The following is a 55,158-nucleotide window of genomic DNA, read 5'->3' on the forward strand; positions in this document are numbered from 1 at the left end:
GGCTGCACTTCTACAATCACCACCGACCCCACTCATCCGTCGGAGGCAAGCCACCCATCACCCGGCTGACCAACCTCCCCGGACATCACATCTAGCCTTCGACGAGTTCCCAGTCGCCGTCCGGCGTCGCGCGGTCGTACACCTGGCCCGGCGCCGCCCTGAGGACGCTGCGCACGTCCGGGTACAGGTTCGCCACGTGCTCCAAATCGAGGCCCTCGACCTCGAAGTCCTCCGCCTCGGGGACCTCGAAGCCGACGAACAGCCAGGTGCCGTCCTGCTCGCGGACGACCTGGCGGACCGCGCGCACCGGCTGCTGCGGACCCGTCGGGATCTCGGTGAGGCCGCTGCTGATCTGGGCCTCGTCGTCCGGTGAGCCTTCGTACTTCCAGGCCGCGCGGCGCTGGGCGAGCAGCCGGACGTCCTCGTCCTCGTCGTCGGAGCCGGTCACCGAGGAGAGCAGCCACGTGCGGCGCTCCGGGTCCCAGTCGGCGGCCATCCCCGTCGGCAGGCCCGCCAGCGCGCCCAGCTGCGGCAGCAGTTCGACGGCTTCGCGCAGCGACAGCTTGCCGAAGCTCTCGCGGTTGACCAGCACGTCGTCGGACAGCTCGGTGCCGTCGCTGATGAACCAGTCGTCCTCGTCGTCGAGCACGACGAAGCCCAGCGCGTCGGGGTCGTTCACCAGGGCCAGTGCGATGATCACCGGCGCTTCCGGGTCCTGGCGCAGCGGCCATTCGGTCGACATGCGCCATATCCCACCATCGGCGCGGTGCGGGCGGGGAGCCGGGTCACCCGATCGATTAATTCATCGCATGTTGATATCATCGGGCCATGGTGCTGCCCAAGGGACTCGCCCGCTTCAACCGCGTGGTGACCAACCGGATCAACAAGCACGTCGTCGGCTGGGCCCCCGGGTTCGGCATGATCGTCCACACGGGGCGGAAGTCCGGCAAGGAGTACCGCACGCCGCTGAACGTCTTCCGCACGGACGACGGCTTCGTCGTCGCCCTCACCTACGGGCCCGGGACGGACTGGGTGAAGAACGTGCTGGCCGCGGAGAGCTGCACGCTGATCACTCAGCGGCGTAAATACCGCGTCCACTCGCCCCGGCTCGTGCATGATGAGTCGCGGAAGGCCATGCCGGTCCCGGTCCGGCAGTTCCTCGGCCTCCTGGACGTCCACGACTTCCTGCTGCTCAAGCGGGACTAGGGGGAAAAGTGCTCGAGGGGGAACTCGTCCGGCTGCGCGCGCTGGAACCGGAGGACGCCGAACGGTTGCACCCGTGGACGGCCGACCCGGAGGTCGGCCGCTGGATGGTCAACGAGCACCCCCTGTCGGTGGCCCAGGTGCGCAAGCGCTGCGAGGACCGCGCGCTCAACACCTACGAAAAGGTCGTACTGGGCATCGAAGCCAGGGCCGACGGCAAGCTCATCGGCGTCATCGACCTGCGCGACGCCGAGCCCGAACTCGGTGAGGCCGAGCTGGACGTCTACATCGGCGACGCCGGGTACCGGGGCGGCGGCTACGGCACCGAAGCCCTGCGCCTGATGTGCCGCTACGGCTTCAACGCCATGCGGCTGCACCAGATCACACTCTGGGTCGTCGCCGAGAACGAGGCCGCCCGGCACGTCTACCGCAAGATCGGGTTCGTCGAAGAGGGCCGCCACCGCGAATCCTTCATCGACGCCGACGGCGAGCGCCACGACATGATCCTGATGAGCATGCTCAAGGGCGAACTCAAGTGGTGAGCCGCCTCGGCGCCTGCCGCCGCCACGCCTCTTCGAGCAGCTCGCGCAGCTGATCGACGTCCACCCGCTCGAGGTCGACGATGACCATGCCGTGGCCGTCGTAGTGCGGGGTCGTGAAGAAGGCCGCGTCGCCGGAGTCCAGCAACGCGGCCTTCTCGTCGAGCCCGCACACCACGACCAGGCCGCCTTCGTCCTCGGTGCGCAGCCGCGCGAACCCCTTGCCCGCCACTTTCAGCGCGGGCGTGCGATACCAGGTCGAGGCCTCGACCTCCGGCAGGCCGGAGGCGAGGCGTACGACGTCTTCCCAGGTCGTCATGGGTTCATTGTCGACCCGGCGTCTTGGAGAAACGGGAACTACGGCAGCCGGGTGATCCGGTCGGCCGCGGGCGGGGCCAGGTTCGGGTGGGCGCCCAGGTACGCGATCAGCGCGTCCAGGTCCACCGGTCCGCCGGCCAGGTCCGTGCCCTTCGTGAACTCGGTGAAGCCGTCCCCGCCGGCCGCGAGGAAGTTGTTCACCGACACGCGGAACGTCGCCGCCGGGTCGACCGGCGTGCCGTTCACCGTGATGTCCGAGACCCGCGAGCCCTGCGGCGCGGACGCCGAGTAGCTGTAGTGCAGCGAGCTCGAGATCTGCAGGATGCGCGTGGTCGTGCCCTGCCACTGCTGTTCCAGCACGTTCTTCAGGTTCGCGCCGGTCAGCGTGATCGTCTGCATGATGTTCGCGAACGGCTGGACGGTGAACGCCTCGCCGTAGGTCACCACGCCGTCGCCCTCGTTGTTCGCGGACGACTTGTACGTCAGGTCGGCGCGGATGCCGCCCGGGTTGGTGATCGCGATGACCGCGTTGTTCGACTGTGTGCCCGCGAGCTGCGCGTCGGCGATGACGTCGCCGAGCGACGACTCACCGGCCGCGTTGCCCGCCGCCGGCAGGTCCGCGGTGATGGTGCCGACCTGCTGGTTCGCGATCGGGGCGGCCTTCGCCTTGGCGTCGGCGACCAGCGCGGCCACGGCCGGGTCCGGCGTGACGGTGCGGGTGACGATCTCGTTGTGCGCCTGCGTCTGCGATCGGACGACGTCACGCGTCTTGAGGCTGATCTTCAGGTCCACCACCGACAGCAGGCGCCCGAACGACGAGCCCTGGATGACCGGCCGCGGCTGGCCGGCCGGGTCGTTGATCACGCAGTTGTACTGCTGGTGGCTGTGCCCGGTGAAGAACGCGTCGACCTTCGGCGTCACCGCGGCCGCGATCGTGGCGGCCGGCCCGGGACGCAGCTTGCAGTCGTTCGGGCCTTCGACCTCGGTCCCGTCACCCTGGTGCAGCAGCACGACCTGGGCCTTGACGCCGAAGAAGTCGAGCAGGTCCGCGGTCCGGTTGATCGCCTCGACCTCGTCGCCGAACTTCAGGCCCTTGATGGCCTCGGGCGTGACGACGGTCGGCAGGTCCTTCAGCGTGGCGCCGATGACGCCGATCGGCACGCCGCCTTCGAACTTGACGGTGAACGGCAACAGCGCGGGCAGGCCGTTGGTGAAGTACACATTGGACCCGATGAACGGGAACTTCGCACCTTTGAAGGTCTTCTCGAACTGGCAGCCGTCCGTCGGGTGACACCCGCCGAACTGCATGCGCTGCAGCTCCTTGAACCCCTCGTCGAACTCGTGGTTGCCGACGACCGAGGCGTCGACGCCCAGCATGTTCAGGAAGTCGATGGTCGGCTCGTCGTGGAACAGTGCCGAGATCACCGGCGACGCGCCGATGTTGTCCCCGGCGGACACGACGAACGAGTTGCGCACCTGCGCCCGCAGCTGCTTCACGTGCGTGGCCAGGTAGGCGGCCCCACCGGCGTCCACAGTGGTCCCGTCCGACTGCACCACGCGCCCGCTGGAGCCGGACGGCGGCTCCAGGTTGCCGTGCAGGTCGTTGAACCCGATGATCCGGACGTCGGTGGTGGGGTCCGGGCGCTGGCCAGCGGACGCGGGTGCGGTGGTCACCGCCGTGGTCGCCAGCGCGGCCGCGGCGAACACCGCGAGCCGGGTCGAAAGCCTCATGAGTGTTCTTCCTCCGATTCGCGCCCCAGTTCCCCGAACGGGCGCACGGCGGAGGATTCTGCCTCGCGGCGGAGGCGAGAACCAGGGGCAAAAGACGGACGTGCTGTGCGATTGTTACCAATCCGGCCGGCAGCCACGGCGGAACAAGTCCCGCTGAGCGGATTCACTCTGGTCCGTTTCCACCTACTTTCGGCCGGATTGGTAACGTGAATGTCACCTAACGGCTTCCGTCGAGCAGCACCCGCGCGACGAGTTCCGGGTCGTCGTTCATCGGCACGTGCCCGCAGCCCGGCAACAGCCGGAAGATCCCGTGCGGCGCGACTTTCCGCAGGTCGGCGACGCGCGGGCGGGCGAGGATCCGGTCGTGTTCGGCCCAGGCGATGGTCACCGGGACGTCGGTGACCGGGCCGGTGAAGCGGAAGTCACCGCGGGACTGGGCGGCGGTGGGCTCGAAGCCCGGCGCGGTGGCGAGCGCGCGGGCGTCCTCGACGACGGCGTCGGGCGCCTGCCGTTCGGGCCGTCCGACGATCATCCCGGTCAGGGCGCGCCGGCCGGCCGCGGTCGCGGCGATGCGGCGCACGACGTGCGGCGGCGTGCGCTGGGCGAGGGCGCGATGGGCCCGGAGCGTGGCGATCGCATAGATCTTCTGGGTCCGGTTCCACAGGCCGGCCGGCGACAACGCCGTGACGCTGCGAACCAGCCCGGCCTGTCCGAGGGCCAGCGACAGCAGGCCACCGAGCGAGTTGCCGGCGACGTGCGGCCGGCCGAGCCCGAGGTCGGTGAAGAGCTCCTTGAACATCACGAGCGCGGGCTCGATGCCGTACCCGCCGGACGGCTCGGGCGACTCGCCGAAGCCGGGCAGGTCGACGGCGATGACGTCGCGATGGGCCGTGAGCAGCGGAAACACCGGCGCCCAAGCCTGGCGGCGGTGGCCGATGCCGTGGATCAGCACCAGCGGTTCGCCCCGGCCCGCGCGGTCATAGACAACGTCGTCCATGATCCGAGCGTAAGGGCCGGTTAGCGGAAAAGCTACAACCGACGGTAACAGTTACTCTGCGTCCAGCCGAACCCGGTTCCCGGTGTCGGCCGACCGCTGAACGGCGTCGAGCACCCGGTGCACCCGCAGGGCGTGCGCGAAGTCCGGCAGGTCGCCCTTGAGGTGCCGTGCGTACGCGTGCGCGACGTTGTACGAGGGCTCCGCACTGCGCCCGGCCAGCTGCGACAGCTCGTACCGCGCGGGGACGGTGAGCTTCTCCAACGTGCCGGTCCGGCTGCCGCGCAACGTCAGCTTCGCGATCCAGAACAGCGGGTCCGCGGCCTCGACGACCAGCGTGCCTTCGGTGCCGTTGATCTCCCAGTGGAAGTCCGTGGCCGGCGACGTCCCGCCGCGCAGGTGCAGCGACGCTACGGCGCCCCCGGCCAGCACGCCGGTGACGGCGATCTGGTCCGGCGCGGTCATCTCGACGGACTCCCCGGTGACCTCGTTGCGCACCCGCGGCCGGACGGTCGCCATCGTCGCCGAGAGCTCGGCGAAGCGGCCGAGGACCATGGCCAGGGCGTCGACGGTGTGCGCGAACGGGATGGTCAGCATCGTCGCCCCGCCCGCGGGGTGCAGCTGGTAGTCCCGGCCGGCTCGCACCGAAGGTCCCCAGTTGGCGCCGGAGGCGATCAGCGACGTCGAGAGCACGCGGCCGACGTAACCGTCCTTGATGAGGTCCCGCAGGTAGCGCAACGCCGGCGCCGACCGCCCCTGCAGGCCGACCGCGGTCGTCCTTTCCCGAGCGGCTTCGGCCAGCGCCTCGGTCTCGGCCAGGCTCACGCCCAGCGGCCACTCGCTCAGCACCTGCTTGCCCGCGGCCAGCGCCGGCTCGATGAGCGCCCGGTGCTCGGGCACCTTCACGGCGACCACCACGAGGTCGACCTCGTGGTGCCGGGCAAGCTCCCCTGCGTCACCGAAGGTCAGGGGCACGCCGTACTTCTCCCCCGCCACCCGCGCCGACTCGGCGCTGCTCCCGCTGAGCGCACGGAGTTCGTAGCCGTCCACCGCGGCCAGCGCGGGCACGTGCGCGGTCGCGGCCCAGCCGCCGTTCGCGCTGAGCCCGATGATGCCGACCCGGACCGGTGCCATGAGCGTTCCTTTCGTTGCCTGCACGAAGCTGCGACGTGCCGAGCGTCGTGCTCATTCCCGTATCGGCGCAAGCCGCATCCGGTTACGGCCACATGACTTAGCTCACCGCCGCACCCACCGATCGGCCGTGCGGCGGGTCGGCCGAGTGGCCGAGGGGGCTCCGGACCGTCCGGCCCTTCGACCGAAGCGGCACCGGGGTCAAGATCCATACCGTCGACGGCATGACGAACGCACAGGTCACCGCCCTGCAGTACGGCTTCACCGCATTCCTCGCGCTGTGGGTCGTGGTGCTCGTGCCGCAGCTGATCACCCAGCTCGCCCGGCACGGCGGCCTGCGGCTGCGCGGCCTCGCCACCACCGCGGCGGTGCTGCTCTACGGCTGCATGACCCTCGCGGTCGTCTTCCTGCCGCTGCCGGGCCCCGGCACCCGCCGGCTCACCCAGACGGTCCAGCTGCACCCGTTCCAGTGGATCGCCGACATCCACACCGAGCTGCTCGAGCACGGTGGGTCCTGGTTCATGACGCAGACGTTCCAGCAGGCGTGCCTCAACGTCCTGCTGTTCGTCCCGCTCGGGGTGTTCGCGCGGATCCTCTGGCGCCGCGGCCTGATCGGCACGACCTTGATCGGCTTCACGGCGTCACTGCTCGTCGAGATCACGCAGCTGACCGCGAACTTCGGCACGGCGCCGTACGTCTACCGCATCTTCGACGTCGACGACCTCATGAACAACGCCTTCGGCGCCGGAACCGGCTGGGTGGTCGGCGCGCTGCTGCTGACCCTGCTCCGCGGCCGTCCTTCAACGGTCGGCGTGCAGCCGGCCCGGCGCGAGCGGATCCACCTCGCCCAGACGCGCTAACCGCGCCTTCCGCTGCAGCGCCGCGCGCTTGGCGGCTCGCCGATCCTCCAGGACGACGACGAGCACCGCGACGGCCAGGACCAGCGCGACCAGCCCGAGGACGATCGGAAGCTGCACGAAATCCTCCTCGGTACGGCGCTGTGCGAGAGATCACACAGGGTACGCAGGTCCGTGCCCGATTCGCTACCCCCGGCGACACCGAGCGGCAGTTCGGGGTCGGAAACTGGACGGGTGAGCACCCGACCCACGAAGGACCAGCTGGCCGCGGCGCACAACGCCACCATCCCGGACGTCATCGCGCCCGGCCTCGACGTGTTGTTCTGCGGCATCAACCCCGGCCTCTACTCCGGCGCGCTCGGCCAGCACTTCGCGCGGCCCGGCAACCGGTTCTGGCCCGCGCTGCACGCCGGCGGGTTCACGCCCCGGCGGTACGCGCCGAGCGAGCAGGAGAAGCTGCTCGACCTCAAGCTCGGCGTCACGAACGTCGTCGCCCGGACCACGGCCCGCGCCGACGAGCTGACCGACGACGAGCTGCGCGAAGGCGGGCAGCTGCTCGTCGCGAAGGTGCTCCGGTACCGGCCGCGGTGGCTGGCCGTCGTCGGGATCACGGCGTACCGCACCGCCTTCGGCTTCCCGAAGGCGCGCGTCGGCCGGCAGGACCACCGGATCGGCGACACGCACGTGTGGGTGCTGCCCAACCCGAGCGGGCTCAACGCGCACTGGACGCCGGCCGGGCTGGCGGCGGAGTTCGCGGAGCTGCGGGCCGCAGCCGAACAGTGTCGAAATCGTTGAACGGGCGGCAGGCCACCCTCAGTAGCACCCACTGCCCCGTCAGGTCCTCTCCGGCGCTGCCGCGTCGCCCCTGCAAGATCGAGTTCTACTTACAGTTTGCTGTGACCTGCAGATTCGGCCATGAGGGGGAGTTGGCGTCATGAGCTGGGCAATCGCGACTCGTACCAAGCAGGAAGAGTCACTTCCGGCCGGTCCCGGCAGGGGGAGCGGACGGTGCCGGAGACGTCCGGCGCCCCAGGAGTGACGCGCAGAGACGGAGGCCGCGATGCACGGCATCGAGCCCACCCGCAGGTCCGCGGGGCCGGCCGGACCTGGCGGGCGCAGTCTCGGCGTGGCGGTCGTCGACCCCGTCCCGATCTTCCGCGACGGCCTCGCCGCGCTGGTCCACCGCAGCCAGGGACTGCACTGGGCCGGCCAGGCCGCCAGCCACCACGCGGCGCTGCAGCTGTGCGAGCAGGTCAAGCCGGACGTCGTCGTGCTCGACTCGGCGCTCGACCCGAACTGCCACCTGACCAAGCTGCTGAACGCCGGCGACCCGGCGCTGATCCTGGTCACCCTCATCCGTGACGCGAATCGCACGCAGCAGTACCTCGCGGCCGCGATCGCCGCGGGCGCGCACGCCATCGTGCCGCGATCGATCGATGCACGACGGCTCGCCGAAGCGATCCGGCGCGCCCACACCGAGCGCCGTTACATCGATCCGGCGCTGGCCGCGCTGACCGTCCGGCCGAAGCGGGCGACCGCACCGAAGGGCGACCCCGCCCAGGACAGCCCGCCGGTGCCGCGCGGCGCGATGCCGCTGTCCAGGCGCGAATACCAAGTGCTCCAGCTGGTCGCCGAGGGGCTCGAAAACTCGGCGATCGCGAAGCTGCTGTTCCTGTCCGTCGAGACGGTCCGGACCCACGTCAAGAGCATCCTGCGCAAGCTCTCGGCCCGGGATCGGACACACGCGGTGACGATCGCCTTCCGCGGCGGGATCCTCATCGCCCGGGCCGACGACGGGCACCTCCCGGTGACGACGGACACAACCGCGATCCCGGGGCACCGCTGACGCCGTTTCCCAGGAAGAACCCGGATTTCCGGGGATTTCCCGCACACGGAAGTGCGGATCTGCTTGCTCCAGTTACCCACAGGTAATATCCTGAAGTTACCGGCGAGTAAGGCGAACATGTGCCCGGCCGGGGAGCCGAACACATTGGAGTGACGACATGGGCCACTACAAGAGCAACGTCCGAGACCTGGAGTTCAACCTCTTCGAGGTACTCGGCGTGCAGGAGCGCCTGGGCAAGGGTGTGCTCGCCGAATCCGACGAAGAGACCGCGCGCGGTGTGCTGTCCGAGTTGAACAAGCTCGCGACCGGCCCGCTCGCCGAATCCTTCGCCGACGCCGACCGCAACCCGCCCGTGTACGACCCGAAGACATTCAGCGTCAAGATCCCCGAGTCGTTCAAGAAGAGCTACAAGCAGCTCCTCGACGGCGAGTGGTGGCGCCTCGGCCTGACCAACGACCTCGGCGGCTTCGGTCTCCCTCCGACCGTGCAGTGGGCCGCGTCCGAGCTCATCCTCGGCGCGAACGCCCCGCTGTTCATGTACCTGGCGGGCCCGAACTTCGCGATGATCGTGAACAAGAACGGCACCGAAGAGCAGAAGCACTGGGCCCAGCTCATGATCGACCGGGCCTGGGGCGCCACCATGGTGCTGACCGAGCCGGACGCCGGCTCCGACGTCGGCGCGGGCCGCACCAAGGCCACCAAGCAGGAGGACGGCTCCTGGCACATCGACGGCGTGAAGCGGTTCATCACCTCCGCCGAGCACGACATGAGTGAAAACATCATGCACCTGGTGCTCGCCCGCCCCGAGGGTCCCGGCATCGAGACCAAGCCGGGCACCAAGGGCCTGTCGCTGTTCCTCGTGCCGAAGTTCCACTTCGACTCGAAGACCGGTGAGCTGGGCGAGCGCAACGGCGCCTTCGTCACGAACGTCGAGCACAAGATGGGCATCAAGGCCTCGACCACGTGCGAGCTGACCTTCGGCCAGCACGGCACCCCGGCCAAGGGCTGGCTGCTCGGCGAGGTGCACGACGGCATCGCGCAGATGTTCCAGGTCATCGAGTACGCCCGGATGATGGTCGGCACGAAGGCCATCGCGACGCTGTCGACGGGTTACCTCAACGCGCTCGAGTACGCCAAGGAGCGCGTCCAGGGCGCCGACCTGCCGAACATGCTGAACAAGGCCGCGCCGCGCGTCACCATCACCCACCACCCGGACGTCCGCCGCTCGCTGATGCTCCAGAAGGCGTACGCCGAGGGTCTTCGCGCGGTCTACCTGTACACGGCGTCCTTCCAGGACCAGCTGTGGACCGGCGAGGGTGACCAGAAGGTCGCGCACGGCGTCAACGACCTGCTGCTGCCGATCGTCAAGGGCGTCGGCTCCGAGCGCGCCACCGAGCAGCTCGTGCAGTCGCTGCAGACGCTGGGCGGTTCCGGCTTCCTGCAGGACTACCCGATCGAGCAGTACATCCGTGACGCCAAGATCGACTCGCTGTACGAGGGCACCACGGCGATCCAGTCGCTGGACTTCTTCTTCCGGAAGATCGTCCGCGACAAGGGCCAGTCGCTGGCCTACGTGGCCGGGGAAATCACCAAGTTCATCGAGTCCGAGGCGGGCAACGGCCGGCTCAAGAACGAGCGCGGGCTGCTCAAGCAGGCCCTCGAGGACACCCAGGGCATGCTCGGCTCGCTGATCGGCTACCTGACCGCGTCGCAGGAGGACCCGCAGAGCATCAACAAGGTCGGCCAGCACACGGTCCGGCTGCTGATGTCGGTCGGCGACCTGCTCATCGGCTGGCAGCTGCTCAAGCACGCCGAGGTCGCCCTCGGCAAGCTCGACGCGGGCGCGTCCACCAAGGACGTCCCGTTCTACGAGGGCAAGATCGCCGTGGCCTCGTTCTTCGCGAAGCAGGTGCTGCCGGAGCTGACCGCCCGCCGCGCCATCGTGGAGGCCGCCGACAACGCGCTCATGGAGCTGGACGAAGCCGCGTTCTGATCCAATGCATTCCGCCGAAGGGCCCCTTCCTCCGAGGAAGGGGCCCTTCGGCGTTTCGGGGCCACATCGCCGGGGAATCCCGTCTCCGAGAGTTCGCGGGATCCGAGTGGCCGGACCTGCGATCACCGAGAGGAGAAGCGATGACTGTCGCCGGCATCATCAGTGCCATCATCGTCGGGTTGATCATCGGCGTTTTGGGCCGGCTGGTCGCTCCCGGCAAGCAGAATGTTCCGATCTGGCTGACCATCGTGATCGGTATCATCGCCGCGTTCATCGGTACAGCCATCGCACGTGGGCTGGGCTACGCCGACACGAACGGCATCGACTGGCTGGAAATCCTCACCCAGGTCGTGCTGGCCGCGATCGGCGTCAGCATCGCCGCGGGGGCCTACGGCCGTCGTGGTGTAACCAGGTAACGCTTTCGGATGACGGCCCGGCCGGTCCACCTTCGGGTGAACCGGCCGGGCTTTTCCGTGCCTACCGCCTGGCCGACGCGCGCGCCAGCGCGACGGCGAACCCGACGCCCACCAGAAGCAACGCCGCGGCCCAGGTCATCGTCGTGGTGATGGCGTGGGCGGACGAACCACCGGCGAGCGTCAGGAACAGGCTCCCGAACGTCGCCACCCCCACGACCTGCCCGAGCTGCAACGTCGTCGTGAGCAGGCCGCTGGCGTCCGCCGCGCGTTCGAGCGGGACGTGCGTCAGCGCGTGCGCCATCAGGGACCCGAACGCCAAGCCCATGGACAGGCCGAACAGCAGGAGCGCGCCGAAGAACAGCGCGCCGCCGTTTCCGCCGTCCTTCAGGCTCAGCCCGAGCAACGCGTACGCGATTGCCGACCCCACGTAGCCGCACGGCGTCAGTGCCGCGTGGACGCGCTCGGGCAGCTTGTGCCAGAAGAACCCGCACACGCCGAAGACCACGCCGCCGGGCGCCATGGACAGCCCGGCGGCCAAGGCCGTTTCCCCGAGGCCGCCTTGCAGGTGCAACGCCACGCAGAAGAGGAAACCGCCGTAGGAAGCGACGCCGGTGGCCAGCGCGGCGAGTCCCGGCGCGACGCCCCGGATCCGCAGCACGCCGAGGTTCACGAGCGGGTCGCGCACCCGGCGTTCCACGACCACGAACAGCACCGCGAGCAGCGCACCCGCCGCGAGCGAACCGAACGTCCACATCGGCCAGCCGGTTTCGTGCCCGAGGACGAGCGGCAGCACGATCAGCACCACCGCGGGCACGGCGATCGCGAGGCCGGCGAGGTCGAGACGGCGGCCCGCGCGAGCGGCGCCGCCGGGCACCAGCCGCAGTGCCAAGGCGGCCACGAGCACCCCGATCGGCACGTTCACCAGGAAGATCGGCCGCCAGCCCGCACCGAAGAGGTCCGCACCGACGAGGACCCCGCCGAGCACCTGGCCGGACACGAACGCGACCGAGATGACCGCGGTGTACGCGCTGAGCGCCTTGGCCCGCGCGGGCCCGCTGAACTGCGCCTGGATGACACTGATGACCTGCGGCATCATCAGCGCCGCCCCGGCGCCCTGGGCGATCCGGGCGGCGATCAGCACGCCGGCGCCGGGTGCCAGCCCGCAGAGAAGCGAGCAGACGGTGAAGGTGATCGTGCCGGTGACGAACAGCCGTCGCCGTCCGAACAGCTCGCCGAGCCGGGCGCCGGTGATCAGCAACATCGCGTAGCCCACGGTGTAGCCGGAAACGACGAGCTGCAGCGCGGCGCCGGACGCGTGCAGGTCGGTGCGGATGTCGGTCATGGCGACGTTCACGACGGTGACGTCGAGCAGCGCCATGAACTGGCCCAGCAGCAGGACGGTCAGCATGAACCACGGCCGCCGGTCCGGCCGGGCGGCCCGGTCCGGGGTGGCCGGGGCAGGGGTGGTCAGTGTCATGCGTCCGACCATGGCGTTGTTCGGCTGCCGGCGGAGAGAGCCTGGGGATGCTGGTACCGGCACCACCCTCCTTCGGGGGTCGGGTGGCGGAGCCCCGGACAGTGCTGCCGAAAACTGTCGTACCCCTCCGGCACCATGTCCGCATGACGTCAACGCAGGTCCACACGAGCCGCCGCGAGGAACTCGGCCAGTTCCTCAAGGCGTGCCGGGCACGGATCGGCCCCGAAGAGGTCGGGCTGCCGCCCGGCGTGCGCCGTCGCACGAGCGGGCTGCGGCGGGAGGAGGTCGCGCTGCTCGCCGGCGTCGGCGTCACCTGGTACACGTGGCTGGAGCAGGGGCGGCCGATCAACGCGAGCGCGCAGGTGCTCGACGCGGTGGCGCGCACGCTGCGGATGGACCGCCCCGAGCGGGAGCACCTGTACCGGCTGGCGGAGCTGACGCCGTCCCGGCTGCCGTCGTCGGTCGAAGTGGTGCCGGACGCGGTGCGCGAGGTGCTGCGTGCGCTCGATCCGCTGCCCGCCGCGGTCGTCAACGGCCGGTTCGACATCCTCGAGTCGAACGCGGCGCAGGAGGACCTGTTCTGGGAGTGGCACAGCTTGCCGTGCCTGCACAAGAACCTGCTGTGGTGCTGTGTCACCGAGCCGAACGCGCGGAAGTTCCTGCTGAACTACGACGATGAGGTGCCGCACATGGTCGCGCGGATGCGCGCCGAGTACGGCAGGCACGTCGGCGACCCGGCCTGGGAAGAGGACATCCGGCGCCTGTCGGCGTTGTGCCCGGAGTTCGCCGAGCTGTGGGCGCGGCAGGAGGTGGCGGAACCGCGGCCGCGGGTGCGGGAGTTCCAGCACCCGCGGGCGGGCCGGATGCACTTCCGGCTGACCGAGCTGGCGGTGTCGGAGGTGCCGGGCCTGCGGATCCAGGTGTCCACGCCGGACGACCCGCGCACGTGGTCGCGGCTGCCCGCAACGCGCCGGGAGGGGTCATGACCTGGCTCGACTTCAGCGGGCAGGGGCTGACGTCGGTGCCTTCGGTGCCGCCCGAGGTCACCCGGCTCGATCTGTACCGGAACTCGATCTCGGTGGTGCCCGCGGCGCTGTGGGAACGCACCGGACTGGAGGTGCTCAACCTCGCGGCGAACCGGATTTCTTCGCTGCCACCGGGCATCTCGGCGCTGACGTCGCTGCACACGCTCGACTTGGCGCACAACCGGTTCGACTCGCTGCCGGACGAACTGGGCGACCTGGCCGGGCTCACCGAATACCTGTACGTCAGCGACAACCGACTGACGAAGTTCCCGGATGCCTGGTGCCGTCTGGGAAAGCTGCGGTACCTGGGGTGCACGGACAACCGGCTCGTTTCGCTTCCCTCGGACCTCTCGGGGTTCTCGGCGCTGCGCGAATTCCGGCTCTACCGCAACGAGCTGACCGCGCTGCCCGAGTCGATCGGCGCTCTGGGTGCGTTGCGGGAGCTGCACCTGCGCGGCAACCGGCTCACTTCGCTGCCGTCGTCGATCGGCTCGCTGAGTGAGCTGCGTCAGCTCGACCTGCGGGAGAACCAGTTGACGACGCTGCCGGCGTCACTGGCCCGGCTGTCCAAATTGGACAAGCTGGATCTGCGGTGGAACAAGCAGCTCCGGGAGCCGACGTGGCTGCGCGACTTCGAGGAGGCGGGGTGCATGGTCCTTCGCTGACAACTCAACAGAGCACGGTCGGACGCGGACCGTAGGTGGCCGTGTGCGACGTCCGCCGGACCTCGGTGCCGCTCGCGAGGTCGTAGAGCACGCGCGTGTCGGTGACGCTGAAGCCGGACGAACCGATCGACGGCAGGCACGGGCCGGTCCCGCCGGAGCCGAACTGGATCGGCGGCGGGGCGCCGGGTGTCTGCGCGCCGGTCTGGCTCTCGACGCGGAAGTGCCTGGTGCCCCAGATCCGGACCGTCACCGAGTCGCCGGAGACCGTGGCCTGGATGGCGATGCCGGTCGCCGCGTCGTTGGTCAGCTTGAGCTCGACCGGGCTGCCGTCGACGTTGACGGCCTTCGCGTCACGGCCGACGGGGTAGCGGTCGAGGTAGTGGTCGTGCTCCAGGTGGCCACCGTCGGCCAGGCCGGCGAGGTAGGCGGCGTTGTACAAAGTGGACGCCAGCTGCGAGACGCCGCCGCCGGCCACGGCCGGGCCGGAACCGTCCTCGTCGACCGGGGCGGGCACGTAGCCGGTGTCCGCGGTGCGGGGGCCGGAGCGGCCACCGAGGCTGAACGTCTCGCCGGGCTTGACGATCGCGCCGGACACGCGTGCGGCGAGCGTCCGGTTGTTCGTCTCGGCCGGGCCGGTCAGGCCACCGGTGGTGAACTCGCCGATGACCTCCTTGATGCCGAGCGCGCTGGCGGCGTCGGTGGTCACGCTGGGGGCCGACGCGCTGTAGACGACCGGGAGATCCCGCCCGTCGGTCTTCTTGAGCACGTCGATCAGGGGGAGGAAGGTCTTCTCCCAGTCCACCTTGCGGGCGTCTTCGGACGGCTCGACCGTCGGCTGGTCACCGCTGAAGACGATCTGGGCGTCCTTGCCGTCGGTCTCGGTGCTCGCGAGCTCGTCCTTGAGGGCGGCCTGCAGCTTGCCCTGGTCGACGCGGACTTCGAGGGCCCCGCCCTCGACCGCCGCGAACCGGAACGACGACGCGATCACCACGGGCTTCAGCGGAACGTCCTTGCCCTCGCCGTGCACGACGACCGGCTCCGCGACCGCGGGCACGACGATCTGCCGGTAGGCCGCCTGCACCCCGGCGGCGGTCGCCCGCACCGGCGTGATCGCCATGGCCAGCTTGACCCCGCCCGGGTCGAGCCAGTGGTCGGTGACGGTGTGCACGGCGCCGGCCAGGTCGGCCAGCTGCTGGCCTTGCCGCGGCAGGATCGGGTAGGCGGTGACACCGCCGTCGCTGCCCGGGATCGGCGTGAACCCGACCGAGCCTTCGGTGGCGGGGTGGTTCAGCTTGCCCTCGGCGAGCTCGTGCACGGCCTGGCCGATCCGGTTCTGGTCGGTGCGCGTCGCCACCCCGACCTCGCGGCTGGTGAAGAAGGACATGATCCGCGTGATCGGGCTGAGCGGCTGGTGCCCGGCGAGCCCGAGGGTGTTCGGCCAGTCGAGGCCGAGGCCGGACTGCGAGGGCACGAGTTCGGCCTGGACGTCCCCGCCGTGGACGACCACGGGCCGGATCAGCCGCGGCTCGAGTTCCCGCCGCAGCTTGGCTTCCGCCTCGGCATGGCTGAGCCCGCCGACATCGATGCCGGCAACGGTCACCCCGCGCGGCACATCGCCGGCGCTGACGACCAGATCGATCGCGTAGAGGATGACGAAGAGGCCGAGCGCGAGCCCGATGGCCATCATGGTCCGGGCGACGCCCTTGCGCAGCTTCCGAGCCGGGGTCGCGGGAACCGGGGGTGGTGCGGGGGTTTCGAGCAGTTCGCCGAGCAGATCCTCGGCGAAGAGATCGGTGGTCGCGTCGGCGTCGGCGTTGCCGGGGACAGGCCTGGCCGGGAGCGGTCCTTCCGGCGAGACGTCCGGTTCCGCGGAGGGCCAGATCGGCGGCAACCCGGCTCCCCCATCGGGCTCGGCCGATGGCAGCCCGGGTTCGGTCTCCACGGCGCCCACCGGCTCGACCAACGACCGCACGGGCTCAGCCTCGGCAGCACGCACCGGCTCAGCCGACAGCAACTCGGGTCCGGTATCCACGGCACGCACCGACTCGGCAACCGACCACTCGGGCCGCTCGGGCTCGGCCTCGGGCCACACCTCGGCGGCCGTCCCGTCGGTCGCCGCCGGGTTGGGCGGTGGCGCGGGTTCGAGCTCGCGCACGTCGGCGCCCTCGCGCACCTCTTCGTCTGCCACGCGCCTGCCTTCCGCGGGACCCGACCTACAGGTAGAGCCCCGTCCCGTGCTCGGTCCGCTCGGTCGCCACCGCGTGGATGTCGCGTTCGCGCATCACCAGGTGCCCCTCGCCCTGGATCTCGACCTCGTGCTGGTCGTCCGGGTTGAAGAGCACGCGGTCGCCGGCCTTGACGTTCCGCACGCTGTTGCCTACGCCCAGTACATCACCCCAGGCGAGCCGGCGCGCGACCTGCGCCGTCGCGGGGATCACGATGCCGCCGCTGCTCCGGCGCTCCCCTTCTTCCGGTGCCAGCCGCACGAGTACGCGGTCGTGCAGCATCTGGATTTCGAGTTTCGGCCCGTCTGACACGGCCTGCATGCTACCCGCCGGTCCGCGGCTCACCGGCCATGACCAGGCTCAGCTCGCGCACGCCGCCGTCCTCGATCCGCACCGGCACGCCCCAGTCCTGCCGGGTGATCCGGCACGCCGGGTGCTCGCTGCCACTGTCGGCACTGTCGCAGCTCGCGGCCTGCGCGACGATCTGCAGCACGCCCTCGGTGACACCCGGCGCGAGCCGGATCTTGCGGTTCAGGTCCGTGCCGGTACCACCGCCGTCGACCAGCAGCGACGGGGGCGACGCGCTGATCTCGAGCCGCGTCGACGGGCCGAAGCGATCGTCCAGCTTCTCGCCGGGCGGTGCGGTGAACACCACCGAGAAGTCGATCTCGCCCGGCGCGAGCACCGTCGGCGGGCGGCGCACGGCGTGCGCGTCGCCGGTGACGACCGTCGGCTCCGCCGTCGGCAGCGGGCCGATCCGGTTGCCCGCGGACTCGACGACCAGCAGCGCACCGTCGTGCAGCAGCAGGCCCTGCGGCTCGGCGAGCCCGGTGGCGATCGTGGTCACTTGGCGGGTGAAGACGTCGAAGCGGCGAACGGCGCCGTTGTAGGTGTCGGCGATCGCGATCTTGTCGCCGGGCAGCACGGCGAGGCCCAGCGGGTGCTGGAGCAGCGCGTTGTCGGCCGGGCCGTCGGTGTGGCCGAAGGAGAAGAGGTCGACGCCGATCGCGGTGTGGACGGTGAACGACTCGCCGTCGGGCTCGATCCAGCGCAGCGCCGACGTCTCCGCGTCGACGAGCCACAGCTTGTCGCCGTCCACGGCCAGGCCGGACGTCTGCGCGAAGAACGCTTCGCCGACGTCGCCGTCGCGAAGGCCTTCGACGGTCGTTCCGGCGAAGCGGCGGATGGTGCCGCCGACCGGGTCGAACACGCTCAGCGTGTGGTTGCCGGCCATGGCGACGACGACCCCGCCTGCCGGACCCCACCAGGCGACGTCCCACGGGCTCGTGAGGTCGACCTCGGCGCCCTTGCCGGAGTCCGGCCCGCTGCGCCACTGCGCGCCGGTGCCCGCGACCGTCGTCACCTCGCCGGTGATCAGGTCGAGGCCCCGCAGCCGGTGCCCGGCCGTGTCGGCGACCACGGCGTGGTAGCCGACGCTCTCGGCGATGTCGTACGGAAGGAGCGCGATGCCCGACGGTTCGGCGAAGGTCGCGATGTCGAACGGACCGTCCTGGCCGCCGCGGGCCCCGCTGCCGAAGCGGCGGATGACGGTCTCGCCATCCGACGCGAACTCGACGATCGCGTGGTGCCCGGTGTCGGCGACCAGGACCCGGCCCTCGGCGGTGGCGACGGCCTTGCTCGGGAACCGCAGCTCACCGGGCTGCTCCTCGACCGGCACGTACGGGCTGCCGCCGCGGCGGAGCGTCCCCTTCGCTTCGTGCTTCGTCACGAGGTCGGCGATCACGCGGCGAAGCGCCTCTTCGTGCCCTTCGCCCGCGGCGACGTGCACGACGTACCCCTCGGGGTCGACGACCACCAGCGTCGGCCACGCGCGGACCGCGTACTGCGACCACAGCTCCATCTTCGGGTCGTTGACGACCGGGTGGTGCACTTCGTAGCGGCGAACCGCGGCTTCGATCGAGGCGCGCTCGCCCTCGTGCAGGAACTTCGGCGAATGGACACCGATCGTGACGAGCACGTCCGCGAACTCGGCTTCCAGGGGACGCAGCTCGTCGAGCACGTGCAGGCAGTTGATGCAGCCGCTGGTCCAGAAGTCCAGCAGGACGACGCGGCCGCGCAGCTCAGCGAGGGTGATCGGGCGGCCGCCGGTGTTCAGCCAGACGTCGCCGCGCAGCTCGGGGGCGCGCACGCGGCTCTGCGGTCGTGGAGAAGTCACGGGAAGAGTGAACTACACGCGTTCACGCTCTGTTCCGCGGTCCGGCCGATGAGAGAACAAACTCACCCCGTAGTGGAGCCCCCAGGTCGGCGCGAAAAAGGACGCGCGGGCGGGTGAGCCGCCGCTTAGGCTCGGGTCATGACCCCAGTCCAGCCGGCCGGCGCCCTCTCTCCGGAGGAGGCGCGGCACCTGCAGGAGAACCTCCGGGAACCCGTGCGTCCCGGACTGAGCGAAACCGAACTCGACGACGTCGAGCGCCGGTTCGGCTTCCGCTTCGCCGCGGACCACCGGACGTTCCTGTCCGCCGGCGTCCCGATCGGCGACCGCTGGCCCGACTGGCGTTGCGGCAACGCCGAGCAGCTGCGCAAACGGTTGGCGTGGCCGGTCGACGGCGTGCTGTACGACGTCGAGCACAACGGCTTCTGGCTGCCGGACTGGGGCACCCGCCCGGTCGGCCCGGAGGACGCGGTCCGCGAAGCCCGGCGGCGCCTGGCCGACGTGCCACAGCTGGTGCCGGTGTGCGGCCACCAGTACCTGCCCGGCCTGCCGGGCACGATGGGTTACCCGGTGCTGTCGGTGTACCAGACGGACATCGTGGTCTACGGCACTGACCTGCGGGATTACCTGCACCGCGAGTTCTCGACGGGCGGCATCAGCACGGCCCCACCGGACGGCCCGCGCTACATCCCGTTCTGGTCCCGCTTCATCGACTAGCGGAATCTAGCGCCGTCTACAACCATGACTACAAAGCCGGATAAGCCCGCAGACGCGCTCAGTTCTCCCGGCGCAGCATCCGGCTGACACCCGCCGCCACGGTCGTCGCCAGGATCCAGCCGGACGCCGTGAAGCCCGCGGCCACCCAGTTGTCGGTGCCGTGCATGTACCACCGCGACTTGTTGCCGAAATCGACGATCGGGACCAGCAAGTCCGCCGTGTAGATCACCGGGTTCCACTGCAGGCCGGTGTCCTGCTGGTTCACCACGCAGCGCGGGCCGCTCGCCACGAACCGGCCGGTGCGGTCGTTGACGCAGTTGTCGGAACCCAGGCCGAACCACAGGCTGCCCAGCACCAGCAGCGTGAACAGCCAGCCGAGGGCGCGCACCGGGCGGTAGCCGTAGCCCACCATCGACCGCTGCAGCCAGCTCCACAGCCGGACACCCGGGCCGAAGAACTTGAACCCGCGGGCCAGCGCTTCGTACCTGAACTGCTGCTTGCGCAGCGCCACCGTCGAGGCGTGCTCCTCGTTCCCGGCCGCACGCAGCATGTGGGCGAGCTGGTCGTACGGGCCCGGGCGGTAGCCACGCATGGCCTTGCGCAGCAGCTCGATGCGGTGGTCGAGGGCCTTGTCGTCGTCGAGGGGGATGCCCTCCTTGAGCGCGTCGTAGCGGAAGTCCTCCAGCTCGATGCCCTCGGACGCCGCCCAGAACTGCTCGTTGTCGCTCAACGTTCCGCAGTGCGCACGGCGCAGCACGATCCGGCCCACCGGTGCGGCGCTGGGGGTCAGGATGAACTCGTCCGAGGCCACGTCGCCCGCGTCGAGGGCCACCGCGAACGGGGGCAGCGAGCCCAGCTGGGAACCGCGCAGGTCCACGCGCCGGGCGACCTGGGCGCCGTCGAGGTTGACGCCGCCTTCCGCCACGAACGGGCGGCCGTTGTTGTCCCGCAGCGTCAGGTCGCGGCCGACCCGGCCGGTCCGGACGTCGAGGGAGTAACTGCTGGTCGCGCGCTTGCCGGGGTCGGTCAGGCGGGTGCCCGCCAGGTTGATGCTGCCGCCGACGTCGACGCCCTGCAGCCGCAGCGTGCCGTGGATCGTGGCGTCGGTGAGCTGGAAGTTGCCCGCGATCTTCGACCGGCGCGCCGAGAACACGTCCCGGCCGGGGTGGCGGAACATCGAGTTCCAGGCCAGGAAGTTGCCGCCCACGGTGACGTCGGCGAGCCGCAGCTGCCCGGTCGGCACGCGCAGGCTCGTGGCCTCGATGTCGCCGCCGATCTCGGTGCCGTCCAGGTGCAGCGCGCGGTCGTAGTACGGCTGCGACTTGCCGCGTTCGACCCTGATCTCGGCGCCGGCCAGCCGCAGCGAGCCGCCGATCCGGGCGTTGACCATGCGCAACGTGCCCAGCGCCTGCAGCCCGTCCGACAGCTCGACGTTCCCGTCGACGCGCAGCCGGTCGGCGACCAGCGCCGGCCGCGGGTCGATGTACGGGTCGTTGGACTTCCACGCGTCGATGACGATCGGGCCGTGCTGGGACACCGTCAGCTTGGCCTCGCGCAGCGAGATGTCGCTGTCGACCGTGGCGCTCGGCAGGTACATGATGCCGGTGGCGGAGAACCGTTTGCGCTGGCTGGCCGGGCCGTAGTTGTCGACCTCGCACAGCAGGCTGCCGCCGATGTGCAGGCCGTTGCCGTTGAGCGCGAAGCCGTCCGGGTTGTTCAGCGTGGCCCCGGAGAAGTTGACGTTACCGCCGGTCCGCAGGCCGGGGAGCCGGACTTCGCCGTTCGCGACCATCCGGTAGGCCAGCAACGCGCCGGTCAGCACGAGCCGGTCGGCCTGGATCGCCTTCCCGTGCGGGTGGGAGATGACGGTGCGGGTCAGCACCATCGACCCCTCGATCACCGCGTCGGTCAGGTTGACCGCGGCGTTCGGCATCCCGCGTTCGCGGTCGTCGCCGCGCTGGACGGTCGTCTCTTCGATCTCCCGCGTGTCCCCGTCGACCTGCACGACGCTGCGGATCAGCCGGACGTCGTTGCGGCTGCGCATGTTGCGGGCCTTGAGCCCCGGCAGCCAGCACTTGCGGAACACCAGCCCGAGCAGGTTCGCCTCGCGCACGTCCGGCGGCTGCTCGAACCGGCACCGCTCGAACCGGAACAGGTACTTCAGGTCCGCGGCCCGCAGGTCCAGCGTCCCGGTGATGTAGGCGTCCTCGACGTAGACGATCGGCGCGTTCGTGGCCTGCCGCCGCCAGCGCATCAGCCCGGCGTTGCCCGGTTTCAGCAGTTCGGACGCCTTGACCTCGTAACGGCGGTCCGGGATACCCGCGAAGGGGTCGAGTGGCGGCAGCGCACCTTCGGTCGACATGCGGGCCTCCCCCTCACTCACCCGCCATCAAGGTAGCGAAAAAACGGCGGAAACAGTGCGGAACACCGTTTCCGCCGCAAGATCGTCAGGCGTTGGGGTTCAGCACCCGGGCGAGGAACGACTTGGTCCGCTCCTCGCGCGGGCTCCCGATGATCTGCTCGGGCGGCCCCTCTTCGACGACGACGCCGCCGTCCATGAACAGGACCTTGTCCGCCACCTCGCGCGCGAACTGCATCTCGTGCGTGACGACGACCATGGTCATGCCGTCCTTGGCGAGCTGCTTCATCACGCCCAGGACGTCGCCGACGAGCTCCGGGTCCAGCGCGGACGTCGGCTCGTCGAACAGCATCAGCTTCGGCTGCATCGCCAGCGCCCGGGCAATCGCGACGCGCTGCTGCTGCCCGCCGGACAGCTGCGCGGGGTAGTTCTTCGCCTTGTCCGCGAGGCCGACGCGCTCCAGCAGCTCCAGCGCGCGCTGGCGCACCTGGGCCTTCGGCTCGCGCCGGACCTGGATCGGCGCCTCCATGATGTTTTCGATCGCCGTCATGTGCGGGAAGAGGTTGAAGCGCTGGAACACCATGCCGATGTCCTTGCGCTGGAACGCGACCTCTTTCTCGGGCAGCTCGTGCAGCTTGTCGCCGCGCTGCTTGTAGCCGACCAGCACGCCGTCGACGTAGAGCCGGCCGGCGTCGATCTTCTCGAGGTGGTTGATGCAGCGCAGCAGCGTCGACTTGCCCGAGCCGGACGGCCCGATCAGGCAGAGCACCTCCCGCTCGCGCACCTCGAGGTCGATGCCCTTGAGGACGTCGACGCTGCCGAAGCTCTTGTAGATCTTTTGCGCAGAAACGACCGGAGTCATCAGGCCCTCCCCCCTCCGCCGCCGGCCCCGGAGCCGAACCGGAAGCCCAGCATCCGGCCCGCCCACTTGGTCTTCGTCGCGACGTCCCGCGAGGTACCCCGCGCGAAGCGCTTCTCGATCTGCATCTGGACCAGCGTCAGCACCGACGTCATGAAGAGGTACCAGAGCGCCGCCGTGATGAGCAGCGGAACCGTCTTGTAGTTCTGCGAGTAGATGGTCTGCACCGCCACCATCAGCTCGAAGTACCCGATGGCCACGACCAGCGCCGTCGTCTTCAGCATGGAGATCGTCTCGTTGCCGGTCGGCGGGATGATCACCCGCATCGCCTGCGGCAGGATGATCCGCCGCAGGGTCTTCGTCCGGCTCATGCCGAGCGCGCTCGCCGCTTCCAGCTGGCCCGAATCGACCGACTGGATGCCGCCCCGCACGATCTCCGCCATGTACGCGGCTTCGTTGAGCCCGAGGCCGAGCAGCGACGCGGTGAACTGCGTGATCAGCTGGTTGGTGTCCCAGCTGACGAACTCCGGCCCGAACGGGATGCCCAGGCCGAGGCGCGGGTAGGCCAGCGCCAGGAAGTTCCAGATCACCAGCTGCGTGATCAGCGGCGTGCCGCGGAACAGCCAGATGTAGACGCCCGCCGCACCGGAGGTCAGCGGGTTGGGCGACAGGCGCATCACCGCCAGCAGGATCCCGCCGACGATCCCGATCAGCATCGAGATCACGGTCAGGATCAGGGTGTTCTGCAGGCCGCGCAGCACCCGGTCGTCGAAGAGGTAGTTCCCGACGACCGGCCACTGCAGAGCGTCGTTCGTGATCACGCTGCGCGCGACGATGAACGCGACGAACAGGATGATCACGCCGGCCACCCAGCGCCCGTAGTGGCGCACCGGGACGGCCTTGATGGGCTCGGCGTCGATCGGCGCCTCGGCCGGAGGCGCTTCGGAGGAACTCACGAACTTGTCCTAACTCGACAGACTCAGGAGGCCGGGTTGATCTCCGACTTGGTGACCGCGCCGGCAGCGTTCAGACCCCACTTGTCCAGGATCTTCTTGTACGCGCCGCTGTCGATCAGCTTCTGGATCGCACCCTGGACGGCCCTGCCGAAGTCACCGCTGTTCTTCGGCAGCACGATGCCGTACGGCGCCGTGTCGTACGGCGCGCCGACCGACTCGAGCTGGCCGTTGGTCTGCTTGACCGCGTAGTCGATGACCGGGGAGTCGGCCAGCTCGCCCTGCACGCGCTTGGCGGTGAGGGCCAGGTTGACGTCGGTCTGCGCCTGCAGCTGCGTGACCTCGATGGCGGGCTTGCCCGCGCCGGTGCAGGCGGCGTTCTTCTTGTCGAGGTCCTCGACCTGGGTGGTGCCCTTCTGGACGGCGATCTTCTTGCCGCACAGGTCGTCGGCCTTCAGGCCGTCGGGGTTGCCCTTCAGGACGGCCAGCGACGTACCCGCGCTGTAGTAAGAGATCATGTCCACCGACTGCAGCCGCTCGGCGTTGATGCTGAACGAGGACATCGCCAGCTCGTACTTCTTGGCGCCGATGCCCGGGATGATGCCGTCGAACGCGGCGTTCTGGAAGTCCATCTGCACGCCGAGCACCTGGCCGATGGCGGTGCCGAGGTCTACGTCGAAGCCGGCGGCCTTGCCGCCGTCGACGAACTCGTTCGGCGGGTAGCTCTGGTCCTGGCCGACCGCGATCTTGCCGTCAGCCTTGACGTCACCGGGCACCATGGCGGCCAGCGCGTCGTCCTTGGCGACCGTCCCCACGTCACCCGATCCAGCACCCGGCGCAGCCGAGCTGCTGGGGCCGGTGTCGCCCGCGCCGCTTCCGCCCGCGCCGCAGGCCACAGTCAGGCCGACCAGGGCGAACGCAGGCAGCAAGGCGAGCGCCTTGAGTTGGGTTCCTCGGGCCACGTCGTCACTCCTCGTAGTTCTCAGGTTCTGAGAGCTCGCATATTGCCACTCATCCATACCAAAGCACAGCACCGTGAAGTTACAGCGATGTTTACGACGCCGCGCGAGTGTCGCGTCCGGGCGGCACGGTGAGCGAGGATGTCGTTCATGAACGCCACCCCGCCTCGGCTGCCCCCCCTCCGGTCGACGTGCGCGGAAGGCGGCGACCAGCCGGATCACCCGTCCGGGAGCCCGGTTCGACGGGTACCTCTCCCCGGAGCGGCCGCACGCCGAGGCCTACGACGAGATGTTCGCCGCCGACGGCACGGTCCGCGGCCCGTACCGGGCGCTGTACGAGTCGATCGCGGCGCTCGACGCGCACGACCTGAACTCGCGGTCGCTCGCGCTGGACCGGGCGATGGTGGACCAGGGCATCACGTTCTCACTGTCCGGACAGGAGCGGCCGTTTCCGCTGGACCTAGTGCCGCGGGTGATCCAGGCGGCCGAGTGGGCGAAGATCGAGCGTGGCGTGGCCCAGCGCGTCCGCGCGCTCGAGGCGTTCCTCGCCGACGTCTACGGCGACCGCCAGATCCTGCGCGACGGCGTGCTGCCGCGGCGGCTGATCACCTCGTGCGAGCACTTCCAGCGGGAGGCGTTCGGCATCAACCCGCCGAACGGCGTGCGCATCCACGTGTCCGGTGTGGACCTGGTGCGCGACGAAGAGGGCACGTTCCGGGTGCTGGAGGACAACCTCCGCAACCCGTCCGGGGTGTCGTACGTGATGGAGAACCGGCGCACGATGGCCCGGGTGTTCCCCGACCTGTTCGCCCAGCACCGCGTGCGTCCGGTCGGTGACTACGCGTCGCACCTGCTCCGGGCGCTGCGCGCGGCGGCCGCGGCGAACGTCGCCGACCCGACGGTCGTCGTGCTCACCCCCGGCCTCCACAACTCGGCGTACTTCGAGCACTCGCTGCTGGCCCGGCTGATGGGCGTCGAACTGGTCGAAGGCCGCGACATGTTCTGCCGCGACAACGTCGTCTACCTGCGGACCACCGAGGGTGAGCGCCCGGTCGACGTCATCTACCGGCGGATCGACGACGAGTTCCTCGATCCCGTGCACTACCGGCCGGACTCCGTGCTCGGCGTCGCCGGCGTCCAGAACGCGGCCCGGGCAGGCAACGTCGTGATCGCGAACGCGATCGGCAACGGCGTCGGCGACGACAAGCTCGTCTACACCTACGTGCCGGAGATGGTGAAGTACTACCTCGGCGAGAAGCCGCTGCTGCCCAATGTGGACACCTTCCGGTGCTGGCTGCCGGACGAGTGCGACCACGTCATGGCGCACCTCGACGAGCTGGTCGTGAAGCCGGTCGACGGCTCCGGCGGCTACGGGATCGTGTTCGGGCCGGAGGCGACGAAGAAGGAGCTGGACACGCTGCGGCGCAAGGTGCGCGCGAACCGGCGCGGCTGGATCGCGCAGCCGGTGGTCCAGCTCTCGACCGTGCCGGCCAAGGTGGACGACCGGCTCGCGCCGCGGCACGTCGACCTGCGGCCGTTCGCCGTCAACGACGGCAAGGAGATCTTCGTGCTGCCCGGCGGCCTGACGCGGGTGGCGCTGCCGGAGGGCAGCCTGGTCGTCAACTCCTCGCAGGGCGGCGGCTCGAAGGACACGTGGGTGCTGGCGTCCCGGGCGTCGACGGCCGAGCGCGAGCTCGAACGGCCCGCACTCGGCACGATATCCACAGTGGACGGGATGATCGCCGAACAGGGACCCGAGCTGACCTCGTCCCAGCAGCAACAGCAACAGCAACAGCAGAGCTGAGTTGAATGCTCCCTCAGCGGTAAAGATCACTTCGGGATGTGGAGGTCCTCATGCTCGCCCGCAACGCGGAGTCGCTGTACTGGATCGGCCGGTACGTCGAACGCGCCGACGACACCTCCCGCATCCTCAACGTCTCGGTCCACCAGCTGCTGGAGGACGCGACCGTCGACCCGGACCAAGCGAGCCGCCAGCTGCTGGCCGTCCTGGGCATCGACCCGGAGGGCGCGGAGGCCCTCGACGTGTGGAAGCTGACCGAGCTGGTGGCGTACGGGAAGGACAACCCCGCGTCGATCGTCGGCTCGATCAACTCGGCGCGCGAAAACACCCGCGGCGCCCGCGAAGTCGTCTCGACCGAGCTGTGGGAGTGCCTGAACGCGACGTGGAACGCGGTGCCCGACCGGCAGCGCTACGCCCGGCGCGCCGGGCCGCACGCGTTCCTGTCGTTCGTGGAGGAGCGCGCGGCGATGTTCGCCGGGCTCGCCGACTCGACGATGAGCCGCGACGACGGCTGGCTGTTCATGGTGCTGGGCCGCTCGATCGAACGCGCCGACATGGTGGTGCGGCTGCTGCTGTCCCGGGTCGCGGACCGCGCGTCGTCGCCGGGCTGGATCACGGTGCTGCGCTCGGCCGGCGCGCAGGACACCTACCTGCGCACGTACCGCGGTGCCTTGGACGCCGGTCGCGTCGTGCAATTCCTGTTGCGGGACAAACTGTTCCCGCGCTCGGTGTTCCACGCACTGCGTCAGGCCGAGGACTGCCTGCAGCAGCTCGACCCGGGCGGTGGTGCGCGCACCACCGAAAAGTCGGAGGCGCTGCGCGAGCTCGGCCGGGCCCGCAGCGAGCTGGAGTTCCTCCGCCCGTCGGACCTGCTGACCGACCTGCCGCGCCGCCTAGGGGCGTTGCAGACGTCGATCAAGGAGATCGGCGAAGCGGTGTCGATGCAGTACTTCAGCACGTCGCCGTGGGTGGCGTGGAGCGGCGCGGAGGTTTCGCTGTGACGTGGCAGCTGCGGGTGGCGCACCGGACGGGGTACCGGTACGCGACACCGGCGACGCAGTCGTACAACGAGGCCCGGTTGACGCCGCGCTCCGACCGCCGCCAGACGACGGTGGCGACGCGCATCGAGACGGCCCCGGCGACCCGCGCGTACCGGTACACGGACTACTGGGGCACGGTGGTGACGTCGTTCGACCTCCACGCGCCGCACACGGAGTTCACGGTGCTGGCGACGTCGGTGGTCGAGACGGCGGACGAAGCCGAGCCGATCCGCGCGGCGTCGTGGAAGGACCTCCGCGGTGAGACGGTGATCGACCACCGCACCGAGTACCTGACCCCGACCGACTACACCCCGCGAGACGTCACGTTGGCGCGCGAGGCCCGCTCGCTGCGGCGCGGGCTGGACCCGGCCGACGCGGTGCTGGCGGTCTGCGAGTGGGTGAACAAGCAGCTGAAGTACCAGCCGGGCACGACAGGCGTCCATTCGACGGCGACGGACGCTTGGCAGGCGCGCGAAGGCGTGTGCCAGGACTTCGCGCACGTGACCCTGGTGATGCTGCGCGCGATCGGCGTCCCGGCGCGGTACGTGTCGGGCTACCTGCACACGAAACCGGACGCGAAGCTCGGCGAAGTGGTCGAGGGCGAATCGCACGCGTGGGTCGACGTCTGGACCGGCGGGTGGTGGGCCTACGACCCGACGAACGCGATCCCGGTCGGGCCGCGGCACGTGTGGGTGGCCATGGGGCGGGACTACGCGGACGTGGCGCCGTTGAAGGGCATCTTCACCGGCGGTGGTCAGTCCACTTTGGACGTCTCGGTCCAGCTGACCCGGCTGGCGTAGGCCCTCACAGCAGGAAGGTGCCGCCCGCGGCTTCGGCGACCTCCGCGCCCAGCGCCGACGTCGGCGTGTGCGCACCGGGCTTGCCCTCGCCGCGGGCCAGACGGGCCGCGACCTCGGCCACGACCGCCGTCGTGAAGTCCATCCCCTCGCCGGCGCGGAGCCAGCCTTCGCGCGTCGTGCCGTCGGGCCAGGTGACGACGGCGTGGCCCCAGGAGTGCGCACGGGGTCGCGGGGCCGCCTTCGCCCGGACCCCGGCGAGCCGCCGGACCGCGAACCGGCGCAGGGCCGGGACGGACAGCACCTTGCCGAGCAGGGGCAGCACCGCCCGGATCGCGGGCGAGGTGGGTGCGAGACCGGACGTGACGGTGACCGACGGCGCGCCGCTCGCCCGTTGGGCGGCCACCAGCTCACCCGAGGGCACGCCCGCCGACTTCGCCGTCTCGCCGTCCGGAAGCGCGAGCGTCTGCGGGTCCGCGCCGAGGCGGGAACCGACCAGGCGGCCGTTGCGGTACTCGCGGCCGCCGGTGGTCAGGGCGTCGACGCGTGGCCAGATGGGATCCCGGGACCGCGGACCGGCTGCGGAAAGCCGCGTTGGAGCTGTACGCCGAGCGCGGGTACGACGCCGTGACCGTGACGCAGATCGCCGAGCGCGCCGGGATCACCCGCCGCTCGTACTTCCGCTACTTCCCGGACAAGCGCGAGGTCCTCTTCGCCGGTTCGGAGCAGCTGCCCCCCGCGATCGCCGAAGCCGTCCTGGCCGCCGAAGAAGCCGAATCCCCGCTCCGAACGGCACTCGGTGCGCTCGCCGGTGTCGGTACGCGGGTCACGCAGCTCGTCGACCCGTCGCCCGAGCGCCGGGCGGTGATCGCGTCGAGCACCGAACTCCGTGAGCGCGAACGGACCAAGGGGGCCGCGATCACCACCGCGATCCGCGAAGCCCTCGAACAGCGGGGGACCCCGCCCGAGCTGGCGAAACCGGCGGCGCAGGTCGCGACGATCGTCTTCGGCGACGCGTTCGACCGGTGGATCGACGCGGCCGGGAAGCAGGACTTCCCGGCGTGCCTGGCGGCGGCCGCCGCGACCTTGCGCGAAGCCTGCCGTTAGCCGCGGGCGTGGGCGTCCAGGATGTGCGCGACGGCCTGGGTGACCTGCTGCGCGTAGTCCAGGTGCAGCCACTCGTCCGGCACGTGGATGTTCGAGTCGGCCCCGCACGCGCCGGTGACCAGGAACTGCGCCTCCGGGAACTTCCGCGAGAGCAGGCCCATGAACGGGATCGACCCGCCCATGCCGGTCGCGCGGTGCGGGTGGCCGAACACCTCGTCGCCGACCGTGCGCAGGGCCGACGTCAGCCACGGCGATTCGGCCGGCGCGTTCCAGCCGTTTTCCGCCTGCGGCGAGCCGAGCGTGACCTTCGCGCCGTACGGGACGTCGGTGGTCAGAACGCGCTTCACGGCGTCGAGGGCCTTCTCGGCGTCGGCCGTCGGCGGGAGCCGGAAGCTCAGGGTGAACGTGGTGCTTTCGCGGAGCACGTTGCCGGCGTCGGCGGGCTTCGGGAAGCCGTCGGCGCCGATCACCGACAGCGTCGGGCGCCACGCGTTGTTGAGCATCAGCTCCAGCGCGTCCTCAGTGATCACGCGCCCGCCCTCGACCAGCGGGAACGCCTTCGACAGCGCGTCGGGGAAGTCCTCCGAGACGGCCCGGAGCTCGGCGAGCCGGTCGGCCGGGACGTCGACCTTGAGCTCGTCGAGCAGCAGCTCCCCGGTGGCGCTGTCCTCGAGCCGCTCGATCAGGTTCCGCAGGATGCGGAACGAGCTCGCGACCACACCGGAAGCGATGCCGGAGTGCTGCGCCGAAGCCAGCAGCTGCACCGTGACGTCGAGGTGCAGCATCCCGCGCAGGCTGGTGACCAGCCACAACCGCTCGTAGTCGCTGCCGCCGGCGTCGAGGCAGACCACCAGCGACACCTCGCCGATCCGGTCGGCCAGGTGCTCGACGTAGGCGGGCAGGTCGGGGCTGCCGGACTCCTCGCCGGTCTCCAGGAGCAGCACGATGCGGGCGTGCTCGCCGCCCGCCGCGTTCACGGCTTCGATCGCCGTCGTCGCCGCGTAGCCGGAGTAGCCGTCGTCGACGGACCCGCGGCCGTACAGCCGGCCGTCGCGGATCACCGGGGTCCACGGGTCGAGGCCTTCGGACCAGCCGCCGACCGGGGGCTGCTTGTCGAGGTGGCCGTACATCAGGACGGTGCCCCGGTCCGCCGCGCCCGGGGTCGCCGGGACGTCGACGAGCAACAGGGGGGTCCGGTCTTCGAGCTGGACGACCTCGAGCGTCGCGCCGGGCAGCTCGCGCCCGGCGATCCACTCGCGGACGTGGTCGACGGCGGCGGCCAGGTGGCCGCTCGTCGCCCACTCGGCGTCGAAGGCCGGGGACAGGGCGGGGATGGCCACCAGCCCGGACAGGCTCGGGATGACGTCGCTGGTCCAAGCGGACACGACGGATTCACGGACGGATTTCTGCTCCACGTGGCCCATCGTGCCATGCGCGTTCGGGCGTGCGGCACGTCACAACAGCGTCTCCGGCGCGGGTGATCACGCGAGCACGCGATCGCGCTACGCCTGGTGAGCGCCGGGACCGGCGCCCTACTCTCGTAGGTCCGATGCTCGGGCTTCCTAGCGTTTCCGCTGTTCAGGGCCGCTTTCTCCGCAACGAATCAGTATCCGTGACTCACCAAAGCGTGGACCTTCGTGCCAGGATGGCGGCGAGAACCGTCAACGCCGACGGTGACCGAGCGCTTCGGACCCGATGCGCTGGTCCCCGCCGGTGCAGTCGCTGTGGTCGCCACAAGCGGCCGCCAGAGGCACCGACACCAAGGAGTACAGCGCATGCCGTCCGAACAGTGGACGCACCCGGAGCCTGGAGACGGCCCCGCCGCGGTCGCGGCCCAGCCCTCCCCCGAACAGGTGATCGCCGGATTGCGAGCGACCAGCGAAGGTGGCGCTGAGCTGACTCAGCTGCTCACCCCCGAAGGCGAACGGGTCCCCTCACCCCGGTTCGACAAGTACGTCGAGGACATCGACGCCGAAGCGCTGTGCGGGTTGTACCGCGACATGGTGCTGGTCCGGCGGGCCGACCGCGAAGCGAACGCCATGCAGCGCCAGGGCCAGCTCGGCATCTGGGTCCCGCTGCTCGGCCAGGAGGCCGCGCAGATCGGCTCCGGCCGCGCCCTGAAGCCGAGCGACATGGCGTTCCCCAGCTACCGCGAGCACGGCGTCGCGTACGCGCGCGGGGTCGACATGAAGGACCTGCTGGGCATCTTCCGGTGCACCGACCACAGCGGCTGGGACTACCGGCGCCACGGCTTCCACCCGTACACCATCGTGATCGGCAACCAGGTGCTCAACGCCGCCGGCTACGCGATGGGCCAGAAGTTCGAGGGCAGAGTAGGAAACACCGACGGCGACGGCAATCCTTCTGACACTGACGAAGCTACGATCTGCTACTTCGGCGACGGCGCCACTTCGCAGGGCGACGTGCACGAAGGATTCGTCTGGGCCGCCGTCTACGACGCGCCGCTGGTCTTCTTCTGCCAGAACAACCAGTGGGCGATCTCCGAGCCGACCGAGCGCCAGTCGCGCCTGCCGCTGTACCAGCGCGCCCGCGGTTACGGCTTCCCCGGCATCCGCGTCGACGGCAACGACGTCCTCGCCTGCCTCGCGGTGTCGCGCTGGGCGCTCGACGAGTGCCGCCACGGCAACGGCCCGGTGCTGATCGAGGCGTTCACCTACCGGATGGACGCGCACACCACGACCGACGACCCGTCCCGCTACCGGCTCTCCGACGAGCTGGAGGAGTGGAAGCTCAAGGACCCGATCGAGCGCGTCCGCGCGTTCCTGGCCCGGGGCGGCTACGCCGACCAGGCGTTCTTCGACAGCGTCCAGGCCGACGCCGACGCCTTCGCCGCCGACCTGCGCGAGTACACGTTCAACATGCCGGAGCCACCGCCGGAGCGGATCTTCAGCAACGTCTACGCCGAGGGCAACCCGGTGCTGGACGCGCAGCGCGAAGAGTTCCTGTCCTACCTCGACGGCTTCGTCTCGGCGGGTGAGCACTGATGACCGACCTCCAGAAACTCACCATCGGCAAGGCGCTCAACCTCGGCCTGCGCCGGGCGATGGAAGAAGACCCGAAGGTCCTGATCATGGGCGAGGACGTCGGCAAGCTCGGCGGCGTCTTCCGGATCACCGACGGCCTGCAGAAGGACTTCGGCGAGCAGCGCGTGCTGGACACGCCGCTCGCGGAGTCGGGCATCATCGGCACCGCGGTCGGCCTGGCCGTGCGCGGCTTCCGGCCGGTGTGCGAGATCCAGTTCGAAGGCTTCATCTTCCCCGGCTTCGACCAGATCTCCTCGCAGCTGGCGAAGCTGCACTACCGGACGCAGGGCAAGATCAAGATGCCGGTCGTGATCCGGGTGCCGTTCGGCGGCGGGATCGGCGCGGTCGAGCACCACTCGGAGTCGCCGGAGTCGCTGTTCGCGCACATCCCCGGCCTGAAGGTCGTGTCGATCTCGAACGCCGTCGACGCCTACTGGGGCATTCAGCAGGCGATCAAGTCGGACGACCCGATCCTGTTCTTCGAGCCGAAGCGGCTGTACCACTCGGGTGCGCTGCGCGCCGAAATCGACGTCGCCGGCACGCCGTCGGAGGTGTTCTCCTCGCAGGTCGTCCGCGAAGGCACGACGGCGACGGTCGTCGCGTACGGCCCCTCGGTGAAGGTCGCCCTCGACGCGGCCGCCGCGGCCGCGGACGAAGGCAAGTCCCTCGAGGTCATCGACCTGCGCACGCTCTCGCCGCTGGACCTCGGGCCGGTGTTCGAGTCGGTGCGCAAGACCGGGCGGCTGATCGCGCTGTCGGAGGCGCCGTCCGAGTCGTCGCTGACGTCGGAGATCGCCGCGCGCGTCCAGCAGGAGTGCTTCTACTCGCTGGAATCCCCCGTCCTCCGGGTGACCGGGTTCGACACGCCGTACCCGCCGGCCAAGCTCGAGGAGCACTACCTCCCCGACCTGGACCGGGTGCTGCACGCCGTCGACCGCTCGCTCGCCTGGTAAGGGGGATTTCCGCACCATGCCCACGTACAAGCAATTTCCGCTGGCCGACACGGCGGAGGGGCTGACCGAAGCCGACATCCTGTCCTGGCACGTGAAGCCGGGCGACACCGTGACGGTGAACCAGATCGTGGTCGAGATCGAGACCGCGAAGGCCGCCGTCGAGCTGCCGATCCCGTGGGCCGGGGTCGTCACGGAGCTGCACGTCGAGCCGGGACAGACGGTGGAGGTCGGCACGCCGATCCTCACCATCGACGTCGACCCGGGTGGTTCTTCGGCCGCTCCTGCGCCTGCCGCGGCTGCCGCTCCTGTCGAAGAAGAAGAGATGAAGCCGCTGGTCGGCTACGGCTCCAAGGCCGTCGTCACGCAGCGGCGGGCGCGGAAGGGCGCAGCTCCCGAGCCTCCTCCGGCCGTCGTCGCCCCTCCCGCACCTGCTCCGGCCCCGGTCGCGGCTCCGCGCGGTGGATACGTTCCGCTGGCGAAGCCACCGGTACGGAAGCTGGCGAAGGATCTCGGCGTCGACCTGCACGCCCTGACCGGAACCGCGGACGGCGGCGTCATCACCCGTGAAGACGTCGAGCGCGCCGCCAACGGCACCCCGGTCGTCGAGTCCGCTGTAGACAGTGCGTCTCGTGAGCGGCGGGTGCCGATCAAGGGCGTCCGGAAGATGACCGCGGCCGCGATGGTGCAGAGCGCGTACACCGCTCCGCACGTCACGGAGTTCCTGACCATCGACGTCACGCCGATGATGGAGTTCCGCGAAAAGCTGAAGAAGTCGCGAGAGTTCGCCGGAGTCAAGGTCACGCCGCTGACGTTCGCCGCGAAGGCCGTGTGCCTGGCGGCGAAGCGCACGCCGGACGTCAACGCGGTGTGGGACGAAGCGGCGCAGGAGATCGTCTACAAGGACTACGTGCACCTCGGGATCGCGGCGGCGACGCCACGGGGCCTGATCGTGCCCAAGGTCCGCGACGCCGACTCGATGTCGCTGAAGGAGCTGGCGATCGCGCTGACCGAGCTGACGGAGGTCGCGCGCCAGGGCAAGACGTCGCCGGCGGACATGGCGAACGGCACGATCACGATCACCAACGTGGGCGTGTTCGGCGTCGACACCGGAACGCCGATCATCAACCCGGGCGAGTCCGCGATCCTGTGCCTCGGCGCGATCAAGGACCAGCCGTGGGTCGTGGACGGCGAGATCAAGGTCCGCAAGGTGCTCCAGCTGTCGCTGAGCTTCGACCACCGGGTGGTCGACGGCCAGCAGGGCTCGGAGTTCCTGGCCGACGTCGGCGCCCTGCTGGCCGACCCGGCGATGGCGATGACGTACTGAGTTCACGCAGGTGAGGGCCGCCTTCGGGCGGCCCTCACTACTTCCGGAAGACGATCTTCCCGGCGTCGAGGTCAACGTGGGTGCGCGGCGGGGCGCCGTCCGCCTCGTCGTCGACCAGCATCAGCTGGACCTGGCGCTGCTCGAGTTCGTGCTGCTTGGTGCCGCCGAGGATGGCTTCCACCTCTTCGGTGGCCGCGACGCTCGCCACCCGCTGGCCGTCACCGCGGCGGTGCCACGGCAGGAACCGCCGGCCCCAGACCTCGAACACGGCCAGCAGGAACAGCAGCACGACCAGCATCGGGAACGCCATCGCCCAGAGCACACCCATGGCGCCAACCTATCCGCACTTGACGGAGTGAGTGCTCACTCCGCACACTGGTCGCATGACACCAGCACCCGAAACCCGGCGGAGAGCGCCGGGCATGAGCGCCGAAGCCCGGCGCGCCATGATCGTGCACGCGGTGCTGCCGCTCCTGATGGAGCACGGCGCCAACGTGACCACCAGCCAGATCGCCCGCGCCGCCGGCATCGGCGAGGGCACCATCTTCCGCGCGTTCAAGGACAAGGACGAGCTCTTCGACGCCTGCACCGCGGAGGCGCTGCGGCCCGACCACGTGCTCGACGCGATCGCCGACATCCCCCTGGACCAGCCGCTGGCCGACCGGCTCGTCGAGGCCGCCGAAGCGCTCAGCGCCCACCTCGAGCGGATGGGCACGCTGATGGGCGCGCTGCACGCGTCCGGGCGGCACAAGCAGCGCGACCCCGAGCAGCGTCTCAAGGACCGGCGGGGCACCTGGAAGGGCGGCCGCCGCGAGTCGATGGCCGCCATGCGCGGGGCGATGGTCGAGCTGTTCACACCCGAGAAGGACCGGCTGCGGCTGCCGCCCGAGCAGCTCGCCTCGCTGTTCCTGGCCTTGCTCTTCGGCGGCCGCCCGATGGCGGCGGACGGCGACGCGCCCACCACGCGCCAGGTGGTCGACGTCTTCCTGCACGGCGCCGTGGAGGCTCAGTGATTCCGGGCGGTGGGGGCGGCATGGAGTTCATGCTCGCCCGGCGTGGCCGTCGGCGGCACGCCACGACGGTGCCGGAGAGCGGGCTCACCGGGCCGGTCGAAATTCCCGAGCCGAAGCCGGAAGACCAGCCGAAGGATCTGAAGTCCCGGCTGAACCGCGCGAAGACGTCCGTGGCGGGCACGGTCCGTGGCCTGCCGAAGGTCGTGAAGCTGACGTGGCAGGCCAGCCCGGTCCTGACGATCCTCCTCGCGCTGATCACGCTCCTGTCCGGGCTCCTGCCGACCGCGACCGCGTACATCGCGAAACTGCTGCTCGACGCCGTCGTCGCGGCGATCCAGGGCAAGGGGACCACAGGCGACATCGTGAACGTCGCGTTGTTCCAGTTCGGCGTGCTCGCCGCGACCGCGATCAGCAGCGCGCTGACGTCGATCGCGCAGTCGCTGCTGCAGGAACGCATGACGCTGACCATCCGCCACCAGGTGATGGCGCACGCGAGCGAACTGCACCTCGCGTACTTCGAGGGGTCCACGTCCTACGACATGCTGCGCCAGGCCGCGCAGGAAGCGCCGACGCGGCCGCTGTCGATGATGAACTCCGCGCTGGGGCTCGTGCGGACGCTGATCACGTTCGGCAGCATGGTGGCGCTGCTCGTCTCGATCAGCCCGCTGCTGGCCCTGGTCGCGCTGGTGGCGCCGATCCCGGCGTTCATCTCGCAGTCCAAGTACGGCTCGCGCGCGTTCTGGCTGACGTTCCTGATGTCGCCGATCAAGCGGCGGATGGACTACCTGTCATCGCTGGTCACCACGGACACCTACGCCAAGGAGACGAAGCTGTTCGGGCTCGGCCCGTACTTCGTCGACCGGTTCCGCCGGCTCGGTGTCGTTTCTTATGAGCGGCAGCGGAAGCTGACGATCAACCGCAACGTCAGCTCGACGTCCTGGGGCCTGCTGAGCACGCTCGCGGGCTCGGCGATCGCGCTGTACATCGCGCTGGAGGCGGTTGGCGGCCGGCTGACGCTGGGTGACCTGGCGTTGTACACGGCCGCCGCGACGTCCGTGCAGACGTCGGTGTCCGGGCTGTTCACGGCGTTTTCGGGGATGTACGAGAACAACCTGTACTTGGACACGCTGTACCGGTTCCTCGACACGAAACCGGAGATCACGGCGCCCGCGGCACCCCGGCCAGTTCCGTCTGTTGTGGACGGTCACATCGAGTTCGATTCGGTCACCTTCGCGTATCCGGGCTCGGACGAGCCGGCACTGGAGGACGTCAGCTTCGAGATCCGGCCGGGCGAGACGGTGGCGGTGGTGGGCCGCAACGGCGCGGGCAAGTCGACGCTGTTCAAGCTGCTGTGCCGGTTGTACGACCCGACGGCGGGCCGCATCCTGCTGGACGGCGTCGACATCCGCGAGTACGACCCGGTCGAGCTGCGCACGCGGATCAGCGCGATGTTCCAGGACTACGTGACGTACCAGGGCACGGCGGCGGAGAACATCGGCCTCGGCGACCTGACCCGGTTGGAGGACCGGCCCCACATCGAGGCTTCGGCCCGCCGGGCAGGAGCGGACGAGCGCATCGAGCGGCTGCCGTCCGGCTACGACACCCCGTTGGGGAGGTGGTTCGACCAGGGCGTCAGCCTGTCCGGCGGCGAGTGGCAGAAGATCGCGCTGGCCCGGGCGTTCCAGCGGGAGGCGCCGCTGTTGATCCTCGACGAGCCGACGTCGGCGCTGGACGCCCAGGCCGAGCACGACCTGTTCTCGCGCCTGCGTGAGCTGTCCGAGGGACGCACGACGCTGTACATCTCGCACCGGTTCTCGACGGTGCGGCAGGCCGAGCGGATCCTGCTGCTGGACCACGGGAAGGTCGCGGAGTACGGGACGCACGAGGAGCTGATGTCGGCGAAGGCGGGGTACGCGGAGTTGTTCACCCTGCAGGCGCGGGCGTACCTGGACGAGGTGCCGAGTTAGCGGACGAGTAGCGACTGGGCAACGAGGTTCCGCCGCGAAGCTGGTTGTTCTGCCACTTGTGCAACTGCGGATGTGCAACGGGGTCGCCGAAGACGGTCACGGTGTCGAGCACGCAATCCGCGAGCTTGATCCCGTGCCCTCCCCGGCTCAGGTCGATCCGGCACCGCTCGAACCGGCAACCCTCGGCGAGCACGGGAACCAACAAGATCGGCTGGTAGTCGAGGCTGACCGAAAGGTTGAGCTCAAGGTCGGCGAAGTCGCAGCGGTCGAACACCACGCGGCCCACGTGGAGGCTCAACTGCGACAAGTCGATCACGGGTGACGCGAATCGGCATCGAAAGAAGGCAACCGACGAGTACTCGAGGAATCCATCGGCGAAATCCACTTTGTTTCCCGCGAACTCCGCGCCGACGAACTCGGCCTTGCCCGAGCTGACGGTGATCCCGCCGAAGTTCGCCTCGTCCGCGGAGAACCGAGCGCCGTGGAAACTCAGCAGGCCGCCGAACTCCGCGCCGGCGAACGACGCCACGCCGCCGACGAATTCGGCGCCGTCGAACAGCACCTCACCGTCGAACTTCAGGCGCGCGAAGTCGGCGTTCTCGATGTTGACGCCGGTGAAGTCGAAATCGAGTGCCGACCACGACCGGTCCGCGCTGGGGCGGGTGCGGTCCCGGATCACGCGCAAGATCGCCTCGCGCACCTCGAACTCGCCATCGCCATCGCGGGTGATCCGGAAGTATCCGCACAAGACGTCGACGCAGACCTGGCGCTTGTCGGCCCAGTCGTCGGCGAGCCCGGCCATCGCGTAGACCCCCGCCAGGCGAACAGCCGGACTTTCGTTGGCGAGTTGCTCGGCGGCGCTGCCGAACCGTTCGTTGAACCTCTGCACGACCTCGCGTTCAGCTCGCTGAACGGCCAGATCGTGTTCGTCCTCAGCAACGCGTTGCTTCCGGTAGTTGACGGCAAGCAGCACCACTCCACCGAACCCGGCGACCACGGACAGCGCGATCTTCAACAGGTCGAGCAGCTGACCGACGTCGAACTGCCCGGCCGACGGCAGCCGCGGCCAGCCGAGGAACGACAGCAAGCCCCCGCCGGCCACCCCGGCAACCAGCACGGCGACGGCGAGCCATCCGATCACCGACCCAGCCATCCCGCGCCGGCCCGGCGTCCGGGGCGTCCGGGGCGTCCGCCGCGTCCACGTGACCCCGGGGAACAAGGACCGCCGACGCCCACCGTGCCACAGCACGAGCAACGCCACGACCAGCAACAACGCGATTAGGAGCCAGCGGAGCCAGTCGGACACGAGAGGTGAGCCTAGCGGGGTGCCTCCGAGGCCGGGAGCAAATCGGACAGCTCGTTCGTTGTCCCGGTATGGCTGTCGCGTTCCTGCTCTACGTCATTGCCGAGATCGCCGCGATCTGGGCGGTGGGTTCGGCCGTCGGCGTGCTCGGCACGCTGGCCCTTCTGCTGGGCGGCGCCTTCTTGGGTTCTTGGCTGGCTCGCCGCGAGGGCGGCAAGGCGATGAGGGCGTTCACCTCGGCGGCCCGCTCAGGGCGGCCCGCGGAGAAGGAACTGACCGACGGAATGCTGGTCGGGCTCGGCGGGGTGTTGATCCTGGTACCCGGGTTCGTGAGCGACGTCCTTGGGTTGCTGTTGATGCTCCCGCCGTCGCGGGCGGTGGCGCGTCGGTTGTGGTTGAAGCGGATGGAGAAGCGAGCTGTGCGGTTCGCCAACCGCCGGCGCGGGCCGGTGATGGTGGTGGACAGCGAGGTGGTGGCTTCGGAAGAGCCACGCCAAGCCCAGCCGACGGTCATTGAAGGCCGGATCGTGGAGAACTAGCTCGGCTGCTCGGCATACCTTTGGCGGTGGTATTCGAGGTGCTCGTCCCGGATCGGATGTCCCGGCTTCGTGCGCAGCTTGCCGATTGGCTGACCGTTTCGAAAGACCGAGTAGTCCTTCTCCACGATCAACGCACCGTAGTCGAACAAGACATGGCAATTGGGACACAGGCACAGCATGTTGTCGGGCTCGTCCGGACCGTCGTGCCCACCGCCGAGCGCCCGGATGTGAGCTCCCTCCGCATACCCTCGACCACTCACCTCGAGTCGATTGCCGCACGCTTGGCAAGTGTGGTCGTGCAGTGCCTTCACCTCGTTGGCCAACTCGACCGAGCGAACAACGCGTGAGCCTTCGAACGCACGCTTACCAGGATTCTTGTTCCCTGCCGGCAATTCACTGTGCCACTCCTCCGATTCCAGGAGAACGTCCGGAGGAGTTGCGATGACATCGACCTGCGGGGCCTTGGACAGCCTGAACCGACAGAGTCGGAAGCCGTCCACCTCCTCGTAGTAGCAGTCGTCGACGAAGTACAAGCCGTCATAGCGGTAGCCACTCGGCGGCGGGTTGTGAATGTGAGCGTTGCGCTCCTTGGTCTTACCGCGGCCTCGGATCACTCGGACCGGCGTCAACTTGATCATGCTGGTCTTGAGCGCCGCGTTGCCGCGGGCTAGAAAAGTCTGGTTCTCCACCTGCTTCTTAGCGGCGTTCTGACCACCGTGCCCGGTGTAAACGATAGTGTCGCCGTCGTCGATGTCGGCGTAACCGCCGGACAAGACGATCGACTCGGCGCCGCGAGCGGCCGTTCCCGTGATGCCGGCCTGTCCTTCCCGGTGGACACCGGCAGCTGCCAACGCACTGCGGTCCGCGAAGACATCCCCCACGGTCACTCCGTGGATCTCCCCCAACGGCCACGTCTCGGCTTCACCAGGGTTGCTCATAGCGCCACCCTAAAGGTGGACACCGACAAGTTGGTGTCACGGACCTGCGACAGCTACTCCCCGGACGGCTTAGGGATGTCGAAGTAGCTGGAGAACCGCACCGCCGGCGCGTACTCGCCCTTCACCTTCACCTTCCCCGTCACGAACATCGCCGCCACTGCTGCGTTGCCCGTGGCCATGCGGATGAAGTCGTCCACCGCCAGCGTGATCGTTGTGTCCGGTGTGCGTGACAGGTCCGTTGAAGAAACGCACACACCGTCCTCGATCACCGTCTGGAAACGGTCGTATCCGTCTTCGCCTGAACCCTCGGAAAAGCGCCACGAAACCACCACATCCACGTGACGCGCACGAGACGGCGAGAAATGCTCTGACATTCGGCGGAATATCTCGTCCAAGAACACCGAACGCAGCTCCGGGTGATCCGCTATCGCCTTCAGCTGGTCGCGGGACGCCCGGCGGACCACGTCCACCAAGACGTCCGTCGACAGGGAGCTCAGCTCGATGCCCGCCCCGGCTTCGCCCAGCATGTGCAGGGTTTCGAGGACCTGGATGAACTGCGCGGGCGTCAGGTTGTCCAGGACCAGCTTCTCCGCGAACGCGTTCACCACGTGACCGCCACGAACACTGCGGGGCCGGGAAAGGCGCCACTTCGGTTTTCGGGGCACGGCGACGGACTATACGGGGTGCGGGAGGTCGAAGAAACCGATCAAGCCCGCCGCGAAGGCCAAATCGCCTTTGACCTTTATCCGCCCCGTGACGAACAACACCGCCGGTGTGGCCTGGTGGGTGATCAGCCGGAAGAAGTCGGCTGGGGCGATCGTGATCGTCACTCGGGGGCGGCCTCTCAACTCGCGACTCACCGTGCACGATCCGTGCGAAATCGTCGTCTCGTAGCTGTCGAAGCCGCCTTCGCGTGACACGCGCCAGTGGACCACCGCGTGCAGGTCGCGGGCTCGATCAGACCTGATGTGCGCGCCCATGCGGGCGAAGATTTCGTCCAGCACGCGCTCCCGCAGCTGCCGGTCCGCGACGACGCTCTCCAGCTGCGCGCGCGACGCCGATGCCACCAGGGACGCGAACCGGGTCGGCTCGACCTTGCTCAGGTCGAACGCCGGGGCGCGCTCGGCCAGCCGGAGCAGTGCGTTGAGGAGCCGCCGGAAGTCGTCCTTGCGGAGGTCGCCGGGGTCGAGCGCGAGCTCGTTGACGTCGAGGGTGTGGACCTCGGGGCTCAGCGGGTCGAGGCGCTCCAGCTCGTCGAGCAGCGCCGGCCCACGGAGCTCCGTGATCCGATCGGCGCTGGTCATCCCGGCGTTTTCGGCCATGGTCACCCCTCCCTTGTTACTCGAGCGTAAGGCTACCGGTCAGTAGGTAGGCGGGCAAGCGTGCCGAAATCACCCTGATGGGTCGTCTCCCGGTACCGTCTCCGGGCAGCAACGAGGAGGTCGATCGTGTCAGAGGAAGATCAGCGTCCGCCCGAACGGGCCAGGCGGCTGCCGCGTGCGGTGCGCGAGCGACAGATCCTGGACGCGGCCGTCCAGGTCTTCTCGCGTCACGGCTACCACGCCGCGTCGATGGACGAGATCTCCGACGTCGCCGGTGTCTCGAAACCGATGATCTACACCTACCTCGGCTCGAAGGAGGACCTCTTCGGTGCGTGCATCCGCCGCGAGGCGACGCGCCTGCTCGAGGCCATCCAGGCCGGCGTGCAGCCCGACCTGCCGCCGGACATGCAGCTCTGGCACGGCCTGCGGTCGTTCTACCGCTTCGTCGCGGAGTACCGCGAGTCGTGGACGGTGCTGCACCGCCAGGCGCTCACCGTCGGCGGGACGTTCGCCGCTGAGGTCACCGACATGCGGGTGCGCGCGATCCAGCTGGTCGCCGCGCTGGTGGTGTCCGCCGGCACCCGCAAGGGCGTCGGCGAGCAGGCCGAGTTCTCGGGCGAGGGCCTGTCCGCCGCGTTGGTCGGGGCGGCCGAGTCGCTGGCCGACTGGGCCCTCGACCACCCCGACATCTCCGACGGCGTCCTGGCGTCCTGGCTGATGAACCTCGTCTGGCTGGGCTTCAACGACCTCATCGAAGGCGAGGTCTGGAAGCCGTCAGAGTGAGGCGATCGAGCCTTCCAGGTGGGGCTTGGGCTTCGACGCGTGCCACAGCTCGAACGCCCAGCCCTCCGGGGAGGACCACGACGTGAACGCCGCCTTGCCCGGCAGCAGCACCGGCTGCTTGAAGCGGACGTCGACCGTGAACGCTTCCGGCAGGCGCCCTTCGAACGCGGCCAGCGCGTGGGCCTTCGTCCACATGCCGTGGGCGATCGCCGCCGGGAAGCCGAACAAGCGCGCCGTCAGCGCGTGCAGGTGGATGGGGTTGCGGTCGCCCGAAACCTCCGCGTAGCGGCGCCCGATGTCACCCGGGACCCGCCAGATCGCGTCCGGCGTCGGCGGGGCCAGCTGCTCCCGTCGCCCGGCCGAACCGGACCCGGAACCGCGCCGCAGGTACGTGCTGACGTCCGTCCACACCGTCTCGTCGCCGACCTGCGCTTCGCTGATGACGTCGAACTGGCGCCCCTTCTCGTGCGGGCGCAGGTTCTCCGCCCGCACGCGCACGGTCAGCGGCTCGCCCACCCGCAGCGCGCGGTGCTGGGTGATCCGGTTCGCCACGTGCACCATGCCGAGCAGCGGGAACGGGAAGCCCGGCTCGGTCATCAGCGCCATCTGCAGCGGGAACGCGAGCATGTGCGGGTACGTCGCCGGCAGCTCGTCGCTCAACCGGAAGCCGCACACCGTGTTGTACGCCGCCAAGTGGGCCGGGTCGACGACGACGCCGGTGCGCACCAGCTCGGTGTCCGGCAGAGAAGAACCGGACGGCTTGCGCAGGACGCCGCCGAGCAGGGCCTTCGGGTACAGCGTGGACAGGCTCGGTGTGCTGTCGAGTTCGCGGATCGCCACTGCTCACGCCCCCAGCAAAGCCTGGCCGCAGACGCGGACCACGTTGCCGTTCACCGCGGCCGACGCCGGGTTCGCGTACCAGGCGATCGTCTCGGCGACGTCGACCGGCAGGCCGCCCTGGCCGAGGCTGGACAGCCGCCGCCCGGCTTCGCGGATGAACAGGGGCACCGCGGCCGTCATCTTGGTCTCGATGAACCCGGGCGCGACGGCGTTGATGGTGCCGCCGTACGCCGCGAGCTGCGGCGCGCCGACGTTCACCATGCCGATCACGCCCGCCTTCGACGTCGCGTAATTCGTCTGGCCGACGTTGCCGGAGATACCCGCGATCGACGAGACGCCGATGATGCGGCCGTTGTCGTTGAGCACCTTGTCGGCGAGCAGCTTGTCGTTCACCGCGAGCTGCGAGGCGAGGTTGACGGCGATCACCGAGTCCCACGCGCTCTCGCTCATGTTGCCCAGCGTCTTGTCGCGCGTGATGCCCGCGTTGTGCACGACGATGTCGACGCCGCCGTGACGCTCCTTCAGGTACTCCGCGAGCTTCGCGGGCGCGCTCGGCGAAGTGATGTCGAGCTGCAGGGCGGACCCGCCGACCTTGTTCGCGACCTGCGAGAGGTCGCCGCCCTGCGCGGGAATGTCGAGCGCGACGACGTGTGCGCCGTCGCGGGCCAGCACCTCGGCGATCGCCGCCCCGATGCCGCGGGACGCGCCGGTGACCAGCGCGACCTTGCCGTCGAGGGGCTTCTCCCAGCTGGCCGGGGCGGTCGCCGTCTTGCCTTCGGTGCCGATCCGGATCACCTGCGCGTCGACGAACGCCGACTTCGCCGAGAGCAGGAAGCGCAGCGTCGAGTCCATCGCCTCTTCGGCGCCATCGGCGACGTACACGAGCTGGGCGGTCGCGCCGCGCTTCAGCTCCTTGCCGACCGAACGGACGAAGCCTTCGAGGGCGCGCTGCGCGATCCGCTCGCGGCCCTCGACCTGCTCCGGCGGGGTGCCCAGCACGACGACCCGGCCGGACGGGCCGACGCTGCGGATCACCGGGTGGAAGAAGTCGTAGACCTCGCGCAGGCGCGCGGGGTCGGTGACGCCGGTGGCGTCGAAGACCAGCGCCGCGTGCCGGTCGGCCGGCGCGGAAAGCACCTCGATGCCCGCGTCAGCCAGCTGGTCGCGGAGGGTTTTATGCAGCCGTCCGCCGGGCGCGGCGCCGAGAAGTGCGGGACCCTCGAGAGCGGGTTGCCCGGGCTGGTACCGGCGCAGCGTCGCGGGATTGGGCAAGCCGAGCTTGGGCACCACGAACTTCCCCACCGGGGTTTTCGTGAACTGCTGGTACCTGTCAGCCATCGGATGCCTCCCGTGCAGTCTGCGTCACGTCGCAGTCTAACCTACTCACTAGTAGGTTACAGTGTGAGAGACACGACCAGAGAGGTGAAGTCATGCCGCCGAAGAAGACGCCTGCCGTTCGCAAGGTCGCGATCATCGGGGGCAACCGCATCCCCTTCGCGCGGTCGAACGGCCCGTACGCGAAAGCGTCGAACCAGGACATGTTCACCGCTGCGCTCGACGGCCTGGTCAGCCGCTTCTCGCTGCAGGGCGAGGTGATCGGCGAGGTCGCCGCCGGCGCGGTGCTCAAGCACTCGAAGGACTTCAACCTGGCCCGCGAGAGCGTCCTGGGCAGCAAGCTTTCGCCCGCGACGCCGGCGTCCGACGTCCAGATGGCGTGCGGCACCGGGCTCCAGGCGATCATCAACGTCGCCAACAAGATCGCGCTCGGTCAGCTCGACTCGGCCATCGCCGGCGGCGTCGACACCACCAGCGACGCTCCGCTCGCCGTCAACGAGGACCTGCGCCAGATCCTCATCCAGCTCAACGCCGCCAAGACGCTCGGCGACCGCCTCAAGCTCGTCGCGAAGATCCGCCCCGGGCACATCGTCCCGGCGATCCCGCGCAACGAGGAGCCGCGCACCGGCTTGTCGATGGGCGAGCACGCCGCGCTGACGGCGAAGGTCTGGGAAATCACCCGGGAGGCGCAGGACGAGCTGGCCGCCGCCAGCCACCAGAAGCTCGCCGCCGCTTACGACCGCGGGTTCTTCGACGACCTCGTGACGCCGTTCCTCAAGCTCACGCGCGACCAGAACCTGCGTCCGGACTCCACCGCGGAGAAGCTCGCCAAGCTCAAGCCGGCCTTCGGCGGCCCGGGCGGCACGATGACCGCGGGCAACTCGACACCGCTGACCGACGGCGCGTCGACGGTCCTGCTGGCCACCGACGAGTGGGCGAAGGCGCACAAGCTGCCAGTACTGGCCTACCTGACGTTCTCGCAGACCGCGGCCGTCGACTACGTCCACGGTGACGAGGGCTTGCTGATGGCGCCCGCGTACGCCGTGCCGCGGATGCTCGCGCGCGCCGGGCTGTCGCTGCAGGACTTCGACTTCTACGAGATCCACGAGGCGTTCGCGTCGCAGGTGCTGGCCACGCTCAAGGCGTGGGAGGACCCGGCGTTCGCCAAGGAGAAGCTGGAGCTGGACACGCCGCTGGGCGCGATCGACCGGGCGAAGCTCAACGTCAACGGCTCGTCGCTGGCGGCCGGGCACCCGTTCGCCGCGACCGGCGGCCGGATCGTCGCGACGCTGGCGAAGCTGCTGCACGAGAAGGGATCCGGCCGCGGCCTGATCTCGATCTGCGCGGCCGGCGGCCAGGGCGTCACCGCGATCCTGGAGAAGTAACCACACGCGAAGGGCCGTCCCCCGCGGGGGACGGCCTTTCGTCGTCAGTTGGGGAGCGCCTTCTGAGCCCGCTTCGCGAGCTTGTTCGCGCGCTTCTGGCCCCGCCGGCTCAGCTTCTCGGCGCTGTGGCCGACGTCCTTCGCGGCGCGACGCGCCCGCCAGCCGACCGACGGCTTCCCGGCCGTGTCGGCGGCCGCGAGCAGCAGGCCACCGGCCAGGCTCGCGTTCTTGAAGAACTGGATCTGCTGCTGCTGGCGCTCACCCGGGTCCTTGATGGTCCAGTAGCTGTGCGTCGACAGCGTCGTGGGCACCAGGCTGCCGAGGAGCAGCCCCGCCGCGAGCCGCGGCGCCTTGCCGGCCGCGAGCGCGAGACCGGCACCGATCTTCACCGCGGCGTCGATCCGGACGAGCGTCACCGGGTCCCGCGGGACCTGCTCCGGCACGACGTCGCCGAACTTTTCGAACGCGTTGTTGAGGAACGGTTCCGCCGCTTTGGCGTGGCCCTCGGCCTGCCTCAGCGCATTGATCCCGCCCGTCACGAAGATCGTGGCGAGCAGGGGACGTGCCACTCGACGGAGTATCACGGTCATAGCCTTCCTCGTACGGGCCGCTGCCTGATCGAACCTACTCCGTGGATGCCCGCTCGGCCGCCGCTCGAATCCTCATCGGCCTTTCTGCGCGAATATCGCCATAGAGCTAGAGAACCCTATAAAGAGTTAGCGGTTGACCTTGACGCTGCGTCAACTTCTATCGTCGACGTCATGGAGTGGTCGATCCAGGACATCGCCCGCTCGGCGGGGACCACGAGCCGGACGCTGCGCCACTACGGCGCGGTCGGCCTGCTGCGGCCCAGCCGGATCGGCGGTAACGGCTACCGCTACTACGACGAGCAGGCACTCGTCCGGCTGCAGCGGATCCTGCTGTTGCGCGAGCTCGGTCTCGGGCTGCCGGCCATCGCCGAGGTGCTCGACGGGCAGCACGACAGCGCCGCGGCGCTCGAAACCCACCTGGAGCTGCTCGAACGGGAGCAGCAGCGGATCGGACGGCAGATCGAGTCGGTCCGCACGACCCTCCGGAAACTGAAGGGAGGTGAACGACTGATGGCAGAAGAAGTGTTCGACGGCTTCGACCACACGAAGTACGAGAAGGAGGTCACCCAGCGCTGGGGTGCCGAGGCATACCGGCACGGTGACCAGTGGTGGACCTCGCTGACCACCGAAGAAAAGCAGGCCCACCAGCAGGAGCAGCTCGACATCGCGGCGGCGTTCGGCGCGGCGCGGGCGGCCGGGCTGGCCCCGGACAGCGACGACGTCCAGGCGATCACGCGACGGCTGCACCAATGGCTGCTCCGCCCGGTGGCGACGGTGTCCAAGGGCTACTTCGCGGGACTCGGGCAGCTGTACGTCGACGACCCGCGTTACGGCCAGTACGACGAGACGCACGGCGCGGGAACCGCGGAGTTCGTCCGGGACGCGATGAAGATCTACGCGGAACGGAACCTGATCGACTAGTGGCGCGTCGTAGTGCGCGCTGGGGGTAGAGACGAGCAGGGCTGCAGACCTGTTCGTCTCTATGTACGGCCATCCGGTCGAACCTGGGCGACACGCGCTAGGCGTCTATGCCGGAATATCGGGCTCGCGCTAGACACGCCGATAACTTGGCAGAGTGGACCCCATCCGCAACCCCTTCGCACCGGGCGCCGGGCAACGGCCGCCCGAGCTGGCCGGGCGCGAGCGTGAGCTCAAGGCGTTCGAGGTGGTGCTGGAGCGGGTGGCCAGGGGGAGACCCGAACGCTCTCTCGTGCTCACCGGGCTGCGCGGTGTCGGCAAGACCGTGCTCCTGGGGGAGCTGCGGGCGATGGCCGTGCGGCACAAGTGGGGCGCCGGCAAGATCGAGGCCCGGCCGGACGCCGAGCTGCGGCGGCCGCTGTCGGCCGCCCTGCACCGGGCCATCCGCGACCTCGCCGTGCGGCACCGGGCGCCGGACCGCGTCGAAGAGGTGCTCGGCGTCCTGAAGGCCTTTGCCCTGCGGGCCAACAAGCCCGACGCCAAGCTGCGCGACCGCTGGCAACCGGGCATCGACGTACCCGCCGCGCAGGGACGGGCCGACTCCGGGGACATCGAGATCGACCTCGTCGAGCTGTTCACCGACGTCGCCGAGCTGGCCGCGGACGTCGGCACCGGCGTCGCGGTGCTCATCGACGAGATCCAGGACCTGCAGCCGGACGACGTCTCGGCGCTGTGCGCCGCCTGCCACGAGCTGTCCCAGTCCGGCGCGCCGCTCGTGGTCGTCGGCGCCGGGCTGCCGCACGTGCCCGCGGTGCTCTCGGCGTCGAAGTCCTACTCCGAGCGGCTCTTCCGGTACGCGCGCATCGACCGGCTCAGCCGCGAGGACGCCGACTTCGCCGTGATGGCGCCGATCGAGCGGGAAGACGCCGGCATCGAGCCGGAAGCCCTCGACGCGCTCTTCGACGCGTCCGGCGGCTATCCCTACTTCATCCAGGCCTACGGCAAGGCGGCCTGGGACGCGGCGCCGTCCGACCCGATCACGGTCAAGGACGTCCAGGTCGCGGCGCCCGAGGCGGAGTCGGAGCTGGCGGTCGGCTTCTTCGGCTCCCGCTACGAGCGCGCGACGCCGGCCGAGCGGGAGTACCTCCAGGCGATGGCCTCGCTGACCCAGGGCCGTGACGAGCCCGCCGGCACCGCCGACGTCGCCGTGTTCCTCGGGCGGAAGCCGTCGTCGCTGTCGCCGGCCCGCGACAGCCTCATGAAGAAGGGCCTCGTGTACTCCGCGGAGCGGGGGCAGATCGCCTTCACCGTCCCACACTTCGGCCACTACCTGCTCGGCCGCGACTGACCTGGGCTTTTCCGGCTGTCTCGCGGTCTATCAGTGCCGCTAAGCCAATATTGCATTTTAGCTAGATAGCTCTATAAAGCTGAACCCGGTTGCTTCGCCGTGACCGCCACCACCCTGGATCCCTCCGGCCCATACCCAACTTTGCCGATGATTCATCGGCTAGTGCGCCACATCACCGGATATTCGTTGGCTTCCTTGTGAAAAAAGGTGCATACTAGAAGCACAAGCCACCTAGACCCTCTGAAGGGGATGCAGACACCGATGAACAACATCGCCGCCAAGCTCCGTGCCCGTCGCGCCGAGGTTCGCACTCGCCGGGCGCTGAACCGGGCGATCGACACCGCCGCCACCGCGACGGTCCGTCAGGAACTCATCGCGATCGCGCAGGCTCGCTCCGCGTACATGCGCTGATCTCTCACCCCGTGGCGGTCGCCCATTCGAGTGACCTATGCCACAAACTGATGAAGGTGTAACGCCACCCGAAGAGGTGTCGATACCCCCTACGACCCCGTGATGCTGGCGGACCCCCGACCTGGCAGCATCGCGGGGTTTCCCATATCCAAAACCCCTTGCGCGCGCCGCTCTGTCGAGTAATCTTTGACTTCGTCAACGAACTTGTTGAGGTGGTCAATGAACGACGCTCAGCTGGCCGGCCGGGTGGCTGCGGTCCGTGCCTTCAACCGGCTCTACACCGGGGTCATCGGCGTGCTCGACGAAGGACCGGCGGACGCCGAATACTCGCTGCCGGAAGCCCGCGTGCTCTTCGAGCTCGCCCACCAGGACCCGCTGCCGGTCACCGACCTGCGGAAACGCCTGGACCTCGACGCCGGCTACGCCAGCAGGCTGCTGGCGCGCCTCGAGTCCCGCGGGCTGATCGTCCGCGAACGGTCCGAGGAAGACGCCCGCCGCCAGCTGGTGCGGCCCACCGCGGCGGGCCGGGACGCGTTCGCGGTGCTGAACCGCCGGTCCACCGACCAGATCGGCGGGTTGCTGCGCCGCTTCGCCGACGAAGACCAGGAGCGCTTGCTCGCCGCGATGCGCACGATCGGCGACCTGGTCGGCGACCGCCGTCGCGACCCGGCTCTCGTGCTGCGCCCGCCACGACCGGGTGACCTCGGTTGGGTGGTGGAACGCCACGGAGCGCTCTACGCCCGCGAGTACGGCTTCGACGCCCGCTTCGAGGCGCTCGTCGCCCGCGCCGCCGCCGACTTCGCCGACAACCGGGACGACTCGCGGCAAGCCTTCTGGATCGCCGAACTCGACGGCGAACGGGTAGGCAGCATCGGCTGCGGCCGTTGTCCCGGACAGGACACGGCCCAGCTGCGGTTGCTCCTGCTCGAGCCGTCGGCGCGGGGCCACGGCGTCGGCAAGCGGCTGGTGGCCGAGTGCGTTTCGTTCGCCAAGGCGCACGGCTACCGGGCGATGGAGCTGTGGACGATGTCGGTCCTCACCGCCGCGCACGCGATCTACCGCGCCGCCGGGTTCGAACTCGTGGCGGAAGAGCCGCACGACGGCTTCGGGCCGGAGCTGATCCGCCAGTTCTGGCGCGTGGAGTTCTAGCGCGGCACCCGGCCGAGCAGGAAGAACTCCGGGTTCGGCCGGAGCGCGGTGAGGTGGGCGAGGCGGTTCGACATCGCGAACAACGCCGTGATCGCGCCGATGTCCCAGATTTCGTCATCGGTCAGGCCGGCGTTGCGCGCCGCCTCGAGATCGCCTTCGCCGAACAACGCCGAGTCCTGGCCGAGCGCGAGGGCGAAGTCGACGATCGCGCGGCCGCGTTCGTCCAGTTCGACCTGCCACGGGTTGGTCGCCACCCGGTCGGCCAGCTCCGGGTCCTTGGCGCGGATGCGTAGGATCGCGCCGTGGGCGACGACGCAGTAGGTGCAGTGGTTCGCCCCGGACGTCGCCACGACGACGAGCTCCCGCTCGGCCTTGCTCAGGCCGTCGGAGCGTTCCATCAGCGCGTCGTGGTAGTCGAGGAACGCGCGCAGCTCGGCGGGCCGGTGGCCGAGCGCGCGGAAGATGTTCGGGACGAACCCGGACTTCTCCGCGATCACGCCGACGCGCTCGCGCAGGTCGTCGGGCAGGTCTTCGAGTTCCGTGATCGGGAATCGGCTCACCGCGTCGCTCATGGGCTTCACGCTAGCCGTGGTTGGCTGTCGGCGTGACGGACTACGTCGACGGGTACTGCGAACGAGTTGCGCCCGGGCTCTGGGGTGAGCCGCTCGACAGTCTGAGCAATTTTGCTTTTCTCGTCGCCGCCGTACTCGCCTTCGCCCACGACGCCCACTGGACGCACTTCGCCGTGGCGGGGGCGATCTTCGCGCTCTCGTTGAGCTTGCGCGCGCTCGACCGGGACGTTTGCGATTACGTCCCGGCCGGCACGCACTTCCTCTGGCACCTGCTCAACGGCGTGGCGCTCTACCTCGTGTCACGTGCGGCCATCCGTCCTTAGTGGACGCCGATCGGACGCAGGTTCTTGTCGTGCTCGTCGGTGTGGTAGTCCTCGGGCTCGGTGTCGTCGGTGCCGTTGAACACCTTCAGCTGCCGGGCGATCACCGTGACGATCGCCGCGATCACCAGGTTGCCGATCAGCGCCACGAAGCCCACGTAGATCTGGACCGCCGACCCCGAGAACGGGTGCCAGCCGAGGATCGACAGGTTGCCCAGCGACAGCGCCGAGCCGCCGAAGTGCTGCTTGCCGTTGGCCGGGTTGGGGATGCCGTACAGCATGATCAGGCCCCAGCCGATGCCGACGACCCAGCCCGCGATCAAGCCCCAGCGGTGGAACCAGCGCGTGTACAGCGCCAGCGCCACGGCCGGCAGCGTCTGCAGGATCAGCACGCCGCCGATGAGCTGCAGGTCGATGGAGAACTGCGGGTCGATCAGGATGATGACGGCGACCGCGCCGAGCTTGACGACCAGTGAAGCGAGCTTCGCCTGCTTCGCTTCTTCAGCGGGCGTCGCGTTCTTCCGGATGTACTCCTTGTAGATGTTGCGCGTCCACAGGTTGGCCGCGGCGATCGACATGATCGCGGCCGGCACCAGCGCGCCGATGCCGATGGCGGCGAACGCGATGCCGGCGAACCACGACGAGAACTGGCTGTCGAACAGCACCGGGACGATCGTGTTGCCGTCCGCCTTGCCGGTCGCCGCGTTCGTCAGCGGCTTGACCCCCGCCGTGATCGCCACGTACCCGAGCAGCGCCAGCAGGCCGAGCACCAGCGAGTACGCCGGCAGCGCGACCATGTTCCGCTTGATCACGCTGCGGCCGCGCGAAGCCAGCACACTGGTCAGCGAGTGCGGGTACAGGAACAGCGCGAGCGCCGAACCCAGCGCCAGGGTCGCGTACTGCAGCTGGTTGTTGGCCGTGAGCAGGATCGACCCGGCCGGCTTGCCGGTGGCCGGGTTCGGGGTGCCGAGCTTCTTCGCCGCCGCGTCGAAGATGTGCGACCAGCCGCCGAGCTTCGAGGGCAGGTAGATGATCGCCACCAGGATCACCAGGTAGATCAGGATGTCCTTGACGAACGCGATGAGCGCGGGCGCCCGCAGGCCGGACTGGTAGGTGTAGAAGGCCAGGATGACGAAGGCGACCAGCAGCGGCAGGTGCCCGACGATGCCGGAGCCGTTGATCCCCATCGTCCGCAGCACGGCTTCGAGGCCGACGAGCTGCAGCGCGATGTACGGCATGGTCGCGACGATGCCGGTGATCGCGACCAGCAGCGCGAGGATCGGCGAGCCGAAGCGGCCGCGCACGAAGTCGGCCGGGGTGACGTAGCCGCGCACCCGCGAGACCGACCACATCCGCAGCGCCGGGAGCAGGACGATCGGGTAGACGACGATCGTGTACGGCAGCGCGTAGAGGCCCAGCGCGCCGGCGCTGAACACCAGCGCGGGCACCGCGACGAACGTGTACGCCGTGTAGAGGTCACCGCCGAGCAGGAACCAGGTGACCCACGAGCCGAACTTGCGGCCGCCGAGCCCCCATTCGTCCAAGTGGTCCAGCGCGCCGCCCCGCTGCCAGCGGGACGCCATGAAGCCGAGCACGGTGACCAGGGCGAACAGGATCGTGAAGATGATCAGCTCGGGCCACTGCAGGTTGCTCATCGAGCGTCCCCCTCGTCCAGGTCCTCGACGCTCAGCTTGTCCGGGGCGTCAACGGTCGGCTTGTCCCGCGTCATCAGGTAGACGATCCAGGTGCTCAGCACCCCGACGCCCACCATGAGGAACTGGAACCAGTAGAAGAACGGCATCCCGAACAGCCGCGGACCGTCCATGTTGAACAGTGGCGTCACCAGGACCAGCAGCGGAACGATCAGGAGCAGGTTCCACGGGCTGAACTGAAACCCGCGCACCTTTCCGTCGTGCTTCACAGTCGACATCGGACCTCACCTAACACTCCCGTAACCGACTGCCTGACCTTAAGACCTCGGTGACGGCGCGTCACGTCTGTCCGATATCGATTTGATCGCCGCGGCCGCCGATGCCGACCAAGGTCGGTTGCCCCGCCCCGGTGGGCCCTATATCAATAGCCCGACTCCGCACGCGCAAAACCCAAAAGGGGCAACCGTATGACACGACTCCGCTACGCGGTGGTGATCCCGGCCATCGCCGGCACCCTGCTGGCCGGGTTCACTCCGGCGTTCGCAGGTCAGGAGGTCGCGGCCGGTAAGCAGCCGCTGAACTCCACGAACATCCCGCCGCAGTACGCGAACCAGAAGCTGGACTGGCACAAGTGCGCCGTCCCCGCCGAGCTGCCGACGGCTCCGCCCGCGGGCGCCGAGGACATGGAGTGCGCGACCTACAAGACCCCGCGCAACTGGTACCAGGCGAACGCCCAGATCGACCTGACCATCGCGGTCAGCCGCCTGAAGGCGACCCAGGACGCGACCGCCAGCGTCGTCACCAACCCCGGCGGCCCCGGCGCGCCCGGCCGCAACTTCCCGGCCCGGCTGCGCAACCAGCCGAAGCTGCGCGAGCACCAGGAGATCGTCGGGTTCGACCCGCGTGGGACCGGCAAGAGCACCAACATCACCTGCGGTGGCGCCATCGGCACCGGTGCGGACCTGGACCCGCGTGACCGCGACCGCCAGAACCTGAACCTGATCCTGCAGGCGACGAAGTACGCGGCGCTGTCCTGCCAGGCGAAGTCCGGCGAGCTGGGCCCGCTGATCAACACCGACCAGACGGTCAAGGACATCGACCTGCTGCGCGTGCTGCTCGGCCGCGACAAGATCAACTGGGTCGGCTACTCGGCGGGCACCTGGATGGGCGCGCACTACGCGCAGGCCTACCCCACCCGCACCGGCCGGTTCGTGCTCGACTCCGCGACGGAGTTCACCACGACCTGGCAGAAGTCGTTCGACTGGCAGCCGCTCGGCTTCGAGCGCCGCTTCCGGGCCGACTTCCTCCCGTGGGTGGCGAAGTACGACAAGCTCTACCACTTCGGCACCACCGGCGAGGCGGCCCGCCAGACCTACGAGCAGGTCCGCTACGCCCTGACCCAGGGCGCGGTCACCCTGCCCGACGGCTCCACCGTGTCGGCCAACGGCCTGGACGCCTTCATCGCGTCGAACATCTACTCGAAGCGCGCCTTCCCGGGCCTGGCCGACTACCTGGTCAGCGTCCGCACGCTGACCCAGGGCACCGCTTCGGCGCAGGCCAAGTCCTCGGCCGCGCAGAAGGTCAAGGCCGGCGACAAGAGCACTGTCACCTCCGGCCCGCAGCCGCTGATGGTGCCGGCCGACGGCGACTCCTACGACGCCAGCTTCTGGACCATCCCGTGCAACGAGGGTCCGTGGACCGGCACGACGAACAGCGCCATCAGGGACTCGCAGAAGCTGATCGACAAGCAGCTGCCCCTGCTCGGCGCCGGCTGGTTCATCCAGCCGTGCCTGTTCTGGAAGAAGACGCCGTCGCCGCTGCCCGTGCTGGACGGCAAGGGTGTCCCGCCGGTGCTGATCGTCGAGTCGGAGCACGACCCGGCGACGCCGATCGAGGGCGCACGGCGCGCGCACAAGGCGTTCGCGGGTTCGCGGATGCTGACGATCACCGGCGAGGGTGACCACGGCATCTACGCCGGCGGCAACGCGGGTGTGGACAAGGTCGTGGAGGCCTACCTGGTCGACGGCGTCGTGCCGAACGACCAGAACCTGCCCGGAATGCCACTTCCGGTGCCCGCGGGCGCCTGACACCACAAGGGCTGGTGGAGGCCCCGCCGAGCGGACGCTCGGCGGGGCCTTTCCACACCTGTGCACAGAGTTGTCCACAGGCGGTGGACAACTCCGGTGGTATTAGAATCACGCCCATGGTGCGGGTACCGCTGACAGACGATGAGCGCGAACGGGGCGAACGCCTCGGCCAGGCACTGC

56 protein-coding genes (1 of these 56 only partly in view) are annotated in these 55,158 nt (G+C 69.6%); 29 read left to right on the forward strand and 27 right to left on the reverse strand.

All coding sequences use genetic code 11. The features are described 5' to 3' along the window. Window positions 1–91 precede the first annotated feature (91 nt). A complete protein-coding gene (locus tag AB0M80_RS07665) occupies window positions 92–742 on the reverse strand; it encodes a hypothetical protein (protein ID WP_364560407.1) in 651 nt (216 codons plus the stop codon). A gap of 86 nt (window positions 743–828) precedes the next feature. Between AB0M80_RS07665 and AB0M80_RS07670 the strand changes: the two genes are divergently transcribed. Together AB0M80_RS07670 and AB0M80_RS07675 are read left to right on the forward strand one after the other, a co-directional pair. Further along, the gene (locus AB0M80_RS07670) at window positions 829–1,206 is read left to right on the forward strand and encodes a nitroreductase family deazaflavin-dependent oxidoreductase (protein ID WP_364560410.1); all 378 of its coding nucleotides are present in this window, start codon (window positions 829–831) and stop codon (window positions 1,204–1,206) included. An 8-nt stretch (window positions 1,207–1,214) separates the two neighbouring features. Beyond that, a complete protein-coding gene (locus AB0M80_RS07675; RefSeq protein ID WP_364560412.1) occupies window positions 1,215–1,745 on the forward strand; it encodes a GNAT family N-acetyltransferase in 531 nt (176 codons plus the stop codon). Here the strand turns inward: AB0M80_RS07675 and AB0M80_RS07680 are convergent. The 4 genes from AB0M80_RS07680 to AB0M80_RS07695 all read right to left on the reverse strand — a co-directional run bounded on the left by AB0M80_RS07680 (window position 1,735) and on the right by AB0M80_RS07695 (window position 5,919). Beyond that, window positions 1,735–2,061: an MmcQ/YjbR family DNA-binding protein gene (locus AB0M80_RS07680; RefSeq protein WP_364560415.1), complete on the reverse strand. Its 327-nt coding sequence runs from the start codon at window positions 2,059–2,061 to the stop codon at window positions 1,735–1,737. The two genes, AB0M80_RS07675 and AB0M80_RS07680, sit on opposite strands and share 11 nt — an antisense overlap. Before the next feature lie 38 nt (window positions 2,062–2,099). Continuing rightward, on the reverse strand, window positions 2,100–3,791 hold the full coding sequence (locus tag AB0M80_RS07685) for a bifunctional metallophosphatase/5'-nucleotidase (RefSeq protein ID WP_364560416.1): 1,692 nt from the start codon (window positions 3,789–3,791) through the stop codon (window positions 2,100–2,102). A 217-nt stretch (window positions 3,792–4,008) separates the two neighbouring features. Then, a complete protein-coding gene (locus AB0M80_RS07690) occupies window positions 4,009–4,788 on the reverse strand; it encodes an alpha/beta fold hydrolase (RefSeq protein ID WP_364560419.1) in 780 nt (259 codons plus the stop codon). Window positions 4,789–4,839: 51 nt separating this feature from the next. Beyond that, window positions 4,840–5,919, reverse strand: coding sequence for a Gfo/Idh/MocA family oxidoreductase (locus AB0M80_RS07695; RefSeq protein WP_364560421.1), 1,080 nt, complete (start codon window positions 5,917–5,919; stop codon window positions 4,840–4,842). Between the two features lie 221 nt (window positions 5,920–6,140). Between AB0M80_RS07695 and AB0M80_RS07700 the strand changes: the two genes are divergently transcribed. Next, window positions 6,141–6,776, forward strand: a complete 636-nt coding sequence (locus AB0M80_RS07700; RefSeq protein WP_364560424.1) for a VanZ family protein — start codon at window positions 6,141–6,143, stop codon at window positions 6,774–6,776. Here the strand turns inward: AB0M80_RS07700 and AB0M80_RS07705 are convergent. Continuing rightward, window positions 6,717–6,893 (reverse strand): hypothetical protein, encoded by a 177-nt coding sequence (locus AB0M80_RS07705; RefSeq protein ID WP_308677584.1) that lies wholly within the window; start codon window positions 6,891–6,893, stop codon window positions 6,717–6,719. The genes AB0M80_RS07700 and AB0M80_RS07705 overlap by 60 nt on opposite strands. A gap of 114 nt (window positions 6,894–7,007) precedes the next feature. Between AB0M80_RS07705 and mug the strand changes: the two genes are divergently transcribed. The 4 genes from mug (at window position 7,008) to AB0M80_RS07725 (ending at window position 11,028) form a co-directional block, all read left to right on the forward strand. Continuing rightward, window positions 7,008–7,568 (forward strand): G/U mismatch-specific DNA glycosylase, encoded by a 561-nt coding sequence (gene mug, locus AB0M80_RS07710; protein ID WP_364560427.1) that lies wholly within the window; start codon window positions 7,008–7,010, stop codon window positions 7,566–7,568. A gap of 265 nt (window positions 7,569–7,833) precedes the next feature. Then, the gene (locus tag AB0M80_RS07715; RefSeq protein WP_364560430.1) at window positions 7,834–8,619 is read left to right on the forward strand and encodes a response regulator transcription factor; all 786 of its coding nucleotides are present in this window, start codon (window positions 7,834–7,836) and stop codon (window positions 8,617–8,619) included. A gap of 157 nt (window positions 8,620–8,776) precedes the next feature. Then, window positions 8,777–10,612, forward strand: coding sequence for an acyl-CoA dehydrogenase (locus tag AB0M80_RS07720; protein WP_364560433.1), 1,836 nt, complete (start codon window positions 8,777–8,779; stop codon window positions 10,610–10,612). 140 nt (window positions 10,613–10,752) lie between these two features. Then, window positions 10,753–11,028 (forward strand): GlsB/YeaQ/YmgE family stress response membrane protein, encoded by a 276-nt coding sequence (locus AB0M80_RS07725; protein WP_364560436.1) that lies wholly within the window; start codon window positions 10,753–10,755, stop codon window positions 11,026–11,028. A gap of 61 nt (window positions 11,029–11,089) precedes the next feature. Here AB0M80_RS07725 and AB0M80_RS07730 read toward each other — a convergent pair whose 3' ends face one another. Continuing rightward, on the reverse strand, window positions 11,090–12,505 hold the full coding sequence (locus AB0M80_RS07730) for an MFS transporter (protein ID WP_364560439.1): 1,416 nt from the start codon (window positions 12,503–12,505) through the stop codon (window positions 11,090–11,092). A 143-nt stretch (window positions 12,506–12,648) separates the two neighbouring features. On the opposite strand from AB0M80_RS07730, the gene AB0M80_RS07735 reads away from it, so the two are divergent. Beyond that, window positions 12,649–13,491, forward strand: coding sequence for a helix-turn-helix transcriptional regulator (locus AB0M80_RS07735; RefSeq protein ID WP_364560441.1), 843 nt, complete (start codon window positions 12,649–12,651; stop codon window positions 13,489–13,491). Next, the gene (locus AB0M80_RS07740) at window positions 13,488–14,195 is read left to right on the forward strand and encodes a leucine-rich repeat domain-containing protein (RefSeq protein ID WP_364560444.1); all 708 of its coding nucleotides are present in this window, start codon (window positions 13,488–13,490) and stop codon (window positions 14,193–14,195) included. Before AB0M80_RS07735 ends, AB0M80_RS07740 begins: the two co-directional genes overlap by 4 nt. Before the next feature lie 4 nt (window positions 14,196–14,199). On the opposite strand, the gene AB0M80_RS07745 is transcribed toward AB0M80_RS07740, so the two are convergent. Genes AB0M80_RS07745 through AB0M80_RS07755 form a run of 3 tightly spaced genes read right to left on the reverse strand, consistent with a single transcriptional unit; the run spans window position 14,200 to window position 18,569 of the window. After that, window positions 14,200–16,383 carry a VanW family protein gene (locus AB0M80_RS07745; RefSeq protein WP_364560447.1) on the reverse strand — a complete coding sequence of 728 codons (2,184 nt, stop codon included), beginning with the start codon at window positions 16,381–16,383 and terminating at the stop codon, window positions 14,200–14,202. Between the two features lie 25 nt (window positions 16,384–16,408). After that, window positions 16,409–16,741, reverse strand: coding sequence for a co-chaperone GroES (locus AB0M80_RS07750; protein ID WP_364560449.1), 333 nt, complete (start codon window positions 16,739–16,741; stop codon window positions 16,409–16,411). Window position 16,742: 1 nt separating this feature from the next. Further along, entirely contained in the window at window positions 16,743–18,569 is a 1,827-nt protein-coding gene (locus tag AB0M80_RS07755) for an NHL domain-containing thioredoxin family protein (RefSeq protein ID WP_364561975.1), read from the reverse strand. Between the two features lie 165 nt (window positions 18,570–18,734). On the opposite strand from AB0M80_RS07755, the gene AB0M80_RS07760 reads away from it, so the two are divergent. Continuing rightward, window positions 18,735–19,310, forward strand: a complete 576-nt coding sequence (locus AB0M80_RS07760) for a hypothetical protein (RefSeq protein ID WP_364560451.1) — start codon at window positions 18,735–18,737, stop codon at window positions 19,308–19,310. Window positions 19,311–19,368: 58 nt separating this feature from the next. On the opposite strand, the gene AB0M80_RS07765 is transcribed toward AB0M80_RS07760, so the two are convergent. The 4 genes from AB0M80_RS07765 to AB0M80_RS07780 all read right to left on the reverse strand — a co-directional run bounded on the left by AB0M80_RS07765 (window position 19,369) and on the right by AB0M80_RS07780 (window position 24,443). After that, entirely contained in the window at window positions 19,369–21,672 is a 2,304-nt protein-coding gene (locus AB0M80_RS07765) for an oxidoreductase (protein WP_364560453.1), read from the reverse strand. Between the two features lie 85 nt (window positions 21,673–21,757). Then, the gene (locus tag AB0M80_RS07770) at window positions 21,758–22,531 is read right to left on the reverse strand and encodes an amino acid ABC transporter ATP-binding protein (RefSeq protein ID WP_364560456.1); all 774 of its coding nucleotides are present in this window, start codon (window positions 22,529–22,531) and stop codon (window positions 21,758–21,760) included. Continuing rightward, window positions 22,531–23,484, reverse strand: a complete 954-nt coding sequence (locus tag AB0M80_RS07775) for an amino acid ABC transporter permease (protein WP_364560459.1) — start codon at window positions 23,482–23,484, stop codon at window positions 22,531–22,533. The genes AB0M80_RS07770 and AB0M80_RS07775 overlap by 1 nt, the downstream gene beginning before the upstream one ends. 23 nt (window positions 23,485–23,507) lie before the next feature. After that, window positions 23,508–24,443 carry an ABC transporter substrate-binding protein gene (locus AB0M80_RS07780; RefSeq protein ID WP_364560462.1) on the reverse strand — a complete coding sequence of 312 codons (936 nt, stop codon included), beginning with the start codon at window positions 24,441–24,443 and terminating at the stop codon, window positions 23,508–23,510. 214 nt (window positions 24,444–24,657) lie between these two features. Here AB0M80_RS07780 and AB0M80_RS07785 point away from each other — a divergent pair, with 214 nt between their 5' ends. From AB0M80_RS07785 to AB0M80_RS07795, 3 genes are read left to right on the forward strand one after another with little or no spacing between them, the layout of a single operon-like run. Then, complete coding sequence (locus tag AB0M80_RS07785) at window positions 24,658–26,244, forward strand: circularly permuted type 2 ATP-grasp protein (protein ID WP_364561978.1); 1,587 nt, start codon at window positions 24,658–24,660, stop codon at window positions 26,242–26,244. A gap of 50 nt (window positions 26,245–26,294) precedes the next feature. After that, window positions 26,295–27,242, forward strand: a complete 948-nt coding sequence (locus AB0M80_RS07790; RefSeq protein ID WP_364560465.1) for an alpha-E domain-containing protein — start codon at window positions 26,295–26,297, stop codon at window positions 27,240–27,242. Beyond that, window positions 27,239–28,081, forward strand: a complete 843-nt coding sequence (locus AB0M80_RS07795; RefSeq protein ID WP_364560468.1) for a transglutaminase family protein — start codon at window positions 27,239–27,241, stop codon at window positions 28,079–28,081. The genes AB0M80_RS07790 and AB0M80_RS07795 overlap by 4 nt, the downstream gene beginning before the upstream one ends. A 4-nt stretch (window positions 28,082–28,085) precedes the next feature. Here the strand turns inward: AB0M80_RS07795 and AB0M80_RS07800 are convergent, their stop codons facing one another. After that, on the reverse strand, window positions 28,086–28,484 hold the full coding sequence (locus tag AB0M80_RS07800) for a hypothetical protein (protein ID WP_364560471.1): 399 nt from the start codon (window positions 28,482–28,484) through the stop codon (window positions 28,086–28,088). A gap of 140 nt (window positions 28,485–28,624) precedes the next feature. Between AB0M80_RS07800 and AB0M80_RS07805 the strand changes: the two genes are divergently transcribed. Then, entirely contained in the window at window positions 28,625–29,185 is a 561-nt protein-coding gene (locus AB0M80_RS07805) for a TetR family transcriptional regulator (protein ID WP_364560474.1), read from the forward strand. Here the strand turns inward: AB0M80_RS07805 and AB0M80_RS07810 are convergent. Further along, window positions 29,182–30,600 (reverse strand): M20/M25/M40 family metallo-hydrolase, encoded by a 1,419-nt coding sequence (locus AB0M80_RS07810; protein WP_364560477.1) that lies wholly within the window; start codon window positions 30,598–30,600, stop codon window positions 29,182–29,184. The genes AB0M80_RS07805 and AB0M80_RS07810 overlap by 4 nt on opposite strands. A gap of 360 nt (window positions 30,601–30,960) precedes the next feature. Here AB0M80_RS07810 and pdhA point away from each other — a divergent pair, with 360 nt between their 5' ends. The 3 genes from pdhA to AB0M80_RS07825 are packed head-to-tail and all read left to right on the forward strand — an operon-like array spanning window position 30,961 to window position 34,506. Then, entirely contained in the window at window positions 30,961–32,190 is a 1,230-nt protein-coding gene (gene pdhA / locus AB0M80_RS07815) for a pyruvate dehydrogenase (acetyl-transferring) E1 component subunit alpha (protein WP_364560479.1), read from the forward strand. Further along, on the forward strand, window positions 32,190–33,182 hold the full coding sequence (locus AB0M80_RS07820) for an alpha-ketoacid dehydrogenase subunit beta (protein WP_364560482.1): 993 nt from the start codon (window positions 32,190–32,192) through the stop codon (window positions 33,180–33,182). Before pdhA ends, AB0M80_RS07820 begins: the two co-directional genes overlap by 1 nt. 16 nt (window positions 33,183–33,198) lie before the next feature. Then, on the forward strand, window positions 33,199–34,506 hold the full coding sequence (locus tag AB0M80_RS07825) for a dihydrolipoamide acetyltransferase family protein (RefSeq protein WP_364560484.1): 1,308 nt from the start codon (window positions 33,199–33,201) through the stop codon (window positions 34,504–34,506). A 37-nt stretch (window positions 34,507–34,543) separates the two neighbouring features. Here the strand turns inward: AB0M80_RS07825 and AB0M80_RS07830 are convergent, their stop codons facing one another. Continuing rightward, window positions 34,544–34,834 carry a DUF6191 domain-containing protein gene (locus AB0M80_RS07830; protein WP_364560486.1) on the reverse strand — a complete coding sequence of 97 codons (291 nt, stop codon included), beginning with the start codon at window positions 34,832–34,834 and terminating at the stop codon, window positions 34,544–34,546. A gap of 94 nt (window positions 34,835–34,928) precedes the next feature. On the opposite strand from AB0M80_RS07830, the gene AB0M80_RS07835 reads away from it, so the two are divergent. Next, window positions 34,929–35,519 (forward strand): TetR family transcriptional regulator, encoded by a 591-nt coding sequence (locus tag AB0M80_RS07835; protein ID WP_364561979.1) that lies wholly within the window; start codon window positions 34,929–34,931, stop codon window positions 35,517–35,519. 20 nt (window positions 35,520–35,539) lie between these two features. Next, window positions 35,540–37,486, forward strand: a complete 1,947-nt coding sequence (locus AB0M80_RS07840; RefSeq protein ID WP_364560488.1) for an ABC transporter ATP-binding protein — start codon at window positions 35,540–35,542, stop codon at window positions 37,484–37,486. Here the strand turns inward: AB0M80_RS07840 and AB0M80_RS07845 are convergent. Continuing rightward, window positions 37,443–38,627, reverse strand: a complete 1,185-nt coding sequence (locus AB0M80_RS07845) for a hypothetical protein (RefSeq protein ID WP_364560491.1) — start codon at window positions 38,625–38,627, stop codon at window positions 37,443–37,445. The genes AB0M80_RS07840 and AB0M80_RS07845 overlap by 44 nt on opposite strands. Window positions 38,628–38,860: 233 nt before the next feature. On the opposite strand from AB0M80_RS07845, the gene AB0M80_RS07850 reads away from it, so the two are divergent. Beyond that, complete coding sequence (locus AB0M80_RS07850; protein ID WP_364560494.1) at window positions 38,861–39,328, forward strand: FxsA family protein; 468 nt, start codon at window positions 38,861–38,863, stop codon at window positions 39,326–39,328. Here AB0M80_RS07850 and AB0M80_RS07855 read toward each other — a convergent pair. From AB0M80_RS07855 to AB0M80_RS07865, 3 genes are all read right to left on the reverse strand, one after another. Beyond that, a complete protein-coding gene (locus AB0M80_RS07855) occupies window positions 39,325–40,266 on the reverse strand; it encodes a YDG/SRA domain-containing protein (RefSeq protein WP_364560495.1) in 942 nt (313 codons plus the stop codon). The genes AB0M80_RS07850 and AB0M80_RS07855 overlap by 4 nt on opposite strands. A 53-nt stretch (window positions 40,267–40,319) precedes the next feature. Further along, window positions 40,320–40,871, reverse strand: coding sequence for an SCP2 sterol-binding domain-containing protein (locus AB0M80_RS07860; protein ID WP_364560497.1), 552 nt, complete (start codon window positions 40,869–40,871; stop codon window positions 40,320–40,322). A 69-nt stretch (window positions 40,872–40,940) separates the two neighbouring features. Further along, on the reverse strand, window positions 40,941–41,588 hold the full coding sequence (locus AB0M80_RS07865; RefSeq protein ID WP_364560500.1) for an SCP2 sterol-binding domain-containing protein: 648 nt from the start codon (window positions 41,586–41,588) through the stop codon (window positions 40,941–40,943). 126 nt (window positions 41,589–41,714) lie between these two features. Here AB0M80_RS07865 and AB0M80_RS07870 point away from each other — a divergent pair, with 126 nt between their 5' ends. Beyond that, window positions 41,715–42,371 (forward strand): TetR/AcrR family transcriptional regulator, encoded by a 657-nt coding sequence (locus tag AB0M80_RS07870; protein WP_364560502.1) that lies wholly within the window; start codon window positions 41,715–41,717, stop codon window positions 42,369–42,371. On the opposite strand, the gene AB0M80_RS07875 is transcribed toward AB0M80_RS07870, so the two are convergent. Then, a complete protein-coding gene (locus AB0M80_RS07875; RefSeq protein WP_364560504.1) occupies window positions 42,363–43,211 on the reverse strand; it encodes a MaoC/PaaZ C-terminal domain-containing protein in 849 nt (282 codons plus the stop codon). The two genes, AB0M80_RS07870 and AB0M80_RS07875, sit on opposite strands and share 9 nt — an antisense overlap. 3 nt (window positions 43,212–43,214) lie before the next feature. Further along, a complete protein-coding gene (locus AB0M80_RS07880) occupies window positions 43,215–44,549 on the reverse strand; it encodes a 3-oxoacyl-ACP reductase (RefSeq protein WP_364560507.1) in 1,335 nt (444 codons plus the stop codon). A gap of 92 nt (window positions 44,550–44,641) precedes the next feature. Here AB0M80_RS07880 and AB0M80_RS07885 point away from each other — a divergent pair, with 92 nt between their 5' ends. Beyond that, window positions 44,642–45,931 carry an acetyl-CoA C-acetyltransferase gene (locus tag AB0M80_RS07885; RefSeq protein ID WP_364560510.1) on the forward strand — a complete coding sequence of 430 codons (1,290 nt, stop codon included), beginning with the start codon at window positions 44,642–44,644 and terminating at the stop codon, window positions 45,929–45,931. A gap of 44 nt (window positions 45,932–45,975) precedes the next feature. Here the strand turns inward: AB0M80_RS07885 and AB0M80_RS07890 are convergent, their stop codons facing one another. Beyond that, on the reverse strand, window positions 45,976–46,521 hold the full coding sequence (locus AB0M80_RS07890; protein WP_364560512.1) for a DoxX family membrane protein: 546 nt from the start codon (window positions 46,519–46,521) through the stop codon (window positions 45,976–45,978). Window positions 46,522–46,692: 171 nt separating this feature from the next. On the opposite strand from AB0M80_RS07890, the gene AB0M80_RS07895 reads away from it, so the two are divergent. The 4 genes from AB0M80_RS07895 to AB0M80_RS07910 all read left to right on the forward strand — a co-directional run bounded on the left by AB0M80_RS07895 (window position 46,693) and on the right by AB0M80_RS07910 (window position 50,347). Continuing rightward, a complete protein-coding gene (locus tag AB0M80_RS07895; RefSeq protein WP_364560515.1) occupies window positions 46,693–47,442 on the forward strand; it encodes a MerR family transcriptional regulator in 750 nt (249 codons plus the stop codon). Window positions 47,443–47,596: 154 nt separating this feature from the next. Continuing rightward, entirely contained in the window at window positions 47,597–48,787 is a 1,191-nt protein-coding gene (locus AB0M80_RS07900) for an ATP-binding protein (RefSeq protein WP_364560518.1), read from the forward strand. A gap of 261 nt (window positions 48,788–49,048) precedes the next feature. Beyond that, the gene (locus AB0M80_RS07905) at window positions 49,049–49,198 is read left to right on the forward strand and encodes a hypothetical protein (protein WP_167441331.1); all 150 of its coding nucleotides are present in this window, start codon (window positions 49,049–49,051) and stop codon (window positions 49,196–49,198) included. 219 nt (window positions 49,199–49,417) lie between these two features. Beyond that, complete coding sequence (locus AB0M80_RS07910) at window positions 49,418–50,347, forward strand: helix-turn-helix domain-containing GNAT family N-acetyltransferase (RefSeq protein ID WP_364560520.1); 930 nt, start codon at window positions 49,418–49,420, stop codon at window positions 50,345–50,347. Here the strand turns inward: AB0M80_RS07910 and AB0M80_RS07915 are convergent. Next, a complete protein-coding gene (locus AB0M80_RS07915; RefSeq protein ID WP_364560523.1) occupies window positions 50,344–50,919 on the reverse strand; it encodes a peroxidase-related enzyme in 576 nt (191 codons plus the stop codon). The genes AB0M80_RS07910 and AB0M80_RS07915 overlap by 4 nt on opposite strands. A 32-nt stretch (window positions 50,920–50,951) precedes the next feature. Here AB0M80_RS07915 and AB0M80_RS07920 point away from each other — a divergent pair, with 32 nt between their 5' ends. Beyond that, window positions 50,952–51,242 carry a hypothetical protein gene (locus AB0M80_RS07920; protein WP_364560525.1) on the forward strand — a complete coding sequence of 97 codons (291 nt, stop codon included), beginning with the start codon at window positions 50,952–50,954 and terminating at the stop codon, window positions 51,240–51,242. On the opposite strand, the gene mctP is transcribed toward AB0M80_RS07920, so the two are convergent. Together mctP and AB0M80_RS07930 are read right to left on the reverse strand one after the other, a co-directional pair. After that, entirely contained in the window at window positions 51,239–52,894 is a 1,656-nt protein-coding gene (mctP, locus tag AB0M80_RS07925; RefSeq protein ID WP_364560528.1) for a monocarboxylate uptake permease MctP, read from the reverse strand. The two genes, AB0M80_RS07920 and mctP, sit on opposite strands and share 4 nt — an antisense overlap. Continuing rightward, window positions 52,891–53,169: a DUF3311 domain-containing protein gene (locus AB0M80_RS07930; protein WP_310969647.1), complete on the reverse strand. Its 279-nt coding sequence runs from the start codon at window positions 53,167–53,169 to the stop codon at window positions 52,891–52,893. Before AB0M80_RS07930 ends, mctP begins: the two co-directional genes overlap by 4 nt. 189 nt (window positions 53,170–53,358) lie before the next feature. Between AB0M80_RS07930 and AB0M80_RS07935 the strand changes: the two genes are divergently transcribed. Both AB0M80_RS07935 and AB0M80_RS07940 read left to right on the forward strand, forming a co-directional pair. Next, the gene (locus AB0M80_RS07935) at window positions 53,359–54,978 is read left to right on the forward strand and encodes an alpha/beta hydrolase (protein ID WP_364560531.1); all 1,620 of its coding nucleotides are present in this window, start codon (window positions 53,359–53,361) and stop codon (window positions 54,976–54,978) included. Between the two features lie 116 nt (window positions 54,979–55,094). Next, window positions 55,095–55,158, forward strand: the beginning of a protein-coding gene (locus AB0M80_RS07940; RefSeq protein ID WP_364560534.1) for a helix-turn-helix transcriptional regulator. The gene runs 209 nt beyond the window's last position; 64 of the gene's 273 nt are visible here — the first part of the coding sequence; the start codon lies at window positions 55,095–55,097; the stop codon falls past the right edge of the window.

It is taken from the genome of Amycolatopsis sp. NPDC051045, from assembly GCF_040682955.1.
Taxonomy (GTDB): domain Bacteria; phylum Actinomycetota; class Actinomycetes; order Mycobacteriales; family Pseudonocardiaceae; genus Amycolatopsis.

Bases quoted from the DNA above. Each gene is read 5' to 3' on its own strand.
- AB0M80_RS07665 (WP_364560407.1), bottom strand. From the start codon at position 742: ATGTCGACCGAATGGCCGCTGCGCCAGGACCCGGAAGCGCCGGTGATC.
- AB0M80_RS07670 (WP_364560410.1), top strand. From the start codon at position 829: ATGGTGCTGCCCAAGGGACTCGCCCGCTTCAACCGCGTGGTGACCAAC.
- AB0M80_RS07680 (WP_364560415.1), bottom strand. From the start codon at position 2,061: ATGACGACCTGGGAAGACGTCGTACGCCTCGCCTCCGGCCTGCCGGAG.
- AB0M80_RS07685 (WP_364560416.1), bottom strand. From the start codon at position 3,791: ATGAGGCTTTCGACCCGGCTCGCGGTGTTCGCCGCGGCCGCGCTGGCG.
- AB0M80_RS07690 (WP_364560419.1), bottom strand. From the start codon at position 4,788: ATGGACGACGTTGTCTATGACCGCGCGGGCCGGGGCGAACCGCTGGTG.
- AB0M80_RS07695 (WP_364560421.1), bottom strand. From the start codon at position 5,919: ATGGCACCGGTCCGGGTCGGCATCATCGGGCTCAGCGCGAACGGCGGC.
- AB0M80_RS07700 (WP_364560424.1), top strand. From the start codon at position 6,141: ATGACGAACGCACAGGTCACCGCCCTGCAGTACGGCTTCACCGCATTC.
- AB0M80_RS07715 (WP_364560430.1), top strand. From the start codon at position 7,834: ATGCACGGCATCGAGCCCACCCGCAGGTCCGCGGGGCCGGCCGGACCT.
- AB0M80_RS07720 (WP_364560433.1), top strand. From the start codon at position 8,777: ATGGGCCACTACAAGAGCAACGTCCGAGACCTGGAGTTCAACCTCTTC.
- AB0M80_RS07725 (WP_364560436.1), top strand. From the start codon at position 10,753: ATGACTGTCGCCGGCATCATCAGTGCCATCATCGTCGGGTTGATCATC.
- AB0M80_RS07730 (WP_364560439.1), bottom strand. From the start codon at position 12,505: ATGACACTGACCACCCCTGCCCCGGCCACCCCGGACCGGGCCGCCCGG.
- AB0M80_RS07735 (WP_364560441.1), top strand. From the start codon at position 12,649: ATGACGTCAACGCAGGTCCACACGAGCCGCCGCGAGGAACTCGGCCAG.
- AB0M80_RS07740 (WP_364560444.1), top strand. From the start codon at position 13,488: ATGACCTGGCTCGACTTCAGCGGGCAGGGGCTGACGTCGGTGCCTTCG.
- AB0M80_RS07750 (WP_364560449.1), bottom strand. From the start codon at position 16,741: ATGCAGGCCGTGTCAGACGGGCCGAAACTCGAAATCCAGATGCTGCAC.
- AB0M80_RS07760 (WP_364560451.1), top strand. From the start codon at position 18,735: ATGACCCCAGTCCAGCCGGCCGGCGCCCTCTCTCCGGAGGAGGCGCGG.
- AB0M80_RS07765 (WP_364560453.1), bottom strand. From the start codon at position 21,672: ATGTCGACCGAAGGTGCGCTGCCGCCACTCGACCCCTTCGCGGGTATC.
- AB0M80_RS07770 (WP_364560456.1), bottom strand. From the start codon at position 22,531: ATGACTCCGGTCGTTTCTGCGCAAAAGATCTACAAGAGCTTCGGCAGC.
- AB0M80_RS07790 (WP_364560465.1), top strand. From the start codon at position 26,295: ATGCTCGCCCGCAACGCGGAGTCGCTGTACTGGATCGGCCGGTACGTC.
- pdhA (WP_364560479.1), top strand. From the start codon at position 30,961: ATGCCGTCCGAACAGTGGACGCACCCGGAGCCTGGAGACGGCCCCGCC.
- AB0M80_RS07820 (WP_364560482.1), top strand. From the start codon at position 32,190: ATGACCGACCTCCAGAAACTCACCATCGGCAAGGCGCTCAACCTCGGC.
- AB0M80_RS07825 (WP_364560484.1), top strand. From the start codon at position 33,199: ATGCCCACGTACAAGCAATTTCCGCTGGCCGACACGGCGGAGGGGCTG.
- AB0M80_RS07830 (WP_364560486.1), bottom strand. From the start codon at position 34,834: ATGGGTGTGCTCTGGGCGATGGCGTTCCCGATGCTGGTCGTGCTGCTG.
- AB0M80_RS07835 (WP_364561979.1), top strand. From the start codon at position 34,929: ATGAGCGCCGAAGCCCGGCGCGCCATGATCGTGCACGCGGTGCTGCCG.
- AB0M80_RS07840 (WP_364560488.1), top strand. From the start codon at position 35,540: ATGGAGTTCATGCTCGCCCGGCGTGGCCGTCGGCGGCACGCCACGACG.
- AB0M80_RS07850 (WP_364560494.1), top strand. From the start codon at position 38,861: ATGGCTGTCGCGTTCCTGCTCTACGTCATTGCCGAGATCGCCGCGATC.
- AB0M80_RS07855 (WP_364560495.1), bottom strand. From the start codon at position 40,266: ATGAGCAACCCTGGTGAAGCCGAGACGTGGCCGTTGGGGGAGATCCAC.
- AB0M80_RS07865 (WP_364560500.1), bottom strand. From the start codon at position 41,588: ATGGCCGAAAACGCCGGGATGACCAGCGCCGATCGGATCACGGAGCTC.
- AB0M80_RS07880 (WP_364560507.1), bottom strand. From the start codon at position 44,549: ATGGCTGACAGGTACCAGCAGTTCACGAAAACCCCGGTGGGGAAGTTC.
- AB0M80_RS07885 (WP_364560510.1), top strand. From the start codon at position 44,642: ATGCCGCCGAAGAAGACGCCTGCCGTTCGCAAGGTCGCGATCATCGGG.
- AB0M80_RS07890 (WP_364560512.1), bottom strand. From the start codon at position 46,521: ATGACCGTGATACTCCGTCGAGTGGCACGTCCCCTGCTCGCCACGATC.
- AB0M80_RS07895 (WP_364560515.1), top strand. From the start codon at position 46,693: ATGGAGTGGTCGATCCAGGACATCGCCCGCTCGGCGGGGACCACGAGC.
- AB0M80_RS07905 (WP_167441331.1), top strand. From the start codon at position 49,049: ATGAACAACATCGCCGCCAAGCTCCGTGCCCGTCGCGCCGAGGTTCGC.
- AB0M80_RS07910 (WP_364560520.1), top strand. From the start codon at position 49,418: ATGAACGACGCTCAGCTGGCCGGCCGGGTGGCTGCGGTCCGTGCCTTC.
- AB0M80_RS07915 (WP_364560523.1), bottom strand. From the start codon at position 50,919: ATGAGCGACGCGGTGAGCCGATTCCCGATCACGGAACTCGAAGACCTG.
- mctP (WP_364560528.1), bottom strand. From the start codon at position 52,894: ATGAGCAACCTGCAGTGGCCCGAGCTGATCATCTTCACGATCCTGTTC.
- AB0M80_RS07930 (WP_310969647.1), bottom strand. From the start codon at position 53,169: ATGTCGACTGTGAAGCACGACGGAAAGGTGCGCGGGTTTCAGTTCAGC.
- AB0M80_RS07935 (WP_364560531.1), top strand. From the start codon at position 53,359: ATGACACGACTCCGCTACGCGGTGGTGATCCCGGCCATCGCCGGCACC.